Consider the following 51847-nt stretch of genomic DNA (forward strand, 5'->3'; position numbering starts at 1 on the left):
AGACCACGTTCCAGGAGGGCGGCGACACCCGGCCTCGCCAACACGTCGCGGGCCTGCCACGGGTGCGCCGGCAGGGCGACGTCGCCTCGGATCCGACCCGGCCGCGTGGCTTTCGCCGCCGCCCGCGCGTCTCAGCGGCCGGTCATGAACGCGTCCGGTCGCAGTGCCCGATCCACGATCCGGACGTCGCCGACCCAGGCGTTGAGCGTCTGGTCCAGCTTGCCGTCGTACGCGTAACCACCCAGCATCCAGGGCAGGTTGAGCGTGGTCAGGCCGATCGAGCGGGCCGTCGGATTGCGGACCACCGGACAACCGTCGACGTACATCGTGGTCTGCCGGGAGTCGTTGACGACGGCGACGTGCCACCACGTGTCCGACCGGAGTTCGTGACTCCAGTTGGTGGCCGACCCGTCGCTGTTCAACGGATAGACGCACCACTGGAGTTCGCGACCGCCGGACAGACTCAGCGTGACCACCGGCTCCTGCGGATCACCCTGTTTGCGTGCCTCGCCGCTCATGCCCCAGCGGCTCAGCAGCGCCGACCACGCGTCCCGGCCCCCGTCCCAGTCGGCGGGCAGCTTGAAGAACGCCTCGATCGTGTAGCCGGAGCGGAACGTCGCGGTGTTCAACGGCGCGTTGTTCGCGGTCTGGAGATGGCCCCCGCGCAGCGGCGACTTGCCGCCGGCGAGTCGGATGCTGCCATGCCCGGGCTGATCCGGGTGGAACTGATGGGACCAACTGACCGAACCGGGCGCCGCGCCCGGAGCCGACACCAGGGTGAGGTCGTTGCCGCGCCCGGACAGGTCGGGGAAGCGCCGCCCGCCGGGGATCGACTCGCCGTCCCGTTGGGGGCCGTCGAAGCGCCAGTAGGCGAGCGTGCCGGGGATCACCATGCGCTGGGCGGGACGGGCCGCGCGCTGCGGGATCGGGGCGAAACCCTCGAAGCGCCGGTCGAAGTCGATCGGCACCGAGAAGTAGTCCTCCGGGCCGGTCAATTCCATCTCGCGGCGTTCGAGGTCGTTGAGACCGCGACTGTGTCGGCCGAGGATCCACGGCGAGAGCGTCTCGATGTCGATCGTGTTGCGGTCGAGGTCGAAGTGGTAGAGCCGGATCATCGCGGCGCCGCCGAAGTAGCGGTTCTGGTAGTTGGTGATGTGCAGGTGCACGTCGTGGCCGGCGTCGTTCTTCTTCGTCGTGCGACCGGCCGGCCAGTAGTGGCCGTTGAGCGTGAGGAAGATCTGGTCGTTGCCCTTGATCAGGTCGTTCCACAGGTGTCCGCCGTGCTCGGAGAACTCCGCCTCCTGGCCCGGCCGGTCGGCCGAGACGAGTTCGTGGCTGGTCAGGATCACCGGCGTGTGCGGATGGTCGGCCATCACCTTCTTCGCCCACGCGATGCCGGCCGGCGAGGGCCGCCAGTCCAGCGCGAGGACCAGCCACTCGCGGCCCGCGGCGCGGAACAGGTGGTAGGTGTTGTAGCCGTCCGGAGTCGCCCCGCCGAAGGAGCGCTTGCCCCGGAACCGTTGCGGCCCGAACGTGTCCAGGTACGGCGAACGCCCGCGCCGGTCGTCGGTGTTGGAATCGATGTCGTGGTTCCCGGCCAGCACGCTGTACCCGACGCCCTTGCGGTCGAGCATCTCGAACGCCCGGCCGATCCCGTCGAATTCGGCCTTGCGGCCGTTCTGGGTGAGGTCGCCCAGGTGCGACATGAAGACGATGTTGTCCTCGCGCGCGTGCTCCAGGATGTATCGGAAGGACGCCTCGATCGGGGCGCTGGTGATGCTCGGCTCGTCGAACAGGTACTGGGTGTCCGGCATCACGACCATGGTGAACCGGCGGCTGTCGCCGTCCGGACGCCACGCCGGCAGATGTTGCGCGTCCACCGCCGAATCGGCCGCCGCGGCACCGGCCGCGTCGTCGGCGCCCGCGGCGGCGACCGGGGAGGCGACCACCGCACCCGCCACGGTGACGCCCGCACCGGCCAGTGCGGCGGAGCGCAGGAACGCCCGTCGGGCGGGTCCGGACAGGGGGGTGACGGGCGGCTGATCGCAGTCGTCGTCGTGCTGCTGACACATGGTGGTTCTCCGGCGCCGGACTGGTTGGGGGGCATGCGCACGGTATTGGCTGGAAAACCCATGCGACTCGTCCGTACCGCCAACAACGGCCGTCGACCGGATGAATTCGCAGGTCGGCCACCCTTCGGTGGCGGGTCGGCACGGTGATCGAGGGGTCGAAAGGCGCCGGAGCCGATCGGGCGAACCGCTCCGGGCCGGCGGAAATGCGCTGGACGACCGGTGGATGGTCGCCGATGATCCGACGATGACCGAACACCTCGACGATTCCTCGCGCCCGCCGTCCGATCCGCCCGCCGATTCCGCCGCTCGCCCCGAGGGCGCTTTCGGGCAGCGGATTCGCTGGGTCTACCTGGTCGGTCGGCCGCTGAGCGCCCTGCTCGCCGGTGACCTGGCCGAGGCGCGCTACCAAACCGGCCTGGAACTGCCCGAGTTCTTCGTCTCGGACCAGGCCCGCGGCCTGTGGCGGCGGCGCTTCGAGCAGGTGACCGCCGAACCCGAGAGCGCGCCCTGGGTGGCCCGGGCCGCGGTGTCCGAGCCGGACGGCGCGGTGGTGGGTTACGCCGGATTCCACGGGCCGCCGGACGAGGTCGGCATGGTGGAGATCGGCTACACCGTGGTACCCGAGGCGCGTCGCCGCGGCCATGCCCGGGCGATGTTGCGGTCGTTGCTGGAGCGGGCGGCCCACGAGCCCGACGTGCGGATCGTGCGGGTCACCATCACCCCGGACAACGCGGCCTCGCTCGCCACCATCCGGGGCTTCCACTTCGTCGAGGTCGGCGAGCAGATGGACGAGGAGGACGGCCTGGAGATCATCTTCGAGGTGCCGGCCGACCGCATCCTCAAGACGTGACGCCCGCCGCCGCGGCGGTGTCCTCGGGCGCCCGATCCACCCGTCGGAAGTTCAGCGCGACGAGCACCGCCACGCCCGCGCCCGCCGCGGCGGCGAACACCGCGGTGCGCAGGCCGTGTGCGGTGGCCACCCGCAGGGCCTCGCCGGTCTTCCCGTCCGTACCGGAGTTGGCGATCGCCACCAGCACCGCGAGCCCCATCGCGCCGCCGACCTGCTGACCGGTGGACGCCATTCCGGACGCGACGCCCTGCTCGTGGCCCGGCACCCCGGTCGCGGCGGCGGCGAACATCGTGGTGTAGGCGACGCCCTGACCGAGTCCGAAGATCAGCAACCCCGGTACCAGGTCGGGATAGGAGGCGCTCGCGGAGATGCCCAGGCCGGTCGCCGACACGCCGACCGCGCTCACCGTGAGGCTCACGAGCAGCGTGGACCGTACCCCGAATCGGGTCGCCGACCGGCCGCCGAGCAGCGAGCCGACCAACCCGCCGCCCATCGGGACCAGGAAGGCGAAGCCGGTGCGCAACGCGCCGTACCCGTGTACGCCCTGGAAGTAGACGGTGAGGAAGTACGGCAGCGTGCCGAGCGTGGCCATGAACAGGAACGTCACCGCCATCCCGGTGCCCAGGTTGCGGCCGCGCAGCAGACGCGGCGGCATCAGCGGGTCGGGATTGCGCCCCTCGGCGATCAGGAACACCGCCAGGAGCACGACGCCGAGCGCGGCGCCGGCGAGCGGGCGCGGGTCGGTCCGGTCCGATTCGGGGCCCTGGACCAGGGCGAACACGATCAGCGTGCAGCCCAGGGTCGCGGTCAGCGCACCGAATACGTCGAAGCGCCGACCGGCGACCGGGGCCGGGTCGGCGGGCAGCGCGACGAAGGCGAGCAGTGCGGCGGCGCCGGCGAGCGGGACGTTGACGAAGAACACCGCCTCCCAGCCGAGCGTCCGGGTGAGCACACCGCCGAGCAGCGAGCCCAGGATCAGGCCGCCGGAGCCGGTCGCGGCCCACACCGACAGCGCGCGGTTGCGGGCACGGCCCTCGGCGAACGTGGTGTTGACCAGGGACAGTGTGGCCGGGAACAGGAACGCGCCGCCCAGGCCCTGAACGGCGCGGGCGGCGATCAGCAGGCCGGGTTCGCGGGCCAGACCGCCGGCGAGCGAGGCGACCGCGAACAGCGTCAGGCCGAGCACGAACATCCGCCGCCGGCCCAGCAGATCGGCCATCCGGCCACCGAGCAGCAGGAACGCGCCGAAGGCGACCGCGTACGCGCTGACCACCCACTGGAGGGTCCGGGCGGAGAAGCCGACTCCCGTGCCGATGTCGGGCAGCGCGACGTAGACGATGTTGTAGTCGAGCGAGGTGATCAGGCTCGCGAAGGCGAGCAGCGCCAGGGCGACACCGGGACGGCGCGGACTCCGGCCTGGGCCCGCGCCGTCGACGTCGGTATCGGGCGGGCGGGCGGACACGGGCATGGCGAAGCCTTCCTTCGGCCGGAGGGGATTCGCCCGACCGGACCCGAGGCGGCGGGTCCGGTCGCGGCGGTGCCTCGAACGCTGCCATGCCGGCGCGCCGCCGAGGAGCGGAGTGTTCAGCCTGGGATCGCCGGTCCCTGGATATCGCGGGGTCGGCCCGGCCCGGTGAAGGCCCGGTGCAGGCGCTCGGCGCCCTCGATCAGTCGCTCCGGGCCCTCGGCGAAGGAGTACGCGACGCGCAGGTACGGAGCCGGCGGCTCGGCGGTGAAGTACCCCGGTCCCGGCGTCACCGCGACCCCGGCGCGCAGCGCGGCCGAGGTCAGCGCCCCGACGTCCTGCCCGTCGGGCAGCCGCAACCAGAAGTGGTAGCCGCCGTACGGCAGTCGGTCCGGCAGCAGTCCGGGCAGCAGTCGGTTCAGCGCGTCCGCCAGCACCCGGCGCCGATCGCGCAGCGCGGCGCCCAGCGTGCGCAGGTGCTGCGGCCAGGCCGGCGCGCCGACCAGTTGCAGCGCGGTCTCCTGGAGCGGACGCGGCACGAAGAAGCTGTCCACGGCCTGTACGGCGCGCAGCCGCTCGAAGGCCGGGCCGTGCGCGCTGAGGGCGGCGACCCGCAGGCTCGGCGATGTGGACTTGGTCAGCGAACGGATGTGCACCACCACGCCGTTCGGATCGTCGGCGGCCAGCGGCGCGGGCAACGCCGGCGCGTCCGTGTGCACGAGGCGGCGGGCGAAGTCGTCCTCGATCACGAACGCACCCGCCTCGTGCGCGATCCGCAACACCTCGGCGCGGCGCTCGGCCGAGAGCACCGTCGCGGTCGGGTTCTGGAACACCGGCTGGCAGACGAACGCCCGGGCCCGGGTGGCCGCGAACGCGTCGGCGAGCCGATCGGTACGCACCCCGTCGGCGTCCATCGGCACCGGCACCGGCCGCAGCCCGGCGGCCTGCGCGACGGCCAGTACGCCGGGGTAGGTCGGCGATTCCACCAGCACCGGCGAGCCCGGCGCGACCAGCGAACGCAGCGCCGTCGTCAGCGCGTTCTGGCCGCCGGCGGTGATCAGCACATCCGACGTGGAGACCGTGCCGCCGATGTCGCGGGCGAACCACGCGCGCAACTCCGGCAGGCCCTCGATCGGCGGGCGTTCCCAGGCGCCGGGGCGGCGGCCGGCGCGGGAGAGCGCGGCGGCGAGCGCGCGTTCGGGTTGCAGCGAGGCGTGCAGGTAGCCGTTGTTGAGATCGACCACCTCGGGCGGGGCCGCCGCGAGCGCGGACAACACGCCGGACGCGTCCGGGCTGCGCTGCGGGGGCAGGCCCGGCTCCGCGCTGAGCGCCACCTCCTGCCACGAGGTGTCGCCCGTCGGCGCGGCCGGGCGGCCGGGCGCGGTGCGGTAGACGCCGGCTCCGGGACGGGAGATCACCAGCCCCTCGGCGGCGAGCGTGGCGATCGCGCGAGAGACCGTCACCGGGCTGACCCGGTGCCGGTCGACCAGCGAGCGGCTGGACGGCAGCTTCTCGCCGGGTGAGTAGCGGTTCAATTCCAGACGCAGGATGGCGACAAGATCGACAGTACCGCTACTCTGATTCATGACAGTACAGGATAGCGCTATTCGGCCGGCGTCGATAGCGGTCGGCGGTACCGCGCTCGCGGCGCTCGCGATCGTGACCTTCTCGCTCAGCTTTCCGGCGACCGTGTGGGCCCTGGGCGGGTTCGGCCCGTGGACGGTCACCGGGTTGCGCGGACTGCTCGCGGCGCTGTTCGCCGGCGCGGCGCTGCTCGCGGTGCGGGCACGGCTGCCCGCGCGGGCGGACCGGCTCGGGCTGGCGGTGATCGCGGTCGGCTGCGTGCTCGGCTTCCCGCTGCTGACCACGCTCGCGCTACAGACCTCCTCGACGGCGCACTCGGCGGTGGTGATCGGTCTGCTGCCGTTGGCTACCACGGTCTGCTCGGTGCTGCGCACCGGTGAACGGCCGAGTCGGTCCTTCTGGGCGGCGGCGGTCGCGGGCGCGGTGGTGGTGTTCGCGTTCGCCGTGCAGCAGAGCAGCGGCGGGGTCGGCCTCGCGGACGTGTACCTGTTCGCCGCACTGGTGTTGTGTGCGGCCGGCTATGCCGAAGGCGGGCGGCTGGCCCGGCACTTGCCGGGCTGGCAGGTGATCGCGTGGGGTGTGGTGTTCGCGGCCCCGGCCACCGCTCTGGTCGCGGCACTGGGCTTGGCCACCGAGCCGCTCCACCCGGACGCGCGAAGCGTGGGCGGCCTGCTGTACCTGGCGGCGATCTCGCAATTCCTCGGCTTCGTCGGCTGGTACCGGGGCATGGCCGTGATCGGCGTTCCGGCGGCCAGCCAACTACAGCTCGGCCAGCCCCTGTTGACGCTGCTCTGGGCCGTGCTGATCCTCGACGAGACACTCACCCCCGCCATGCCCCTGGCCGCCCTCGCGGTCCTGGCCTGCATAGCCCTGACCCAACACACCAGGTCGACCCCGACGAGCCCCTGACCCACACCACACCACATGCACCGGCCTCCGGTGGAAACGTACGCCGCAGGCGAATGGGCCTGCCGGCCAAGGGCCTTCCGGGCGGCGACGCAACGAGCACGCTGCGGCCCGCTCCGCCGATCGGCGACGAGCTTCCCGGGGGCGATGGGACGGACGGCGTGCGGGCGTAGGGCGGGGCCGGGTGGCGGGGGCGAGCCGGTTCGTGTGTCGGTTGGGGTTTCTCGGGTGAGGGTGAAACGGGCGACGCACAGGGCGGGCCGAGTGGAAGAGGGGAGCCGCGTGCGTCGGTCGCGGGTTTCTCGGGTGGCGGAGGACCGGGCGCTTTGTCTCTGTTTGCGCTCCGGCCGCCGGTTTCGCGGTGAGGGTGGAACGGGCGGCGGGCTGGGCGGGCCGAGCGGGAGGGGGGAGCCGCGTGCGTCGGTCGCGGGTTTCTCGGGTGGCGGAGGACCGGGCGCTTTGTCTCTGTTTGCGCTCCGGCCGCCGGTTTCGCGGTGAGGGTGGAACGGGCGGCGGGCTGGGCGGGCCGAGCGGAAGGGGGAGCCGCGTGCGTCGGTCGCGGGTTTCTCGGGTGGCGGGGGAACGGGCGTGTTGCGGCTCCGTTTGCGCGCCGGGGCGGGTTTCCCGGGTGGCGGCGGAAGGCGTGCGGCTGGGCTGGTTTGTGTGTCGACCGGGGGCTCCGGGGCCGGACGGAACGCGCGGCCCGGCCCGGCCCGGGTGTCGGCTGCGGGTCTCCCGGACGGGTGGTGTCGCGTGGACGGTGGGCGGGGTCAGGCCACTGGGCGGATGCGGTCCACGCCGGCTCGGTGCAGTGCCGCCGCCAGGTTGTTCCGGGCCTCGGTCTGGGCGGCGATCCGGGCGTCAAGTACGGCCAATCGGTCCAGGGCGATCCGTACGGCGGTCGCGGACGGCGGTCGCGCCGCCACGTCGACGCCCGCGTCCAGGCACGGGAGGAAGGCGCGTACGTCGTCCAGGGTGAGCCCGACGCCGAGCAGTTCGCGGATCGACCGGACCCGGGCCACGTCCCGTTCGTCGTACACCCGATACCCGTTCGCCGACCGAGCCGACTCGATCAACCCCGCCTGCTCATAGTGGCGCAACGCACGCGGCGTCGTCCCGGTTGCCGCCGCCAGCTCACCGATCCGCATCCGGACACCTCCGCTCCCGACCACTCCTATCACGCCCCACCCCGCATGCCGTCACTCCCGCCTCCGCCCCCGCCTCCGCCCCCGCCTCCGCCCCCGCCTCCGCGCCCGCCCCCGCCTCCGCCCCCGCCCCCGCCTCCGCGCCCGCCCCCGCCTCCGCCCCCGCGTCTGCCTCCGCGCCCGCCTCCGCCCCCGCGTCTGCCTCCGCGCCCGCCTCCGCCCCCGCGTTTGCCCCGCGTTTGCCCCCGCGTTTGCCCCCGCGTCTGCCCCCGCCTTCGCGTCCGCCTTCGCGTCCGCTTCTGCCCCCGCCCCCGCGTCCGCCCCCGCGTCCGCTTCTGCCCCCGCGTCTGCGTCCGCGGTTGTGAGTGGGTTCGTGCCTGGTGCCGTTCCCGCGAAGGGGAGGGTGGCTGTGTTGGTGCCTGGGGTCAGGAGACGACCGCGCCGCCGTCGGCCGGCAGGACCACGCCGGTGATGAAGGAGGCGCCGGGGGACGCGAGGGTGGTGATGGACCAGGCGATCTCCTCGGGTGTGCCGATTCGGCCCATCGGGGTGTGCGCGAGTTGCCAGGCGCGGATGGTGGCGCGTTGTTCGGGCGTCCAGCCCTGGTGCTCGCCGATCGGAGTGTCGATCGCGCCGGGTGCGACCGCGACGACCCGGACCCCGCGCGGGGCGAGTTCGACGGCCCAGCTTCGGGTGAGCAGTTCCAGGGCGGTCTTGGTCGCCGCGTAGAGCGAGTTGCCCGGCCAGGCGCGCTGCCCGACGGAGGTGGTGACGTTGACGACCACCCCGCCGGCGGCCTCCAGCAGCGGCAGCGCGGCCTGGGTGAGCAGGACCGGGGCGATCAGGTTGGTGGCGAGCAGCGGGTCGATGCTCTCGCGGGTGTAGCCGCCCAGGTGGCCGGTGCCGACGATGCCCGCGTTGTTGACGAGCACGTCGAGCCGGCCGTGCGTCTCGGCGATGGTGCCCACGATCCGCTCGACCTCGCCGGCGGCGGTGAGGTCGGCGGCGAGTGGGGTGATCCGGTCGTGGCCCGCCGAGGTCTCGGCGAGCGGTTCGGTGCGGCGCCCGACGGCGATCACGTGCGCGCCCTCGGCGGCGAAGGCGCGTGCGGCGGCCCGACCGATACCGGTACCGGCACCGGTGATCAGGACGACGCGGGGCGGATGGGAGCCGGTGTCATCGAGGTTTGTCATGCCGTGATCGTGCAACCCTGCCGCCGGCGACAGGGTCAAGCGACCGCACGCGAGCGGGGACGACCGGGCGGGCCCGAATGCCCGGAGACCGGGCGCCGGGCGCCTCGAACGCAGGTGCGGGCCGGGGGACGTACGCTTGCGGATTGATCCCTGGCTCTTGCATCCGTAGGCGGAGGCCGTACATGTCCCAACCCGCTCCACGTTCGCGGCCCCGACCCCGGATCGCGATCTTCGGCGCCGGCAGCGTCGGCTGCCAGCTCGGTGGTCGGCTCGCCGCCTTCGCCGACATCACCCTGATCGGCCGCCCCACCGTCCTGGACGCACTCGCGGACGGTTTGACCGTCACCGGCGCGGGCCGTCCCCCGACCGTGGTCGAACCGGAGCGGCTGACCCTGGCCCGGACGCCGGACGCGGTGGCCGGCGCCGACTTCGTGCTGGTCACCGTCAAGTCCGCGGCCACCGCCGAGGCCGGCCGCGAGCTGGCCGGTCGGCTCAGCCCGGCCGCGATCGTGGTCAGTCTGCAGAACGGCGTGCGCAACCCCGCCGTGCTGCGGGCCGCGCTGCCCGGGCATACCGTGCTGGCCGGCATGGTCCCGTACAACGTGCTGCGCACCGAGCCCGCGGTGTTCCATCAGGGCACGTCCGGCGCGCTGATGATCGACGCGAATCCCCGGGCCATCCCGCTCGTGGACGTGCTGGCCGAGGCCGGCATCCCGGTCCAGGTCCGCGAGGACATGCCCGAGGTGCAGCACGCGAAGTTGCTGATGAATCTCAACAACGCGATCAACGCGCTGTCCGGCCTGCCGCTGCGCGATCAGCTCGGACAGCGCGACTATCGGGCGTGCCTGGCGCTGTGCCAGGGCGAGGCGCTCACCGCGTTCCGGGCCGAGGGCATCCGACCGGCCAAGCTCGGTCCCGGCTCGGCCGCGCGCAATCGGCAACTGCTCGGGTTGCCCGATCCGCTGTTTCGTCGGTTGGCGGGGTCCGCGCTGCGGATCGACGCGAAGGCGCGTTCGTCGATGTGGGAGGACCTGCAACGGGGCCGGCGTACCGAGGTGGACAGTGTGCAGGGCGAGATACTCGCGATGGCCGAACGCAACGGGCTGACCGCGCCCGCCAACGCGCGTCTGATCGCGCTGATCCGCGAGGCGGAGACCGCGCCGGCGGGACAGGCCCGGCAGTGGAGCGGACCGGATCTGCTCGCCGAACTCACCACGGCGGTCGCGGACACCGCCTGACCGGCCGGCGCGGTCCCGAGTGGGGGGATGCGGGCGCGCGGAGCGAGCGGGTGGATCGCGACGCGCGGACTCGGGCGCGGGGATCGACCGTGCGGATCCGGACACGCGGCCCCGCGACGGGCCGATCGCGGATCACCAGGTCCGCGCCGCGCGGACCAGGTGCTGGTGGACCAGCATCACGTGCGGGTGGCCCGCGGTGCCCGCGCGGCGGACCAGGTAGCCGGTGTTGATCGGCGGGTCGTCCGGGGTGAGCAGCGCCACCAGCGCGCCGGACGCGAGCTCGCCCGCGCACAGGTAGCGCGGCAACACGGTCATGCCCGCGCCGGCGACCACCGCGGTCAGCACGCCGCGCAGGTCCGGGACGGTGATCGCGGCCCGTTCGGTGAGCCGGGTGCCGAACACGTGGCGCCAGTAGCGGCGGGCGATCGGCAGGTCCTCGGCATAGCTGACCAGCGGTACCGAGCGCAGCGCGGCGGGGCCCTCGGCGGCGACCCGATCCGGCCCGATGCGCTCGGCCCAGTGCGGCGCCGCGACCAGTACGAACTCCTCGTCCATCAGCGGGACGGCGGCCAGCGTGCGGCCGCGCGGCCGGGTCGTGGCCAGAACCAGGTCGTACCGGCCCGCGCGCAACCCGTCGAGCAGGTCGTCGGTGAGCCCCGGGGAGATCCGCAGCAATACGCCGCGCTCGATCAGCGGCGCGAGTACCGGCAACACCAGCACACACAGCACCTCGGCGGGACCGGCGATGTGCACCGGCTCGGCCGGGGTGTCCGCGCCGAATCGATCACGATCGGCCACCTCCGCCAGCGCGTCCAGCGGGTCCGCGACCCGAATGGCCAGGTCGTCCGCGATCGGCGTGGCGGCCACGCCGCGAGGCAACCGCTCGAACAGCGCCCGGCCCAATCGGCGCTCCAGGGTGCGGATCTGGGTGGTGACCGTGGGCTGGGACAGACCCAGTACGCGGGCGGCGCCGGTGAAGGAGCCGGCGCGGTGCACCGCCAGGAAGGTACGCAGCAGCGTCAGATCCAGGGGCCCGCGGCCGGCCGGATCCGGTATCGAGGCCGATTCGGCGAGCCGTGACCCATCGGAATCATCATGGCTCATGGTGGAGAGCCTATTTGAATGCCGATGGGTGGGCGATCTACGTTCGAGTCCGACGGCGCGACCACCGGCCGCGACCGGCCGATGCGATTGGGAGAAGACCCATGGCGAAAATCCTGTTCGTGCTCAGCGGTTCCGACCACTGGACGCTGGCCGACGGCACCCGGCATCCGACCGGCTTCTGGGCCGAGGAGGCCGTCGCGCCGTTCGAGGTGTTCAGCGCGGCGGGCCACGACGTCGTGGTGGCCACACCCGGCGGCGTGACCCCGACCGTCGACGCGGCGAGCCTGGCGCCGGAGGTGAACGGAGGGCCGGACGGCCTGGCCGCGGTCACCGCCGGGCTGGAACGGTTCACCGCACTGCGTGCGCCGATCGACCTGGCGGACGTCGACCTCGCCGACTACGCGGCGGTCTTCTATCCGGGCGGCCACGCGCCGATGGAGGACCTGGCGGTGAACGCGGCCTCCGGGGCGCTGCTCACCGCGGCGCTCGACTCGGGCAAGCCGCTGGGCGTGGTCTGCCACGGGCCGGCCGCGCTGCTCGCGGCCGAACGCCCCGACGGCACCTCGCCGTTCGCCGGCTACCGACTGACCGCGTTCACCAACACCGAGGAGACCCAGGCCGGCTTCGCGGACCGGGCCGGCTGGCTCCTCCAGGACCGCCTGATCGCCCTCGGCGCGGACTTCCGAGAGGGCACCCCCTGGTCCCCCAACGTGGTCGTGGACCGCAACCTGCACACCGGCCAGAACCCGTCCTCGGCCGCTCCCTTGGCGACCGAACTCGTCAAGACCCTGAACTGACCCGACTCCTCGCACCACTGCCGCTGCCGCGCACTCCCGACCGAGGCCGACCGGACGGAGCCGCCCCTGCCGGGGGTCGAGCCGATCGGATCGGCCGGGTTCGCGCGGCAGCGGTCGTGCTCGTGGGGGCCGTCAGTGTTCCGGCGGGGCTGAGGTCGCCCTGTTCCCGCCCGACGCCGCCGAAGAGTCGCCGATGCCGGTGGGTGGGGCCGGTCGGATCGGCCGGGTTCGGGTGGTGGTGGCCGTGCCCGCCCGCGGTCTCTTCGGTGTTCCGGTGGGAGCGGGGAGGCCGTGGTCGGTGCGTTCCCGACCGATCGGACGAGGTTGTTTCCGTCGGTGGGTCGGGTTCGGGCGGTGGCGGTGGTGTGTGCCCGGGGTTTCATCGGTGCTCCGGCGGGAGGGGGGAGACCAGGGTCGCCGCGCCCGAGGGGGATGTGCCGATCACGGCTCGCCCGGCCGGAGAGGGGGACCCGGTGGTGGGGGCTGTCGCGGATACCGGGCCCGGGGTGGCCGGGGTGCCGGGCTCGGGGGCGGGTGCCCTCGGTGACGGGTCGAGCAGGTGGGCGGTGGGGATCAGGATCGCGGCGAGTACGGCGACCACCGCGAAGGAGACGCCCAGCGACGCGTGGTCGGCGATGCCGCCGACGATGGCGGGGGCGAGCAGGCCCGACGTGTAGGTGACCGTGGCCACGCCGGCGATGGACTGGCTCGGGTCCTGGCCGGTCCGTCCGGCCGCGGCGAAGGTCAGCGGCAGGACCGCGGCCACGCCCACGCCGAGCAGGGCGAAGCCGATCGCGGCGGGCCACGGGGAATGCGCGGTGGCGACCAGGACCGCGCCGGTCGTGGCCAGGACCGCGCCGCCCCGAACGGCTCGGACCACCCCGAACCGGTCCACGACCCGGCCGGAGAGCAGCCGGGCGACGGTCATCGTGCAGGCGAAGCCGGTGAACGCGAGCGCCGCGACGCCGGGGGAGGCGCCCGCGACCTCCCGCAGGTGTACCGCGCTCCAGTTCGCCCCGGCGCCCTCGGCGAAGACCGCGCAGAAGCCGACCGCGCCGATCGCGAGCACCGCCCGGGACGGCAGCGTGAAGCGGCGCGGGGCCGGGGCGCCGGCCGTGGGACGCGCGTCGAGCAGGTTGCGGCCGGCGATCCAGCCCACCGCGGCGAGCAGTACGGCCAGGCCGGCCAGGTGTACGCGGGCATCGAGCCCGGCGAACGCGGCGGCGGCCCCCAGACCCGCACCGACCAGCGCGCCGGCGCTCCACATCCCGTGCAGCAGCGGCAATGTCGAGCGGCCGACCCGCTGTTCGACCACGAGCCCCTGGGTGTTCATCGCCACATCGGACATGCCCGCCCCCACGCCGTACACCAGCAACGCCGCGCACAGCCACGGCAGGCCGGGGGCGGAGGTGGGCAGCAGCGGCACCGCGCACCACAGCGCGATCAGGCAGCGCAACGCGGTTCGGCCGCCGTGCCGGTGGACCAGCGACGCGGCCACCGGCATGGCCAGCGAGGCGCCGACGGCGGGGGCGGCCAGGGCGACGCCCAGTTGGCCCGGGCTCAGGTCGAGGTGTTCCTGCAGCCACGGCAACCGGGAGGCGAAGCCGCCGCCGACCGCGCCGTGCACGGCGAAGATCAGGCTCGCCGCGACCCGGGCCCGACCCGCCTCGGCGGCTTCGGTCCCGCCGTCGGCCCCGACCCCGAGCCCGGCTCCGGCCCCAACTTCGGCCTCGACTTTCGAAGATGCTGCATCGGGCGCACCGATGGCGTCATGAGACGTGGAAGTCTGCGTCATGGTGCGATAAATTATCAGGCAGGGTTCCTGAAAGAAAGAGTCTGCGAGGATCGGTAGCCATGACCACCGCCCGGGCCGCGACAACCGCCCCCTCCGCGACAGCGCTCCGCACCGCGACGCCGAGCACGGCCCGCGCGATCAACGACCGGCTGGCCCTGGATCTGCTGATCGAACACGGCCCGCTGACCGCCTCCCAGCTCAAGACCCTCACCGGGCTGTCCCGCCCGACCGTCGCGGATCTGGTCGAACGCCTCGGCGGCGCGGGCCTGATCCACCTGGTCGGCGAGGCCGGCGAACGCCAACGCGGCCCGAACGCACGCCTGTACGGCATCGTCGCGGAACGCGCCCACATCGCCGGACTGGACGTGCGCGTGGGCGGCGTCGAGTTGGCCGTCGCCGATCTGGCCGGCCGCACCGTCGCGACCGGCGCACTCGCCATCCCCGCCGACCGCGACCCGGCCCGAGCCCTCGCCGACATCCTCGGGCTGCTGGACGACGCCGCCGCCCGAGCCGGAGCCGACACGCTGCACACGTTCGGCATCGGCGTGCCCGGCCTGGTCGATCCGGCCTCCGGCAACCTGCGCTCGTCCTGCTTCCCGCCCGGCTGGCATGCCCCCCTGGTGGCCGCGCTCCGCGAACGCGGCCGGGTGCTCCTGGAGAACGAGTCCAACCTCGCCTGTATCGCCGAACAACGCCTCGGCGCGGCCCGGAACCTGGACACGTTCGTCCTGGTCTGGCTCGGTCAGGGCATCGGCGCGGGCGTGATGCTGGACGGCCGACTGCGGCGGGGCGCCTCCGGCGGCAGCGGCGAACTGGGTTTCCTCCCGGTCCCGGGCACCGGCCACCGGCCCTCGCGGGTGGACTGCTCGGGCGGCTTCCACACCCTGGTCTCGGGCCTGGCGATCGAGGAACTGGCCGCCGGGCACGGCTTCACCGGCAGCGCCGAGGAATGTGTGCGGGCGGCGGCCGAACAGGTCGACGCGGGGCAGGACACGGGAGCCGGCGCCGCGCTCCTGGACGAACTCGCCGCCCGGGTCGTGGTCGGGGCCGCCGCGCTGGCGGTCATCCTGGACCCCGGCTGCGTGGTGCTGGGCGGCGAGACCGGACGGGCCGGTGGTACGGCGCTGGCCGATCGGGTCGAGGCCCGACTCGCCGAGGCGACGCCGCTGAGCACGCGGGTGCTGGCGGGTTCCGTCCCCGGCAACGCGATTCTGGACGGCGCCGTGCTGACCGCCCTCGACGATGCCCGCGACGAGCTGTTCGGCGGGCGGCAGCGCTGACGGCCCGGGACGCGCCCCGCGTCAGACCCGGTGGGTGCCGGAGAGCAGGCCCGCGGGCGCGACCGCGCTCCACGCGTCGAAGAGTTCGGTGACGTTGGGGTAGCGCTCGGCCGGGTCGCGTCGGGTCGCCCGCTCCACCACCGCGAGTTGGGCCAGCGTGCCGCGCCAGGCCCGCTCCTCGTCGCCCGCGTCCAGCAGCAGGCGCAGGGTGCGGCCGAGCAGGAACACGGTGCCCGCGCGGGTGACCAGCGCGCCGCGGCGGCTGTGCTCGGGCGGCATGTAGCGGGTGGACCCGGACAGCCGGGCGGTGTCCAGCACGAACGGCGCGCTGCGGTACTCGTCCAGATCGATCAGGTGTACCCGGCGGGCGGCGAAGTCGTACAGCACGCAGCCGTCGTACCAGTCCACCCCGACGTAACCGGCCGCGTCGATCAGGCGGTGCGCGTCCAGGATCGCGTCCAGCGCCGCGTGCACGTCGTGCAGCGGCAGGGCGCGAAAGCGGGCGAGCGGCGAGGCCGCGCCGGTGCGCAACTGTTTGCCCGCGCGCTTGAGCGTCGAGTGGTACAAGACCTCGCCCGCGCGCCACGGCCCCACCGTCACCGGCACGCCGTTGGCGCTGAACGAGTGCAGCACCGGCACGATCGCCGGATGCCGGACGTGCGCGTGCAGGTCGATCGCGCGGCGCAGGCACAGCGCGGACGCGGCGTTGGGGCCGGTCTTGACGAACCAGTTGCCCTCGACGCGCACACCGTAGGAGACCGCACCCGAGTCCTGGTCGCCGAAGGTCGTGTGCACGGTTCCGATCGAGCGCAGGAAATCGGCGGGATCCTGTGCGGTGTCGATGGCGTCGAGCAGTGGGTGCGGCACGGCGGTGGGCCTTTCCTGGCGGGTGTTCCGGACCCGCCGCCCGAGGGTCGGCAGCGTGGACGGATCGAGCGTGTGGGCATCGGGTCCTTACAGCGACGGTAGCGCCCTCGGGAAGGGCGATGGGCCGTTTTCGGCGGAAGCCCCGCAGATGAGGGGCTCGGCCGGGGAGATCGGGCGGCGCAGCAGAACAGGATTTCGGGGGATCCTGTCGGGAAACACGGCAATTGTTCGACTCGGCCCGACGAGGCGGAGCGCGGTGAATCCGCCACGTCCCGCCTCGCCCGCCGCACCGCGGAGGGGCACCTCCCCAAAGGTCCTCCGCAGGGCTATTCACTTCGGTCCGGGCGGATTTCCCGCTCGAGCGCCGATCCGCAGTCGGCGATCGGACGTGGGGGCAAGGGAGTTGCCCGAGCGTCGGCGTCGGGCCCGGGCGAACCGGTCGTCGGCCGACGCGGATCCCGGCGCGGGCGAAGCACGCACCTCGGCCTCGACCCGTCGGGGCGGGCGCGGGCGGACAGGCGCGACGTCGCCCGCCGGAATGTTGCCACGGTAGACCGGAAGGCGCGCGGCGCGACAGGCGATTACCGGACACATGCGCCGAGTTCGGCCCTGTTCGGCGAAGGTGCGGGCAAGCCGTCCGGATGGCGGGGACGGGCGCTATGGTGGAGGCATGCAGCAGGTAGACGTAGTCGGTCGCAGTTGGTGGCGCTCCACTTAGGAGCGACCACCATTCGTGCATGACCAGGGTCGTTCGGACGGACGGCCCTTTTTTGATGCCCTGATCCGGGGACGGCGCCGTCGGGACGGCGACCCACCCCATCGATCGGGAGAAGACATCATGACCATCACGCCGAACATCGAGGGCGACGCGACCGCCCGAACCACGACCACGAGCGCGCCGACCACCACGATCGACCCGGGCGAGGCGGCGGGTGTGATCGAGACCACCGCCGCGCAGGCCCGGAGCGCGCTGCTCGAAGAGCGCATTCGCCGTGCGCCCGAGCGTTTTCGGGTGCTCACCGGCGACCGCCCGACCGGGCGCCTGCACCTGGGCCACTACTTCGGCACCCTGGACAACCGGGTGCGCCTGCAGAACCTCGGCGTCGAGGGATACCTGATCATCGCCGACTATCAGGTACTCACCGACCGCGACGTCGCGGACCACCTGGTCGAGCACGTCGAGGGCCTGCTCCTGGACTACCTGGCCGTCGGGATCGACCCGGACCGGACCACGATCTTCACGCACAGCGCGGTCCCGGCCCTCAACCAACTGTTGTTGCCGTTCCTCAGCCTGGTCTCGGTCGCCGAGTTGGGCCGCAATCCGACGGTCAAGGACGAGATCGCGCACTCGCGACAGGCCGCCGTCAGCGGGCTGATGTTCACCTATCCCGCGCACCAGGCGGCCGACATCCTGTTCTGCAAGGGCAACGTGGTCCCGGTCGGCCAGGATCAGTTGCCGCATCTGGAGCTCACCCGCACCATCGCCCGCCGATTCAACGACCGTTACCCGACCGGCGGACATCCCGTCTTCCCCGAGCCCGAGGCGCTGTTGTCGGCCGCGCCGCTGCTGCTCGGCACGGACGGCACCAAGATGAGCAAGAGCCGGGGCAACTCGATCGCGCTCGCGGCCACGGCGGACGAGACGGCAAAGCTGATCCGGGGCGCCAGGACCGACGCCGACCGGCACATCACCTATGACCCCGAGACCCGCCCGGAGGTCTCCGGCCTGGTCCTGCTCGCCGCGCTGTGCCAGGACCGGGACCCGCACCTGGTCGCGCGGGAGATCGGTACGGCGGGCGCCGCCGCGCTCAAACGCACCGTCACCGAGGCGGTCAACGAGTTCCTGGCCCCGATCCGGGCGCGCCGGGCCGAGTACGCGCGCGACCTCGGCCAGGTCCGGCGCGTCCTGCACGCGGGCAACGAGCGGGCGAACGCGGTGGCCGACGCGACCCTGCGCGAGGTGCGCGGCGCGATGGCGAGCCTGTATTGACACTCGCCACGCCGGGAACGGGCGCCCCGAGCAAGCCCGTTCCCGGCATCGGCCGGCGCCCCCACCCGCTCAGGCCGCGACCTTCGCCGGCGAGCCCACCGCGTCGCCCACCACGATCTCGGGTCGATCCCGCATCAGACACGCCACCAGCACCGCCGATCCGAGCAACATCGCCGAGCCGGTCCACAGCGCGAGATGCAGGCCGTCCATGAACGCCGTCGTCGCGGCCTCGCGCACCGGGGCGGGCGCTGCGCCCAGATGCCCGATGCCGCCACCACCGCCCGACGTACTGGCATCGACGATGCGACGAGCGTCGTCCGCAGGGACCCGTTCGTCGGCCAACAGCTCGGTCAACCGGCTCGACAGGCGCCCGGTGAGCACCGCGCCGAGTGCGGCGATGCCGACCACGCCGCCCAGTTCGCGCGCGGTGTTGGTGACCGCCGAGGCCATCCCGGCGCGGGCCGGTTCGACCCGGGACATCACCGCGACCGAGATCGGTGTGAAGCACAACCCCATGCCCGCGCCGAGGAACGGCAGGACCCAGAAGAATTCGAGGTAGGACGCGTCCTTGCCGTAGAAGGAGAGTCCGCCCAGCGCGACCCCGCACAGGGTCAGCCCGGTCACCAGCGGTACACGCGGCCCGATCCGGCCCGCCAACTGCCCGGAGATCGGCGCCGCGATTATGATCGCCAAGGTCGAGGGCAACGACGCGAAGCCCGCCCGGGTCGGCGTGTACCCGAGCACGTCCTGCATGTACAGACCGAGGAAGAACAACGCGCCGAACATCCCGAAGCTCACCGCGAAGCCGCCCCAGATGGCGGCGCCGATCACCCGGTCGCGCAGGAAGCCGAGGTCGAGCATCGGTTGGGCGACCCGCAGTTCGACACCCACGAAGGCGATCAGCGCGACCGCGGCCAGTGCGGCGGCGCCGAGCACCCGGGTCGAGGTCCAGCCCTGGGCCGGGCCCTCGATCAGCGCGAACACCAGCGCCCCGACGGCCGGTACCCCCAGCAGCAGTCCGGGCAGGTCGAATCGGCCGCGGCGCTCCGCGAATTCGGGGAGCACCCAGGAGCCGACCAGGATCCCGGCGACACCGACCGGCACGTTGATCCAGAACACGCTCGCCCAGCCGAACGCGTCCACCAGCGGACCGCCGATCGCCGGACCCAGCGCGAGCCCGGCGCCGGAGACGCCCGACCAGATGCCGATCGCGCGGGCCCGCTCCCGCTCGTCGGTGAACACGTGTCGGATGATCGACATGCTGCCGGGCAACAACAGCGCGCCGCCCACGCCCTGGATCGCGCGTCCGGCGATCAGCGCCGGGAGCGAACCGGCCAGGGCGCAGGCGATGGAACCCGCGGTGAACACGCCGAGGCCGATCAGGAAGACCCGGCGCCGGCCGTAGCGGTCGCCCAGGGTGCCGCCGGTGAGCAGCAACGCGGCGAAGACCAGGCTGTAGCCCTCCATCACCCATTGCAGTCCGCTGACCCCCGCGTCCAGGTCGCGGTCGATGCTGGGCAGCGCGTTGGACACCACGACGTTGTCGAGCATGGCCACGAACAGCGCGATGCACAGGGTGGCCAGGATCAGGCCCTTGCGCGGCGCGCCGGCCTGCGCCGGGGCGGCCGTCGGTGCGCCGCCCGGGGTGCTCGGCGGGGGTTCGGGTCCCGGTATCGGACCGGGGGAATCGGGTGCCATAACCTCTCCCTAACAGTGTTAGTGACTGTCTAACGGTGTTAGATTGCACTCCGGTGGGCATCGGCGCAAGGGGATTGATTCGCATCCCCGGGCACAACCGCCTCAATGAGGAAGACGAATGACCTGAATGCGTTGGAGGATTGACCGCACGGGCTCGGCGGCGACGCTCGCCGGAGTGGACGACGAGGAGTGGGCATGACGGGCAAGGGCCGGGCGCCGGCGGACGGTGCACGACGGCGGCCGGCGGTGACCCTCGACGCGTTGGTCCGGGCGGGGTTGGTCGTGCTGGAGCGCGACGGCCTGGACGCCCTGTCGATGCGCTCGGTGGCGGCCGAACTCGGCGTCCGGGCCCCGTCGTTGTACTGGCACGTGCGGGACAAGGAGGAACTGCTCGACCTGCTCGCCGACGGGCTGCTCGGCCTCGGCGTGCCCGCGCTGCCGCCCATCCGCGGCGACTGGCGGATCGAACTGCGCGAATTGGCCTGGGCGTTCCGTGCGTTCCTGAATCGGCGGCGGGATTCGGTGCGGGTGCTGATGGGCCGCTTCCCGGCCGGTCCCGGGATGGCCGCGGTGATGGAGCATCAGCTCGCCATGCTGGATCGGGCCGGGTTCAGCCGGCAGGACGCGGCGTACATCACCTACGGGCTCAGCACGCTGGTGACCGGGTTCGTGTACGGCGAGCAGCGGCCGATCTCGGCGGCGGTGGTCGCCGGGGTGCCCGTCCGCGAGGCGGTGACCGCGATCGGCGACACGATCGCGGCCTTCCCGGCGGACACCTACCCGCATCTGGTGGCGACCGCGCGCGAACTCACCACACCGCACATCAACGAGCGGTTCGAGTTCGTCCTCGAACGATTCCTGGACGGCCTGGCCGTGCTGCCCCGGAACCCGAAACACGACCAGGGAGGGACGGGCACGGCCGAGCACGCCTGACCGACGGGTCGGTCGGCGGTGATCGGCGGCGCGGAAGGCTCCCCGAAACCGGCCCGCGTCGTCGTGTGATTGCCGATCACCCCTATCGATTCGGTGAGTTCACCGGGTATTAACCCGCCTTGCACGCAACTGGGCGTTAATCGGTGGACGGTGGGACCGTCCATCCAGGACAATCCGCCATCGGACCGCCGGCAAGCGATGAGTTTCGGGGCGCCGCGCAGTCCGAACTCCTGTATGAAACACAGCAACTTCGACACCGACCGGTTGGCCCCGGGCGGGGTCGCGGACGGTTCCGAACGCCCGGTCGCGGGGTCTGGCGCGGAACCGACCCATCGTCGATCGACCGCTGCTTCCTTGGAATCAGCCCATTAGCTGGGGGAAACATGAACCGGATCAAGGCGCTCGCGGCGTTGCCGTGCGGCCGTCGATCCAAGTGGGTCGTGCTGGCCTTGTGGCTGGTGTTGCTCGTGGTGGCAATGCCGCTCTCGGCCAAGCTGACCGACGCTCAGAACAACGAGGTCTCGTCGTGGCTTCCCGCCGAGGCCGAGTCCACCAAGGTGATCAACGAACAGAAGGACTTCCGCCCGGACACGACGGTGCCCGCCGTCGTGGTCTACGAGCGGACCGCCGGCCTGTCGCCGGACGACACCAAGGCGATAGCCGACGACCGGGCCAGGTTCGCCACCGCCAAGGGCGTGACGAACAAGGTCGAGGAACCGAGGTTCGAACCCAACAACAAGGCCGCCCAGGTCCTGGTTCCGATCACCATCAAGGACGGTGGCTGGAACGACCTCGGTGACGCGGTCGACGAGATCAAGAAGAGCCTGAAGGACAATCCGGACGGGCTCAAGGCGTACGTCACCGGCCCGGCCGGTCTCGGCTCCGACCAGGCCGCCGCGTTCGAGGGCATCGACGGCACGCTGTTGTACGCGACCCTCGGCGTGGTCGTGTTGATCCTGCTGTTCACCTACCGCAGCCCGGTGTTGTGGCTGCTCCCGGTGATCTCGGCGGTCGCGGCGCTGTTCACCGCGCAAGCCGTGGTGTACCTGTTCACCAAGGCCGGTCTGGTCGTCAACGGCCAGAGCGCGGCGATCCTGACCGTGTTGATCTTCGGCGCGGGCACCGACTACGCGTTGTTGCTGATCGCGCGATACCGCGAGGAACTGCACCGGTACGAGGATCGGCACGAGGCGATGGCGGCGGCGCTGTTCCGCGCCGGACCGGCGATCGTGGCCAGTGCCGCGACGGTCGGCGTGGGCATGTTGTGCCTGATGGCCGCGGAGATGCAGTCCACCAAGGGCCTGGGCCCGGTCTGCGCGCTCGGCGTGCTGGTCGGCCTGGTCGCGATGACCACGCTGCTGCCCGCGCTGCTGGTGATCGTCGGCCGCTGGGTGTTCTGGCCGATCCGCCCGGCCTACGAGCCGGACGCGATCACGCACGACGAGAACGGCCTGTGGGCCAAGGTCGGCCGGCAGATCTCCCGCGGTCCGCGCCTGGTGTGGATCGTCACCGCGGTCATTCTCGGCGTGATGACCATCGGCCTGAGCAACCTCAACGGTGACGGCATCGCCAACAAGGACTCGTTCACCAACAAGCCGCAGTCGATCACCGGCCAGGAGATCTCCGAGCGCTACTTCCCGGCGGGCTCCGGCGACCCGATCGTGGTGATCGGCCGGGAGTCGGCCGCGACCGCGCTGATGCAGACGCTCCAGGCGACCCGAGGGATCGCTCCCGACGGCGTCCGGCAGACCGGCGCGGCGAACGGCCGGGTGCAGATCGAGGGCGTGATGAGCGCGTCGCCCGACTCGGCGGCGGCCAAGGACACCGTCAAGCGGGTCCGCACCGCGATGCACGCGGTTCCGGACGGCGCGGCCAAGGTCGGCGGTGGCACCGCGACCCAGATGGACGTGGCCAAGGCGTCCGAGCACGACGACAAGGTGATCATCCCGCTCATCCTGCTCGTGGTGCTGATCGTGCTCGGGCTGCTGCTGCGCGCGGTGATCGCCCCGCTGGTGCTGATCGCCACCGTGGTGTTGTCCTTCGCCGCGGCGCTGGGCATCAGCGTGTTCACCTTCGAGCACCTGCTCGGCTTCAAGGGCACCGACGTGGGCTTCCCGCTGTTCGTGTTCGTCTTCCTGGTGGCCCTGGGCATCGACTACAACGTGTTCCTGATGAGTCGGGTGCACGAGGAGTCGAAGAAGCACGGCACTCGGCGCGGCGTGCTGATCGGCCTGTCCGCGACCGGTGGCGTGATCACCTCGGCCGGCCTGGTGCTGGCCGCCACGTTCGCGGTGCTCGGCACGCTGCCGATCGTCTCGTTCGCCGAGATGGGCTTCACCGTCGCCCTGGGCGTGCTGCTGGACACCTTCATCGTGCGCTCGGTCCTGGTCACCGCGTTGGGCCTGGACATCGGCCGCAAGATCTGGTGGCCCAGCAAGCTCGCCCAACGTCCGGACGAGGAAACCCCGAAGCCCGACGCCGACGGCGACCGCGAGGGCGTCCTGATCGGCTGAACCGGCACCACGGCGCCGATCCGCTGATCGGAGCCTGCTGAACGAGGGTGGTGGACGAACACACGTCCACCACCCTCTTCGCGTTCGGGCGTCGGCCCGAGACCGCCCGACGGTGTTCCGCGAGCAGGGCGGCGCCGATGCGTCGGCGGGGCGGAAGCGGCGCGGACTGCACGCGGGTCTCCGGCGACCAGGACGGTGGAGACTCAAGTGCGATCCCCGATCCCCGGGCGTGGCCCGGGGATCGGTACCGGTCAGCCCTTGAGGCCGATGCGGTCCATCAGGACCATGCCGTCGTTGGTCAGGACCATGCCGACCACCGCCGAGCGGTGGAAGGCGGTCACCACCGAGGACTGGTAGGTCCACAGGGGGGCGTCCTGCTTGAGTTGGGCGGCGACCGCCGTGTACGCGGCCTTGCGTTGGGCCGGATCGTTGGTGGTGCGGGCCTTGTCCAGGTTCTGGTCGACCGTGGGGTTGGCGTACAGGAGGTAGTTGTTCGGGCTGGTGCTGTAGAGGTTCACGTACAGGCCGGGTTCGGCGTCCGAAAGGTAGTAACTGAACATCGCCGCCTGGTAGTTCTTGTTGATCACGATGTCCGTCTGGTACGCGGCGATCGGCATCGGGGCGAGCTTGACGGTGACGTTCTTCAGGCCCTGGAGCGAGGTCATGATGTATTCGGCGGTCCGCTGCGCGTTCGCGTTCTGCGGGATCGAATAGGTGAAGTCCAGCGGCTTGCCCTCGGCCGCCAACTCGTTCAGCAGCCGCTGCGCCTCCGCACGGTCGGTGGACTGAACGGTCTCGGTACCGGGCTCCACCAGCGGGCTGTCCGGCGGGAAGATGCTCTTGGTGGGCGTGCCGTTGCCGCTGAAGGAGATCTTGTTCACCTCGTTCGCGTCGAGCGCGAGCTGCACGGCGCGGCGGGCGCGGACGTCGTCGAACGGCGCACGCTTGTTGTTGAAGAAGAGCGACTCGCCGCCGATGATCGTGACGACCTTGGTCTCCAGGCCCTTCTGCTTGGCCTTGACCGGGTCCTCCGCGTTGACCGAGACCTTGAGGTCCGCGCTGCCGGAGAACACCGTCTCCAGGGCCTGGGTGCTGTCCTGGATGATCTTGAACACCACGGTGTCCGCGTACGGCTTGGCCGCGCCCTGCCAGTAGGTGGGGTTCTTGACGAAGGTCATGTGGTCGCCGTTGGTCCACTCCTTGAACGTGTACGGGCCGGCGCCGACCGGGTTGCGGGCGAAACCGGTCGGATCCTTCTTGTACGCCGTCGGCGAGACGATGAAGGCCAGGTTCGAGGCGACGATGTGGTCGAAGTTGGCGTTCGGGCCGTTCAGGGTGATCCTGAGCGTGGTCGGGTCGACCACCTCGGTCGCCTTGACCGCCGCGATGGTGCCCGCCTGGTACGACTTGCGCGCCGGTGCGGCGTGTTCGTCCCAGGTGAACTTCACCGCCGCCGCGTCGTAGGGGGTGCCGTCGGAGAACTTGACGTTCGGCTTGAGCTTGAGCGTCCAGGACGCGGCGCCCGGGTCCGGGGTCAGGCTCTCGCCGATCTGCGGCATCACCTTGCCGGTCTTGGCCTCGTGCCAGAACAACGAGTCGTAGACCGTGTTGAGCCGGGTGTTGTCGGTATACGAGTTGCTCAGCGCGCCGAACGGGTCCATCGAGCGCATATCGCTGGCCATCGCCACGGTCAGCGTGCCGCCGGTCTTGGGCGTCACGGTGGAGGTGTCCGCGTCCTTGGCCGCCTTGTCGTCACCGCCACCGCCACACGCGCCGAGCAGCAGGCACGCGGCGACGGCGGGGACGGTGGTACGGAAGGCGCGCCCGGTGATGGGCCTTCGGCCCGGGCGGCCCGGGCGGACGGAGTCCGGTATCTCGCGTGCAGTGTCCATGCCTGTGCCTCGCTTCGATCTGGTGGGCCGACCCCCGAGGGGCAACCGGGGGCGGAGCATAATCGAAGCCGCGAACGATCTTTGTCGCGCTTTTTCCGGTAGTGATGGATGTTTCGTCCGAAGCGGCCGACCCGGCGGACACGTGTGTACAGCGACGCCCGCAGGCCCTCGTCCGGGGACGAGGGCCTGCGGGGCGGGTGCTTCGCGGGTGGTTCGCGCCGGCTTCGGCGTCAGCGCACCGGGCGCAGCGTCTTGCTCCACAACACGGTGGACGCGCCGTCGCGCAGGTTGACCGTCAGGTTGCCCGAGGGGCCGTCGATCTCGACCTCGCCGAAGTGCTGGAAGCCCTCCAGCGGCGAGTAGTTGGCGCGCGGGGGAGCGTGCACGAACTCGGCCTTGGGGCCGAACGTGCCGTCCAGCGCGTTGGGCCCGAACGCGCCCGCGTTCAGCGGGCCCGAGACGAACTCCCAGAACGGGTCGAAGTCCTTGAACGCGGCCCGGGACGGGTCGTAGTGGTGCGCCGCGGTGTAGTGCACGTCGGCGGTCAGGAACACGATGCCGCGCACGCCGCGCCGCTGCGCCGTGCGCAGGATCGTGGCGAACTCCATCTCGCGGCCCAGCGGCTTGCCCGGGTCGCCCTGCGCGACGCCCTCCTGCGCGACGGCGCCGTCCGGCACCACCAGGCCCAGCGGCAGGTCGTTGGCGATCACCTTCCAGGTGGCCCGGCTCTGCGACAGGCCCTCGATCAGCCACTGGCGCTGCCGGTCGCCGAGCATGCCGCGCTTGGGGTCGGCGTAGCGGTTGTCGTCGTTGGGGTCCTTGTAGGTGCGCATGTCCAGGACGAACACGTCCAGGTGCCGGCCGTAGGAGAGCTTGCGGTAAACCCGGTCGTCGCCGATCGGCACCCACTCGCGGAACGCCTGCTTGGCGCGCGCGGCGAGCACGTCGACGCGCTTCTCGGTGTAGCGGGCGTCCTCCAGGATCTGGCCCGGATACCAGTTGTTGCGCACCTCGTGGTCGTCCCACTGGTTGATCTGGGCGACCTCGGCGGCGAACGCGCGGTAGTTGCGGTCGAGCAGGTTGTAGGCGAACTGGCCCCGGTATTCGGTCAGCGACTCGGCGACCTTGGACTTCTCCGGGGTGACCACGTTGTGCCAGATCCGGCCGTCGGGCAGCGGGACGCTCTCCACCAGCGGGCCGTCCGAGTAGACCGTGTCGCCGCTGTTGAGGAAGAAGTCCGGGCGCAGCCGGCGCATCTGCTCGAAGATCGTCATGCCGCCGATGTCCGGGTTGCTGCCCCAGCCCTGGCCGACGGTGTCGCCGGACCACACGAACCGCACGCCGGAACGGCTGCGCTCGCTCGGCGCGGTGAGCAGCGAACCGGTCACCGCCTGGCCGGCCGCACCGCGCTCGCCCTCGACTCGGACCCGGTAGTGGATCCGCCGCCCGGACGGCAGATCGCGCAACCGGACCCGCCCGGTGAGGTCGCCGTCCGGGGTCAGCCACGGGCCCCGCACGCGGTGTGCGTCGCGCAGGTCGGGCCGAGTGCCGTATTCGACGATCAGCCGACCGGGCCGGTCGGCACGCCCCCATACGATCGCCGAGGACGCGGTGGCGTCGCCGCTCTGCACGCCGTGGCTCAGGCTCGGCCGGCCGGAGGCCACGTACGCGGGCGCGTCCGACGTCGTGGCCGAGGCCGAGCCGGCGCCCACCACGGGGGCGATCGCCAGGCCCGCGCCGACGACGGAGCCGGTGCGCAGCAGGGTCCTTCTGTCCACTGAGGTCATGGACAAGTGTGTAGTGGCGCCGGGCGACGTATCGGCGAACGCGGGTTGGCCGGCTCGTCAAGTCTGGTCGGCGGGCCGGGTGTCGGCGGCGGTACCCCGCTCGCGCCACGGAGCCGGCGGAGGCAGCGGGAGCCCGAGCAGCAGCCCCACCGCCGGCATGCCGCCGAGGACCACCACCAGGTCCGCGCGCGGGTGACAGAGCACCGTCCGCCGCTCGGCGGCCTTCGTCGTCCGCGGCGCGGACGTGTGTGCCGAAGCGGGTGCGGATTGCTCTTCGGCCATGGCGGGTGCTCCCTTCCCTGCGGTGGCGGTCGACGTCGTCCGCCTTCGTCCCGATGCCGGGGAGGCACGCTCGACGCCCGCAGCGGCCGAAGGTCGATCCGGCGCAGACTCATGTCGGGAGTTCGCCGCCGAGCGGCGGTCGGTAGGGACGATCGGCGGCCCACCCGCAGCCCACCCGACGGGACCGGCCGGCGGTCGACCGGACCGGCCGACCCGCCGACCGTCCTACTCGACCACGGTCAGCACGATCTTCCCGGAGGTGCGCCCGCTCTCGCCCAGTTCGTGCGCCTTGCCCGCCTGCTCCAGTGGCAGCACCGCGTCGATCACCGGCCGCAGCAACCCCGCCTCGACCAGCGCCGCGATCTCCTTCAGCCCGCCCTGATCCGGCTCGACGATGGTGAACGTCGCCCGCCGCCCCGCCGCCTCCGCCACCGGCCCCAACGCGACCTCGGCCGGCGACGCCAGCGAGACCACCAGCCCGCCCGGCCGCAACGTCCGCAACGAGCGCGGCCCGTACTCGCCGCCGATCGTGTCCAGCACGACGTCCACGTCCTTGACGGCCTCGGCGAAGTCGACGCTCGTGTAGTCGATCGTTTCGTCCGCACCCAGGCCGCGCAACAACTCGTGCTTGGCCGCGCGGGCGGTGCCGATCACGTACGCGCCGCGGGCCTTGGCGACCTGGACCGCGAGATGGCCCACCCCACCCGCGGCGGCGTGGATCAGCACCCGCGCGCCCGGCCGTACGTCGGCCGCGTCCACCAGCGACTGCCACGCGGTGAGCGCGGCCACCGGCAGCGCCGCCGCCTCCACATGCGACAGGCCGGCCGGCTTGCGGGCCAGATGCCGGGCCGGCGATACGACGAACTCGGCGTACGTACCGGCCGGTTGCGGCAGTCGGGGCATGCCGAACACCGCGTCGCCGGGCCGGAAAACGCTCACCCCCAGGCCCACCGACTCGACCACGCCGGACACGTCCCAGCCCAGCGGGACCGGGGTGTCACCGAGCAGGCCGCCGGTGCCGCGGTGCCAGTAGTCGGTCGGGTTCACGCCGGCCGCGTGCACCCGCACCAGCACCTCGGAGGGGCCCGGCGTCGGGCGCTCCACCTCGACCACCTTCAGTACCTCGGGCCCACCCAGCGTGTCCTGTCCGATGGCGCGCATCGTCATCACATTCCCCTGCTCGTGCCGTGGTTCGACCGCCGCGTCCGGCGGCGTGGGCACAACTCTGCCGCCGGCCCGAACAGCCATCGAGTGGCCGGGTGGCCAATGTGTGAAAGGATCCGGCCATGCATCGAGTCGTGGTCCTGGCCCTGGAAAACGTCTATCCCTTCGAACTGGGCATCCCGGTCCGGATCTTCGGCACCGCGACCGGCGCCGACGAGGAACCGCTGTACGAGGTGATCACGTGCAGCCTCGACGGTCGGCCGGTGCGCACCAGCGCCGACTTCGCCATCGCCGTCGAGCACGGCGCCGAGGTGCTGGCGACCGCCGACACCCTGGTACTTCCGCCGTTCACCTGCGGCGTGGACGAGAACGACCGACCCGACTGGCTCCCGGCACCACTCGCCCGGGCCCTGGCCGGACTGCGGCCCGGCACCCGGATCGTGTCCTTCTGCACCGCGTCCTACGTGCTCGCCGCCGCCGGCCTCCTCGACGGCCGGCCGGCGACCACGCACTGGAACGAGGTCGACCAGTTCCGCAAGCGCTTCCCGCACATCGAGCTCGACCCGGACGTGCTGTTCGTCGACGACGGCGACATCCTCACCGCCGCCGGGGTGGCCGCCGGCATCGACCTGTGCATGCACCTGCTGCGCCGCGACCACGGCAGCGAGGTGGCCAACCGGGTCGCCCGGCGCTGCGTGACGCCGCCGTGGCGCGAGGGCGGGCAGGCCCAGTTCATCGAACGCCCGGTGCCGGAGCCGTCCTCGGCCACCACCTCGGCGACCCGGGCGTGGGCGCTCGAACACCTGCACCGCCCGCTGTCGTTGGCCGAGTTGGCCGAGCACGCGCGGATGAGCGTACGCACCTTCACCCGGCGCTTCCGGGACGAGGTGGGCATGACCCCGGGCCAGTGGCTGACCCGGCAACGGGTCGAACACGCCCGCCGGCTCCTGGAGACCACCGACCTGAGCGTGGACCGGATCGCCGACCGGGCGGGCTTCGGCACCGGCGCCTCGCTGCGCCAGCACCTGGTGGCCACCATCGGGGTGCCGCCGATGACCTACCGCCAGACCTTCCGCACCCACGAGCCGGCGCCGATGCGCGGGTGAGACACCGAGCCCGGCGTGCATTCCACGGGTGAGGGCGATCAAGGCGGCCCGGATTCCGGCCGATACCTCCGACAACGTGCCCACGTTCCGGAGGAGATCCACTCGTGCCGTCGCCGTCCCGTGTCGCCGCCATCGCCGTCGCCGCAGCCCTCACGTTCGCCGGAACCGTCGCCCAACCGGCCCCGGCCGCACCCCTGTCGCGATACGCCGCGCTGGGCGACTCGTACAGTTCCGGCGTCGGCGCGGGCGACTACCTCGCGGACGGCGGCGACTGCAAGCGCAGCGCGAACGCGTATCCATCGCTGTGGCAACGCGCGCACGGCGCGGCCGAGTTCGCCTTCGTGGCCTGCTCCGGGGCGACCACGGCCCAGGTGCGGGATCGGCAACTGGCCGCGGTGACCGCCGACACCACCCTGGTGACGATCAGCGCCGGCGGCAACGACGTCGGCTTCGCCGACACGATCACGACGTGTGTGGTCGGCAGCGACCGGGACTGCTCGGCCGCGGTGGCCAAGGCCACGGCGTACGCCCGGGAGAAGTTGCCGGCCGACCTGGACACGACCTACGCGCGGATCCGCAGCCGGGCCCCGCACGCGCGGCTCGTGGTCTTCGGGTATCCGCGCCTGTTCGAAACGGGTAGCTGCCCGCTGGGGCTGAGCCTGGCCAAGCGGCGCGCGCTGGACGACGCGGCCGACGTGCTGGTGGACACCACCAAGGCCCGGGCGGCGGCGGGCGGCGCGGAATTCGCCGACGTCCGGGGCCGGTTCGCCGGGCACGGGGTGTGCGGGGCGGACGAGTGGCTGCACGGCCTGACGCTGCCGGTCGACGAGTCCTACCACCCGACCGCCACGGGCCAGGCCAGGGGCTACCTGCCCAGCCTGACCACAACCACCGACTGAGCCTGCCGCCGGGGCGGGGCGTCCCGGCCGAGAAGCACCGACCGCCTAGCCTCTCCCGTCGGCCAATACCTCGCCGAGCGTGGTGCGCCGGTACTGCACCGACCGGCCCACCCGCAGGCCCGTGATCAGGTCGGCGCGACGCAGCACGGCCAGGTGGTCGCCGACCGTGCCCAGGCCGAGGTTGAGCCGAGCGGCGAGTTGGGTGGTGGTGGCCGGGCCGGCCAGCGCACGCAGGATCATCGCGCGTGTGGCGCCCAGCAGATCGGCGAGCGCCTCGTCGTCCGAGCGGGCCGGGGCGCCCAGCAGTTCGGCCACGCCCCGGGCCGGATACACGATGGCGTACGGCCACGGCGGTTCCACGTAGACGATCATCGAGCCGAACGCGGACGGCACGAACAGCAGCCCGGCGCCGTCGAGCCGCACCGTGTCGGGCTGCTCACGGGAAACCTCGATCACGCCCTCGTCGCGCCACCGCAGCCGAGGCGACAGGTCGCCCAGCGCCGCACCCCAGCCGTACGCCGCCAACCGCCCGGCGGTGCGCACCAGATCGTGCTCCAGCACCGCGCGCAGCGCCGGCCACTCCGGCTCGACCAGGCTCGTCCACGCCGCCTCGATCGCGTCCGCCAGCCGCCCCACCACATCGGGGGAGTCGAACACCGCCCGCGTCGCCGCCGAGGGCGCGCGCAACCCGACCAGGTTGCGCGCCAGCTCGGACCGGGCCCGGTCCAGGGAGGTGGCCCGCAGTACCGCGAGTTCGTCCCCGATCCCGGCCGGCGTGCCCGACGGCGGCGGGTGCAGGAAATCCGCGTTGTAGCCGCCGCGCCGGTACAGCGACGCCATCGCCGCGATCGCCGGCCGCTCCCGACGCAGCCGGTCGTACGCCGGCCGCAGCCGCTCGATCCACGGCCGCAGCGGCCCGGCCTGGTGGCTTCCCGACAACGTCCGCAACACCCACACCACCTCGCCCAGCGGCGAGATGCCGAACCTGCTGCGCGCCATGTCGGCCGGCCCGACCTCGATCCTGAGCATGCCTCGCGCCTCCCGCCGACAGCCTCCCAGGTTTCGGCTGTCGCCGAAAGCATGGCCGGCGCAGCACGCGGTGCGGCACGCTCGCCCGCATGATCGGCGACGACGTCAAAGCGGCGACCTATCGCGAGGTCTTCGCGGTCGGCGCCTTCCGGGTGCTGTTCGGTTCCTTTGTGCTGCTGTTGATCGGCGACACCGTACGGATGCTCGCGCTCGCCGTGCTCGTCTACGAACGCACCGGGTCGCCTGCGCTGTCCGCGCTCGCCTATGTCGCCGGATTCGTCCCGCAGGCGTTCGGCGGGGCACTGTTGCTCTCGCTCACCGACCGGGTGCCGGTGCGCGCCGCGATGGCCGGGTACGACCTGGTCCGGTGCGTGCTCGCGCTGGTGCTCGCCGCCGACGTGCTGCCGGTGTGGGCGGTCCTGCTGCTGCTCGCGAGCGTCGGGCTGGTCAGCCCGATCGCCGGGGCCGCGCGTCAGCGCACGCTGCCCGAACTGCTGCACGGCGACGCCTACGTGCTCGGGCGGTCGGTGTTCGGCATGGCCGCCGGCGCGATGCAGGTGCTCGGCTTCGCGGTCGGCGGTCTGCTGCTCGCACTGGTCGGATCCGGTGGCGCGCTGCTGTTCGCGGCCGGCGTCGCGCTGGCCTCCGCCGCGGTGGTGCGGTTCGGCCTGCCGGCCGCGCCGCGCCCCGAGCGCACCGGGTCGGCCCGGACCGAGGGCACGGTACGCGCGACCTGGCGAGTCAATCGCGAACTGCTCGGCGACCGGACCGTGCGCGGCCTGTTGCTGGCCCAGTGGATACCGGCCAACCTGACCGCCGCCGCCGAGGGCGTGATCGTCCCGTACGCGCCCGACCACGCCGGTGTCCTGTACGGCTCGGCCGCCGGCGGGATGTTGCTGGGCGACCTGCTGGTGGGCCGCTTCGTCCGCCCGGCCCGGCGCGAACGCCTGACACCGTGGCTGGCCCTGCTGCTCGGCGTCCCGCTGGTCTTCTTCGCCGCGGGCCCGCCGCTGTGGGTCACGGCCGGCCTGTTCGTGGTGTCCAGCGCGGGGCTGTCCTACCAACTCGGCCTGCAGCGCCGCTTCCTGGACGCCATCCCGAAGGCCGGCACCGGGCAGGCGATGGGCCTGGCGATGACCGGCACGATGACCCTCCAGGGCGTCGCCATGGCGGGCGCGGGGGCGCTGGCCGGCGTGCTCGCCCCCGGCCACGTGATCGCACTGGTCGGGCTGGCCTCGCTCACCGGCACGCTGGCCATCCATCGGGTGTTGCGCCCGCAGGCGGGTCCACGGTCGGGGGCGGTCGGGGCTGCGCCGACGGTTGCGCCCGCGGCGTCGGTCGCCCCCAAGGTGCCGGTCGAGCACGTCGTGCCGGTCGTGTCCGAGGTGCCGGCCGCGCCGGTGCGCGGGACGGGGCCGACGCAGGCCGGCTGATCGGGGCGGGCCCGACTCGCCCCGCGCGGCCCGGCTCGCACCACGGCGCCGGCGCGTCGGCGGCGGCCGTTGCGGGCAGTCGGGTCGGGTACGGCCGGGTGGGTTCGTCTCCGGTGGATCGGTCCGACATTCTTTCCGCCGGGGATGTCGAGAACCGTCGGTCCGCTCCGACCCGGATACGAGCGGCCCGCCCGGCGAATCGGCGAAACGATCCCGAGCGGCCGATCGGACCACGCCGATCGGTCCGGAACACCCGGCCCGACCGAACCGAACGAGAGCGACCAGGAGTCACCGATGAAGTTCATGCTGCTGATCCACAACCGCCCGGGCTTCGTGGAGGATCTCTCCGACGCCGAGCGCACCGAACTGTTCGGCGAGGTCGACGCGCTGATGGCCGAGCTGACCGCGTCCGGGGAACTGCTCGGCGGCGAGGCCCTGGCCGACCCCACGCAAACCCGCACCGTGCGGGTGCGGGACGGGGTGCCGGCGGTCACCGACGGCCCGTTCGTGGAGGCCAAGGAGCACTTCGCCGGCTATCTGCTGGTCGAGTGCGACAGCACCGAGCGGGCCGTCGAGATCGCCGGGCGCTGGCCGGACGCCCGCTACTGGGCGATGGAGGTCCGCCCGGTGATGACCGAGTCCGGGACGGAGATGTGAGCGCGGACGCGCACGTCGAGGGCCTGCTGCGGGAGCTGACCCCGCAGGTCCTCGGCGTGCTCGTCCGCCGACACGGCCAGTTCGACGCGTGCGAGGACGCGGTCCAGGAGGCGCTGCTCGCCGCCACCGTGCAGTGGCCGGTGGAGGGCGTCCCGGACAGCCCGTGGGGCTGGCTGCTCACCGTGGCCGACCGGCGGCTGATCGACCACTGGCGCAGCGAGCGGGCCCGACGCAACCGCGAGGAGCGGCTCGCCGCGCAGGCCCCGGCCGACGAGTACGTCTCGCCCGCACCCGACGACGACGCGGTCGGCGATCGGGACGACACGCTGACCCTGCTGTTCCTGTGTTGCCACCCGGCGTTGACCGGCGCCTCGCAGGTCGCGTTGACGCTGCGCGCGGTCGGCGGCCTGACCACCGCGCAGATCGCCGGCGCCTTCCTGGTGCCCGAGAGCACCATGGCGCAGCGGATCAGCCGGGCCAAGCAGCGGATCAAGGCCGCCGGCGGTCGCTTCGGCCAGCCGGCCGGGCCGGAGCCGATGGAGCGGTTGGGCGCGGTGTTGCAGGTGCTCTACCTGATCTTCAACGAGGGCTACACCGCCGGCTCGGGCCCGGACCTGCTCCGTACCGACCTGACCGCGGAGGCCATCCGACTCACCCGCGCGGTGCGCCGGTTGCGGCCGGACGACGGCGAGGTGTCCGGGTTGCTCGCGCTGATGTTGCTGACCGATGCCCGCCGGGCCGCGCGCACCGCCGCGGACGGCGAGTTGATCCCGCTGGCCGAGCAGGACCGGAGCCGCTGGAACGCGGAGGCGATCCGGGAGGGCACCGAGCTGGTCACCGACGCGCTCACGTGGGGGCCGCCGGGCCCGTACCAGCTCCAGGCCGCGATCGCCGCGGTGCACGCGGAGGCGGCGCGCGCCGAGGACACGGACTGGCCGCAGATCCTCGCGCTGTACCGGCTGCTCGACCACCTGTCGCCGGGCCCGATGGTCACCCTCAACCGCAGCGTCGCGACGGCGATGGTGCACGGCCCGCGGGCGGGCCTGGAGTTGCTCGACACGCTGGCCGGGGACGACCGGATGACCGGGCACCACCGGGTCTGGGCGGTGCGCGGCCACCTGCTCGAACTGGCCGGCGATCGTGAGCCCGCACGGGCGGCGTACCGCGAAGCGGCCCGCCGGACCACCAGCCTGCCGGAACGCCGCTACCTGGAGATACGCGCGGCGCGGGTGGTCGACGGCGGATGATCTGTGCCGGCGTCCGCCGCCGGGATCCCGGCCGCGAGCGCGCCCTGGTGCGGAAGCCCGTCGAGAACTTCTTCCGAAGAGCCTCCCGGGGATGTCGAGGACCGGCGATCGATTCCGACCTCGTGGTGAGAACACCGAAGACCGGCACGATCGGGAGCCCGAAATGCGCAAGATCCTCTACATGGTCCACCAGTCGCTCGACGGTTGCATCGAGGGCCCCAACGGCGAATTCGACTGGCCGATGATGACCCCGGAGCTGTCCGACTTCGGGCAGACCCTCCACGACGGAGTCGACACGTTCCTGTACGGCCGGGTGGTGTGGGAGATGATGTCCGGCTACTGGCCGGTCGCCGAGAGCATCTCCACCGATCCGCACGACCTGCGGTTCGCGCCGATCTGGCGGGCGGCCCGCAAGGTGGTCGTCTCGACCACGTTGGACCGGGCCGAGTGGGGTGCCGAGGTGATCGGCGGGAATCTCGCCGAGGACATCACCGCGCTCAAGCGGGAGCCCGGCAAGGACATCCTGCTCAGCGGCGGCGCCGGGCTCGCCAACGCGCTGACCGCGCTCGGCCTGATCGACGAATACCTGATCTTCGTGCACCCGGTGATCCTGGGCGGCGGCAAACCGGTCTTCCGGCCCGACGACGCCCGGCACCCGCTGACCCTGGTCGACTCGCGCACGTTCGACGCGCGCACCGTGCTGCTGCACTACGCCCGCGCGGGCGAGTAGCGGTGGTCCCTCGCGCGTCGCGCGGCTCAGCCCGGGAGTTTGCCCGCCGCACGATCGGCGAGCCAGGCGTCGAAGGCGGCCCGCCCCTCGATGGCGTCCTGCTCGATCAACGGGCGGGACTGGTGGGTGATTTCCAGATGCACGCCGTTGGGATCGAAGCAGTACACCGAGTACCAGACGCCGTGATGGTCGATCGGGCCCCGGACCTCGACCCCGTGCCGGCGGATCTGCTCGGCCATCGCGTCGACTTCGGCGACGGAGTCCACGGCGAGCGCGACGTGCCGGGTCCACGATTCGAGACCGTCGGGCACGGGCGTGTACGCCTTGGCCACGTCGAAGAAGGCGATGCACTCGCCGCTCGCGAGCGCGTAGAAGACGTGCAGGAAGGGCGCGGTGACCTCGCCGCCGCTGGTGGTTCGGGACTCCTCGCGAAGCGCGCCCGCGAGTTCCGCGCCGACCGCCTCCGTCCAGAAGCGGTGGGTCGCGGCCAGGTCTCGGGTCTGGTAGGCGAGATGGTTCAGGGCCACCGGTACGGCCATGACGTGCTCCTCTTCGCTCGACGGTGAGCAATTTCAGTGCACCATGCACGATATCGACGAACCGGCCGTTCGCATACCGTCACGCCCCGATCACCGCGAGGCGGTGGCGGGACGCCGGGTGCGACGGCCGGTGCCCGGATCAGCCCGAATGCAGGCCCAGCCCGTAGAACTTCACGTCGAACGCGCCCACCCGTTCGCCCTCGCCGCCGATGATCAGGTCCTCGGGGCCGGGGACGCCGGCGGCACGGGCGGTGGCGACCAGCAGTTCGGCGGTCGCCCGCGCGGCCACCTCGCCCGGGCCGCCGGCGTCGTGCCGGGCGGGCGGCTCGGCGTCCGAGGGCCACCAGGCGCGCGTACCCGGGTGCTCCTCGGCACTGCCCCAGCCCAACGCGTGCGCATCCACGCCCGCCGGCGGGAAGGAGCCGATCACCAGCCGATCCCGGCAGACCAGGTCGAACAACATCGGCGCACCGTTCTCGCCGGGGACGCGCCCGTAGACGTTCAGGGCGAGCCCGACGTCCAGCGCGGTCGTCTCGGCGGGCAGCGAGCCGAGGAAGTCGGCCAGCACGTCGGTCAGTTGCTCCCAGTCCCGGGCGTACCAGCCGCCGGGCAGGCCGAGTCCGCCGTTGGCGGCCACCCGGCGGTGGCCGAAGAAGCCGGTGATCGCGCCCGGTTCGCCGTGGCCCTGACGCCAGAACCAGTTCTCCACGGGCTCGGTGGGCAGCAGCACCAACTCCGGCCCGGCCCGACCCGCGCGCAGTTCCAGCGTGTCCGGGTCGCCACGCCAGCGCCGGTAGGGCGTACCCCAGCGCGCACCGCCGTCGTAGTACGGGCCGAGTCCGCCGTACACCCCCATGATCGACGCCTCGCCGAGCGCGTCCGCGACCTGCTCGGCCGCCTGTCGAAACGCGAGCGCCTGGGCGGCCGGGTCCGGAGCCGGCAGGGCCAGCGGCACGGCCAGTTCGACATAGTCCTCACCCGAGGTGAAGTCCTTCTCGAACCGGCCGACCGGACGCAACCGCGCGCTCCCGGACGGCAGATCGGTGCCGGTCGGCGCGGCGTCGGCGGCCCCCGACCAGGTCCAGCCCAGCGCCGCGACGAGCGCCTGCACCCCCTGCCGCGACCAACCACCCGTCGGCGCGTCGAGCAACCGCCGAGCGAGCCGGGCCACCTCGCCCTCGTGGTACCGCACTGCGTCTTCCGTCATGCGCCGATCATTTCCCACGTCGGTGACATCCGCTCCGGCGGGTCCGTGGGCGGGCCCGACGTGCCACCGAGCTGCGGAAACCCCGTACAGGGCCGCGGTGTTGCCCTCTAGGCTGAGTGCTCGGACCGGCAGGGGGAGCTGGGGCATGGCGAATCCGGCGCGGCGCGCGCTGGTGGTCGGGGTGGCGGGCAGCCCCCGCGACGACCCGGGCGTGGAGGCGCCGGACGCGCTGCCACACCTGGCCTACGCGCCCGAATACGCCCGCCGGATCCGCGAATTGCTGCACACCGCCTATCGATACGACCCGGCCCGGCCCGCGCGCGACCCCGCCGACAGCGCCGGCGCACTGGACGAGGCGGTGCGCGCGGTGCTGAGCGGCGGCCCGGGACTCGCGGTGGTGCACCTGCTCGCACACGGGCAACGGGGCCGCAGCAGCGGCGGTCTGTACGTGGTCGGCGGCGACGGCGACCGGGTCGACACGGCCGTGGACCAGTGGCTGGCCCGCCTGGAGGACGACGAGGGCGACACGGCACCGACCGTGCTGTTCCTCCTCGACCTGTGCTACGCCGGGGACGCGGCCAGGCTGCACTGGCAGCAACTCCTGCGCACGCCCCGACGACGGGCCTGGGTGGTGGCCGCGTGCCAACCCGGAGAGCCGTCCTACGACGGCCGATTGAGCCATGCCGTGATCGAGGTACTGACCGGGTTCCGCGACGGCACGCTCGCCCTGGACGCCTCGTTCGAGTTCATCCCGTTCGAGCGGTTCTGTCAGGAGGTGGCCGCGGCCGTGGCACGCCGCGCCGAGGGCACGTACTACCGCCAGGAGGTCGCCACTCCGCTCGTGCCGATCGGCGAGAACCTCGCGCACCTGGCGTTCTTCCGCAACCCGCGCTTCGACGTGCGTCGGCACGCGCTGCGCACCGGCATCGACCCGACGCTGATTCCGCTGCTCGACGAAGCGCCCCAGACCCGGTTCGTGCTGGACGAGGCGGTGGACGAGCCGCACTTCGTGGGCCGGGCCGGCGGCCGCGACTCGTCCGGCGATACGGACGAGCCCGGCGCGCCCGGGCATTTCCAAGGACGCAGCGCGGAGGCGGCCCGACTCGCCTGGTGGCTCGCGGGCGCGGACTCGGCCCTCCAGGTGGTCACCGGCAAACCGGGCGTGGGCAAGTCGGCGCTCCTGGGCGTCCTGGTCTGCGCGGCCCATCCCGAACTGCGGCTGCGCACCCGATCGGTATGGACCACCCTCGGCGGCGCCGTGCCGCCGCTGATCGACGACCTCGCCGTGGTGCACGCGCGCCGCCGGACGCTCTCGGAGATCACCGCCGCGCTCGCCCGGCAGTGGGAGCTGACGGATCGATCGGGCGCCCGACCGGGCCGGCTCCTGGCCGCCGAACTCGCCGTGCGGGCCGAGCCACCGGTGCTGATTCTCGACGCGCTCGACGAGGCGGAGGGGGCGGAGGAGGTGATCCTGTCCCTCCTGCGGCCCCTGCTCACCACGCGCCGCGCGGACGGTCGGTCGAGCTGTCGGATCATGATCGGCTGTCGGCGCGAGGCGCGCCTGGCCGAACTGTTCGCCCTGGCCGAGCGGCACGGCGACGTGGTCGACCTGGACACGGTGCCGCGGGTCGCCTTGCGCACCGATCTCGTGGACTACATCAACAGTCTGCTCTTCACCGATGCGAACCGCGCGACCGCGCACAACTGGGCCAACTCCCATGCCCTGGCCGCGTCGATGGCGTCGGCACTGACCGAGGGCGCCGGGGCGGACCACGAGCCGCCGGAGTGGGGCGAGTTCCTGGTCGCCCGGCTGTATACCCGGCACCTGTTGGGCATTCGGTCGATACCGGCGACGCAGGCCGCGGCCCGGGAGTTGGGCGCCCGGATTCCGCGGACCCTGAGCGGAGTGCTGGACCTGGAGCCGGCCCAACAGCACAATCCGTGGATCCGGGCCACGTTGACCGCGCTCGCCTACGCCGGAGGCGAGGGCATGCCGATCGACATCCTGCGCGTGGCGGCACCCGCCTTCCTGGCGTCGACGCGGGACGCCGTGGGTCATCCGGCCGCCGCCGTCGAACTCGCCCTGCGCCGGGCCCGGTTCTACCTGCGCTGCAACGCCGACCCGCTGGGCAGGCCGCTGTACCGCCTGTTCCACCAGGGCCTGGCCGACGCGCTGCGGGCCGACTCCGAGGCGGCCGACCCCGATGCCGTGCGCGCCTTGTGGGCCGGGCTGCTCGGCTCGGTCGCGGCCGGGGCCGACGGTCGGCGCGACTGGGCGGCAGCGGCGCCGTATCTGCGTCGGCACGCGGCTCGGCACGCACGCGAGGCGGGCGAACTCGACCCGTTGCTCGCCGACACCGATTTCCTCGTACATGCGGAACCGGCGGCGCTGGCCGAGGAATTGCGCTCCGCGGACCGGACCCCGGTGGGCGCGTGGGTGTACCGCACCAGTTACGGCGCGCATCACCGGGCCGGCCCCGAGGAGCGGCGGCAACTGCTGGCCGTCGACGCGGCGCGGCACGACGCGCCGGAGTTGTCGGAGGGCTTCTCGCGGGACCTGCCCTGGACGGTGGCCTGGGCGGCGGGTCGGCCGCTCGGCGGCGCCCTGCGCTCCACCCTGACCGGACTGGGCGGAGCGGTGATCGGCCTGGCGATCGTCGAGGTGCGGGGCAGGGCGTGTGTGCTGAGCGGATCGACCGACGGGATCGTCCTGCTCTCGGATCTCGCCACGAGCACCGTCCTGTTCGATCTGCGCGGCCATGGCAACCACCCCGTCCGGGTGGCCGCATGCCGCATCGACGGGCGGCCACACGCGGTCACCGGCACGGCGGACGGTCTACAGGTGTGGGACCTGTCCACCGGTGCCCTGGTCCGGGAATGGCGGGGGCACGCCACGGGTGTGGAGAGCCTGACGGTCGCCCCCGATGCATCGGTGTTGGTCACCGCCCACGGCAAACGGCTGACCTGGTGGGACCCGGTCGGCGGGGAGCGGATCGCGGATACGACCCTGGCGCGCTCGGTGGGGCGGTTGGGGTTGTGGGACCTGGACGGGCGAACCCACGTGGTGGGGTGTGTGCGGGGCGAGGTGTGGCTGTGGCGACTGGAGGCGCGGAGGATCGTCTTCGTCCGCGTGTTGACCCGCTTTTCCGGTGATTCGGACGACCGCGATTTCGTCACCGCCCTGTCACCGGTGCGTGGTGCCCGCCGGCCGACGTTGCTGATCGGGCGGGCCGACGGGAGCGTGGCCATGGTCGACCCGTCGGACGGTGATCGGGTTCGCGGCCTTGGTGAAGGGCACATCGACGGGGTGACCGCCGTGGCGATGCCCGATGCGGACGGTGGGTGGGTGGTGAGTGCCGGCAGCGACGGAACGGTTCGGGTGTGGGATTCCGCCAGTGGACGGTGCGCCTCGGTGCTCGCGGGTCATACGACGGCGGTGCCGTCACTGGCCGGATACGCCGACTCGGCGGGGTTGACGGTGGTCAGCGGCGGGCAGTTGGGTACCGCCCGGGTATGGCGGCTTGCCCCGGAAGTCGCCGACGAGGGTGCCGCTCTCGGCGTCCATCGCGGTCATGCCCAACCGGGACATCCGCTGCGCGCGCGGAGTTTGGCCGTAACCGATGCCGAGTCGGGTGGATTCGGCATCTCGGAGAGTGCGGACGGCACGGTCTGCGTCTGGGATCCCGGGACAGGGCTGATCCGCCACACCGTCGACACCGGCGAACTCCACGACATCGCCTGTTTCGGGATGGCCGGCCGGCCGGTCGTCGCGGGTGTGCGACCCGAGGGTGGAGTGGCCGTGTGGGATGCCCGAACCGGGGCCCTGTGCAGCGACTCGGACGAGTCGGTGGCCGGAATGGCGGCGGTGGCGGGAATCGTGCTGGAGGGCAAGGCCCATGTATTGACCGGCGGTTGGGGCGGCCGGGTGGATCTGTGGGACGCCGGGTCGGGTATTCGGCGGCGCACGTTGATACCGGAGACCGTCGACGGTGCGACGACGCAGTGCCTCGCGGTCCTGGCGGACCCCCGCACGCCCTTGGTCGCGATTGGCGATGCCGAGGGCGGGGTTCGGCTGTTCGCGCCGACGTCGGACGGGCCGGTGCGACCACGACTGCTCATCACCCATCCCGCCCACATCAACACACTGGTGTTCATCGACCTTCCGCAGGGTCGAGCCCTGGTCGGTGCGGGCGGCGACGGCGTCGTCCGGATCACCACACTCGACGGTGCCCTCGTTCGCGAACTCGTCGGCCACGCACGGCCCGTGCTCGCCCTGGTCGGGATACTGCTCGAGGGCCGTCCGCATCTGCTCACCGGCGGCGCCGACCGCACCATGCGCCTGTGGGAGCCGAGTTCCGGCCGGGAGTTGTACCGCTACACGTTTCCGGACGGCGTGCGATCCCTCGAAGTGACGCACAGCGGCGATGTGTTGGTCGCCACCGGCAACGAATTGTTGCTCCTGCGCCCCGATCGGGCCGTGTTCGACCTCGCCCGTGTACCGGCCCCGGAGACTCCGGGTCCGTTCCGCAACAACCCCCTGGAGTCCCGATGAGTGCGATCGTCGCCGTGCACGGCGTGGGCAACCACGAGGCGGGCGCGGCCCCCGACGTGGTCGCCGCCGCGCGGGCACGGACCTGGGGCGCGGCCCTGGCGACGGGCCTCGGGCGACCGGCGGCCGAACTCGACGTCGCGTTCGCCTATTACGCCCACCACCTGTATCGCGGGCAACCGGTCGCCCAGGGCGGCCCGGACGAGGACGCCTTCGATCGGTTGGCGCCGGCCGATCCGGCGCTCGCGGTGTTCGCCGAGCAGTGGTTGGCGGCGCTCGACCTGCCCCCGGCGACGGTGCAGGGCCGACTGACCGTGCCGCTGCGGCAGATCGCCCAGGTCGTCGCCGAGCGATTCCGGCTCGACGGGCGGCTGACCCACCTGTTCATGTCCCTGTTCGTCCGCGAGGTGACCGCCTACCTGCGGGACGTGGACGCGCCGGCGCGGATCGCCGCGCGGGAGGAGGTGGCCGCGTGCATCGCCGCGCACCGGCCGCGCGTGGTGATCGCGCACTCGCTCGGCAGCGTCGTCACCTACGAGGCACTGCACGCCCACCCCGAGTCGGAGGTCGAACTCCTGGTCACCCTCGGCTCGCCGCTGGCCCTGCCGCACGCCGTGTTCCATCGGCTGCGGCCGACGCCCACCCCGACGGGTACCCGCCCGCCCGGCGTGCGGCGCTGGGTGAACGTGGCCGATCACGGCGATCCGGTCGCCATTCCCCGTCCGTTCAGCGCGCACTTCCCGGACGTCGACCTCGATCTGGCCGAGAGCGTCGGCCTGTTCGCGTTCCACCCGGCGGTGAAGTACCTCGGCTCGGCGGCGGTGGCCGCGACCGTGGCGCCCTACCTCGCGGCGTCGTCTCAGGGCTGATCGCGGGCGGCGCGGGGCCCCTCGTCCCGGTCCGGGGCAGGGCGGCGGCGGCCCGGCCGGCGCCTCGTGAAGGAGCGCATCTGCTCGCGCGCCCGGTCCTCGACCAGCGCCGTGAGCCGATCCAGGCCCTCGTCGATGCCGGTCGGCCCCAGTGCGCCGGCGGCCAATCGCAGGCGATGCGCGGGCCCGACGCCCGGATCGTAGAAGTGCGCCATCGGCGTCCACAACACGCCGTACTCGCGAGCGGACAGCTCCAACAACGCGTCGTCGACCACGAACGGCACGGTCAGCACGACGAAGCCGCCCCCGTCCGAGCAGTGCCAGTGCACCCGGTCCGCCGTCGGACCACGCCCGAACCGGGCGGCGAGGCCGTTCGCCAGCCGCGTGGGATGGCGCCGATCCGCCCACCGGGACCGGGAGTCGGCGGCGCGCGGACGGCTCGTACCGGTGCCGGCCGGCCGAAGCATCGCGGACGAGAGCGCCGTCGACGCGCGCTCGGACCGGGTCGGCAGGTCGACGAACGGGCCCACCGGTCGGCCGGTATCGGTGTCCACGACGCGGGCGATGCGTGCGCCCAGCGGGCCGGTTCCGGCGAACTGACCCGGATTCAGCACCCGTTGCCGGGTGTCCAGGGCGGCCAGGGTCGGTGGCCGGTGCCGTCCGGCGGCGTGCACCAGCCCGTACGGGTCGTCCTCCAGGACCAGCAGGTCCAACTCCTGGGCGGCGGACAACAGATCGCGCCGGGCCGGCTCGTCCAGGCTGACCCCGGAGGAGTTCGCGAAGTCCGGGACCAGGTACAGGGCGCGTGGACGCAGGCCGGCCGCACGGGCGCCGTGTACCTGCGCCGCGAGGTCGTCCAGGTCGACACCGCGCGGGCCGTCCGCGACCGGGAGCACGGGCAGGTCGGCTCGCCGGGCCGCGTCGGTGAGCCCGAGGTAGGTGGGGGTGAGTGCGAGCACCACGTCCCGATCCGAACCACGCAGCGCCCGCAGTGTCAGGAACAGCGCCTGTTGGCCGCCGCCGGCGAGCGAACCGCCTTCGTACGGGCGGCCGGTGGCGAAGGAGAGGGCCTCCGGGTGACGTTCGGCCACCTCGTTCAGCACCCTCGTCGAGCGCAGCACCGGGTCCGCGAGCGCGGGACGACGTGCGCCGCCGAAGTGTGTCATCGCGGTCCCCCCTCCGGTCGGTCGCCGCCGTGCCACGTTCCGGTACCGCCCGGCGCAGCACCGCGAAGGTCGCGGGCTGTAGCGCCCGTTGGGGCCGCCGTTGGCGACGAGGCTAGGAGGTGGTGGGGCGGGACGGGCGTCATCTGAGGAAAACGTGAGGTTCGCGGGGGCCGATCTCCCCCGGGGCCTTGCGTCTTCGGTCGCTCCGTCCTCGGGTGCTTGGTTGCGCGGCCGGTTCGGCGCTTGGCCGTTTCGACGTGCGGCCGTTTCGCTGCGTGGACGTTTCGACCCTCGGCCGCTTTGCTCCTCAGGCGCTTCGGCCGGGGCGCCACATCGTGGTCACCACGTGGCCGGTGTCGAGGGTGACGGTGCCGAGCGGGGCGAATCCGGCTCGTGCGTAGCGTGCGTGGTTGGCCGGGTTGCACGACTCCAGGTAGGCGGGCGCGCCCAAGGCGTCGATGCGCCTCAGGCTCTCGGCGAGCAGGCCCATGCCCAGCCCTCGGCCTCGGTGGTCGTCGTGGGTGGCGAGCAGGCTCAGGAAGAAGTGTGGCTCGGCCGGCTGCGCGGCGCCCAGCAGTTCCAACACCCGCAGCACCGCGTCCGCCGTGGCCCGGTCGCTGTTGGCGAGCAGGTACGTCTCCAGGCCGGCCGCCTCCTCGGCCGACAACTCCGAGCCGCCCGGCGGGATCCACAGCGCCGCCGCCTCGACGTGCTCGGTCACCAACGTCCACGGATAGCGCTGCGAGGAGGTCGCGAACAGCCGCCACATCGCCCCCGCCTGCTCGGCCCGCCGTTCGACGTTCGCGAACGCCGGTCCCCACATGGGGTCGTCGAAGAACGCGGTGGTCAGGGCGGCGACGATCGCGTCGATGTCGTCGACCGTCGCCACCCGAGCGGGTACGGGCGTGAATCCGGCGCTCACAGTGCTCACGCTGCCCAACCTACGCCCCGTCCTCCAGACCGGACCTACGCGGTCGCGGAGTGCGGGTCCGGACTGAGGAAGGCGAACACCGAGTGCGGGTGACAGCCGCTGAAGAGCAGCCGGATGACGATGATCGCCATGGCCTCCAGGTGGCGGGTCCGACCGAGGTCACCCACGTCCAGCGGCCGGCCGCCCACATCGGCGATGAGCAGGCGGGCCGCGTTCTCTTTTGTCGGGCGCCTTCGGCGCCGGCTCGCGAGGCACCACTTTTTGCTCCCCCGCTGATCCGATAGAGAGCGACTGGACGGACCACTCAGGGAGCTTCCCAGTGTCCGCAACCGCTCTGTCGACCGCCCCGAAGTCATCGCTGACCCCCACGGGGGGTATGCACACAACGACCATTCGCGGACTTCGAGCCATCCGCCTATCCGTGCTCACGGACGAGACGACCTCGGTCGACCGGCAGCGCGACGCCGACGACCGTGCGGCGGCAGCACTCGGTATCGACTTCGACGGGCGCGAAGCGTGCGACCTTGACGTCAGCGCGTCCAAGACGTCGCCGTTCGACCGGCCCGATCTCGGCGAGTGGCTGCGCAAGCCCGCCGAGTACGACGCCATCGTGTTCTGGCGCTTCGACCGTGCCATTCGGTCCATGGCGGACATGAGCAAGCTCGCCGAGTGGGCGCGCGAGCACGGGATCATGATCGTGTTCGCCGAAGGACTCGGCGGGTCCGGCCCGATGGTGTTCGACTTCCGCAACCGCGTAGACCCCGTCGCCGAACCCTGGTTCGTGGCCTTTGCCGAGTACCGTGCCGGCCGCGAAAAGCGGCGGCACATTCTGGATGCTGCCCAGGCTGCCCAGAGGGTGTTGGGCGAGGTGATCACCATTTCGGAGCAGCGCTGGTACGACTCGCGCCTACTCGAAGAGATCGTGGAATTGGCGAACGCGAAGGCGACGGAGATCGGTGGTGAGTACGACAGGGAACTCTCCGCCGAGCGCGACGCCTACGTGAAGGGCACGGACTAGCAATGGCTGTTGACGCGTTGGACCCCGGGCCGAATCGGGATTACCCGTACTTCCCCCGGGACGTGTTGGGTCGCCCTGTGTGGAGTGACACCCCCGACCCGTTGCCGGTTGTGAATGGCGGGGCTCCGAGGCCGCGCGGGATCCGCCGACAGCGTTCGGCCGGTGGCGACCTGGTCGTGATCGACATGACGCCGATCGGGCCGGACGGGTTGCCGATCGATCCGCCGGTCATTCCTCCGAGGGGGTGGATGCTTCAGGACACGAGTAGGCATGTCAGCCCGTTCTGTTCGGTCTGCGGGCAAGGAGCGGACATCTCGGCGCACTGGCCGTTGACACGGCGCGAGTTGGTCGCACGCGGTGTCTCTCGCCCGGACATGCCCGGCTACCGGCGGTCGTTCTGTGTGCCGTGCTACTCGGCCGCCGTGAAGGCACGACGAAAGGCAGACCGCCCCGGGCGAGCCTGACCCGCTCGCGACCGTGGTGTGAGAGACACAGTGTGTGGCGCGCACCCTGCCCGAGTACGCCCGGCCCGGTCGGTCGGTGTCGGAACACGGCGGTAGCGGCAGTTCGACCCTGCCTGTCTCGCGACATGCAACCGCCCCGGTACGGGCGCTGAGAGGTCCGTACCGGGGCGGCATGCCTACTTGTGAAACCCGTCCAGGTTCACATACTGCGTCCAGTCGTACACGGGTTCGTCATCCCCGAGATCGAACAGCATGTCGAGAGAGGCGGCAGGCGCCTCCGCTGCCCGGTATGCCGCCACGACGATTCCGTCCGCGTTCAGGAGCGGGAGGGCGACCGGAACGGTCTTTCCGCCGGTGACGACGATTACGGGCCGACCGTCCCGGTACTCGATCGACAGCGTCCCGACATCCTCGGGCTTGGGTGTCAAGCCGAGACGTGCGGCCAATTCCGGTGACATCTGCTCCTGTACCGGGCCCTTCGAGTTCGGCACCGCTTGTTCGTCCGCCATGAGTCCAGTCCCCTCCCCGGTCGACAAGTTGTCGACCGTTCGTGATCTTCCCATGGCGCTGTGCGTTCACACCCCCCACGCGTTCGGAGGTACCCCCATGCCCCGAAGACCCCGCCCCCCTAGCCCGATCCCGGGCTGCCCCGAGCTGACATCGGGCGGGCAGTGCCCGAAGCATCGACGGGAAGCCGAGCGGCAGCGTGCACCGACCTCGGAGGATCGCTACGCGTCGACCAGGTGGAAGCGGCTTCGGGCTGCGTTCATCTACGCGAACCCGTGGTGTGTGCTCTGTGCTCAACCCGCTGTGGTCGCCGACCACTTCCCGCTCAGCCGCCGGCAGCTCATCGACCAGGGCGTGACCGACCCGGACGCGCCCGAGCGTCTGCGTCCGCTGTGCGTGCGCTGCCACAACAGGGAGACGGCACGGCTTCAGCCCGGCGGTTGGGCTGCCGAGCGTCGCTCTCGGCGCGAGTCCGGCCCGAGCTGAGCCCGCGCCCACCCGGGGACCCCCTCCCCCCGGGCACACCTGGCGGCAGGGAGACGAATTTCCGGCACGGCTCATTGGGCTGTTTCGGTGGGCATCTGCAACTGTGGATGCTTACGGCAATGCCCCGACTCGTTGGCCACCTGTCGGCGGGTCGGGGCATTGCTGCGTTCTTGGGTGTCACTCCGGATGCCGGCAAAGGCCGAACCCATCGTTGCGTCGATTGCACGGTGTTGCGCTTGTAATCGCGCTGTTTCATTCGGGGCGTCGGTTGTATCGCTCCAAGGCTGTCTTGGATGTGGACGCGTCCTTGAAGACCAGTTCCCACGGCCCCGTGTTGACGTCGAACTCCTTGCCGAACCCGACCCACTTCCCGGACATGCGGCGACTGGTCGGCTCCACCAGCAGTTGGATTGCCCCGTGGTAGCGCGCACCTTGGTAGTAGCCGTCGCTTGCGCTCTGCTCCGTCCATGTGCCCGTGACAACGTTCCGGTCGATGGCCAGATCGAGGGTCAGCGGGGAATCCGAGGAGCCGGGCAGGCTGCGTGCCGAAAGTCGGTTGCCGTGTTGCAGCAGGACGACGTAGTGCTGTCCCACGTAAGTACCGGACCGGCCGCTGGAGTAGTACTCGTAACGGCTGAGCCAGATCCCGCCGTAGCTGCCTTCGACAGCCCCTCGACCCTCGGGGAGGGGGGTGTTGCGTGCCGGCGCCACCCCGGCGGTGGAAGGTTTCAGATCATGCCCGCCGGCTCCGTCGTCGGAGACCCGTTCCGGGGGTACCGAGAGCGAGAAGCCGAGCGCACTGATCGGCAGGCCGGTGACCGACTCGAGCGCACGGGCGTAAATCGGCCGTGGCGCTGCCACTTCACCCGCTTCCCACCGTTGAACGTGTCGCTTGCTGCACCCGTTGGGTTCCCCCGATCGTTCCCCGGCGTTGCGAACGGCTCGGGCCATGTCGTCCTGACTCAGAAGCAGCCCCATGCGGACTGCGCGAAGTGTGCTGTTCGGCTCCGTCATGCAGATCACGGTAGACGTGCGCACACGCTTCCGACACCGATATGCCGCCCTGAATGACGCCGGAATGCCGTCTTGTGTGTCGCTGCGCAGATCTGGCACACGCCGCGAACATCTGCGTATGAAGCTGAATCGGCGACGGAATCGCAACCAGGTGCGGTCGGGGGACGCAGTCATACCCCGCACGAAGGTTGTCCGAGCTGCGCAAGTTCAGCGCGTTGTTCCCGATTCAACGATGGCGCCGGACATGACTCGTCGTGTGCGTGCTCACCGAGCTGCCGCCACCCGGACCCCAACAAGCCGCCGCGAGCGGTTCCTCAGCTGCTCTGACGTCTGGGCCCGCACCTGGTCATCAGGGCGCCCGATCCCGCCGCGCCGAGCTGCTACGGCTCCCACAGTCCGGCGCGGCGGGCACCAACCCCGGGAAAGGAAGCGCAAGATGCCGGAACAACCACCCGCGGAGCGCGCGACCGACTACGCCGTGACCACGGATGGTGTGGTCATCCCCGTCATCGTGCCGCGCACCCCGCCGCCCCGCGAGGAACCCCGCCGCGTACGCGAGCCGATCAAGGTCGGCAATTGGGTGGCCTCATTGCCGGGCCGGAAGCACGACATCCGCGCTGCCCGCGTCGACCGGGTGGTGACGTGCGCCGGACTCGACAACGACCGCGTCTTGATGGTCTTCCCCGCCGGAAGCGGCATGCCGTGCACGGTCCGGGAGTCCGAGGTCTACCGGGTCGACCCGCCGGGCTGACCAACGGACGACGCCCCAGAGCGGCGGCTTCTGCCCCCACTCACCCACTCAAGAAAGTGCGCCATGAGCGATAAATGTCCCGGCGCTGCGGACGGCGTTCACGACTTTCGGCCGCACGGCAAAACGCACTTGGGCGTCACGCCGATGAAGTGCAAGAACTGCACGGCGACTTACAACAGGCTCGACTGACCCCGGACCGGGCCCACCAGACGGGTGGCCGTCCGTGAGACGGCACCTGACCCGCGTACGGCCGATCCGTGCGCGGCAGGGGGCAGGGTGAACCGGCAACCTCCGTTCACAGTTGGTCGGGCCCCTGCCCCATCCCACCCGGAAAGGAGAGAGCGTGTCGGTGTGGCGTGAGTTCTCGCCGGCGGGACGCCGGGCTCCGTCCATCGGAAACAGCGTGCGGCATATGGACGTCGACGTTCGGCCCGATCAGGACCCGCCGTATCCGCCCGGCGTGCTCCTGAAACTCGGCTGAACACACATACAGGACTGCCCTGGGGCATCGTGCGGCCCCACGTGCTGCACCGATCCAATTGGAACGGCACCGATGTCCGGACTGACCGTGGACACGACCCGACCGGATCCCGGCGGATCGGTCCACGCTCAACCCCTCGTTCCCGCGAGCGTTCGGCGTGCCGATCATCGGCGGGACCACCCCACGGGGACCTAAGACCACCCGCCGACGGAAACGGAACAGCTCTACCCCTTATGGGTATTCGGCGTCCCGCAACCGGCGGGCAGGCACAGCATGGATACCGACTCGACAACTCGGGAGGTACGGCAATGGGACAGCACAACAAGCCCGGAGACGACGGAGACAGCAAGACCCCCATCCGGGAGCAGGACGGACAGCGGCCCCAGCCCAAGCCCGCGCCGGACAAGGACTAGGACAAGTGACCGAAGTCGATTGGGATCGGGTGTTCACAGCGGTCCCCCGGCGCCCGTACATCCCTGATGTGGTGTGGACGGACGCCGACGAACCGATCAACCGCGAGACGAACCCGGACGCGTGGGCGGAAGCCGTAGCGGCGGACATCCCTCTGGTCACCCAAATGGACGACGGAGCGGAAGGGGGTGGTCTGTTCCCGTCGTCGTCCGCGTCGATGCCGTCCCTTGTCCGGCTCATGCTCGAACAACTCGACATCCGCCCGGATCACCGCGTCCTCGAAATCGGGACCGGCACCGGATGGAACGCCGCGCTGTTGGCCACTGCACTGACGGACGGCGGGGTGATCTCGATCGAGGTGGACCCGGCTCTTGCGGTACAGGCGAAAGAGAACCTGTTTGCCTGCGACGCAGAGCCGTTCGTAATCGTGGGCGACGGATTGCGGGGGTACCCGGACGGCGCGCCCTACGACCGCCTCATCGCGACCATGGCGGTTCAGCACGTCCCGTACGAGTGGCCGGAGCAAGTGAAGCCCGGCGGTGTGATCCTCACGCCCTGGGGAACCGCGTTCCACAACAGCGGGCTTCTACGCCTTGTCGTCAACGGCGACGGCACGGCAAGCGGCCCGTTCGTGGGCAGCGTGAACTTCATGTGGGCACGGTCGCAACGACGCCGGTTCGACACCCGCGAGTTCGTCGGCGACGTCATCGCGGACCCGGACACCAAGAGGGTTCGACACACCACGACCGACCCGCGACCCATGCGGGAAGAACACGCCGAGTTCGCAATCGGGCTCTGCCTGCCCGAGGTTGAACAACGCGTCTACTTCGGGCACGGCGATACGGCAGGCGAATACACGCAATGGCTCAGTGACGGACTGTCCTGGGCATCGGTGGACTACAAGCCCGGGGCCGACAAGTTCGAGGTGAACGAAAATGGTCCGCGCGACTTGTGGGCGGAAGCCGAGACAGCATTCGAGGATTGGCGCAGCCGGGGAGAACCGACCCGGGAACAGCACGGAGTAACCGTGACCCCGGACGGTCAGCGCACGTGGTGCGACGGACCGAACGGGCGGGTTGACGTCGGACCGGCGTCCGGCGCTTGGCACCGTGTCAGCCCCGGCCCGAAGCAACACGGGTCGGGGCTGATCGCTTCCTGGGCAGCACTCGCCCCGCCGATCACTCCGACGGGTCGACCTCGGCGCCCTGGTCGCGCTTGACGTACGTCCCCATTCCCTTGACGCGATACGCCCGGCCGCTCTCGATCAACGTCTCAACGGCCTTGTGTGCCGTCCGGCGGGCGGCACGCGCGGCGGGGGTGATGGCGTGATGCCCGCCCCGTTCTACCGCCACTGCTGCCGCTGTGAGGACTCGGCCGACCTCGTACCGGTGCAGGTGATCGAGTCCGGGCGTGGTGGGTCCGGGTTCACGCTGTGGGCCTGCACAGAGCACGCCCCGGCCTTCCCGCCGCTTCCGCAGCCGGACGCGCGCTTCCTGCCCGACCGTGACCCGCTGCCGCCCGTCACCCTCGCGTTCCAGCGCGGCCCTGCCCCGTCCGGCCACCCGATGCCGGGCGGGGCTCTTTCAGACCACTCCCGTTTAGTAGCTCTCGTTCGGCGACGCTCCTCCGCAAAAAGTGGCCCCTCGCTCGTGACTTCGTGTCCCTTCGCTCGCTACGGGGCACGAAGTCTTTGTTCTGCGGCTCCGCCGCTCTCCGCGCTGCGCGCGTCGATCACCGGGGTGGGGCTGGGTCGGGGGCGCTGACGCGCCGGGGGGGGGGGGGGGGGGGGGTGGGGTAG

40 protein-coding genes are annotated in these 51847 nt (G+C 72.0%); 19 read left to right on the forward strand and 21 right to left on the reverse strand.

Annotated elements, in window-relative coordinates; genetic code table 11:
* Positions 1–131 precede the first annotated feature (131 nt).
* Entirely contained in the window at positions 132–2072 is a 1941-nt protein-coding gene (locus tag ABZ374_RS39315; protein WP_360321180.1) for a LamG-like jellyroll fold domain-containing protein, read from the reverse strand.
* A gap of 244 nt (positions 2073–2316) precedes the next feature.
* On the opposite strand from ABZ374_RS39315, the gene ABZ374_RS39320 reads away from it, so the two are divergent.
* Positions 2317–2922: a GNAT family N-acetyltransferase gene (locus ABZ374_RS39320; protein ID WP_360321183.1), complete on the forward strand. Its 606-nt coding sequence runs from the start codon at positions 2317–2319 to the stop codon at positions 2920–2922.
* On the opposite strand, the gene ABZ374_RS39325 is transcribed toward ABZ374_RS39320, so the two are convergent.
* Complete coding sequence (locus tag ABZ374_RS39325; protein ID WP_360321186.1) at positions 2912–4390, reverse strand: MFS transporter; 1479 nt, start codon at positions 4388–4390, stop codon at positions 2912–2914. The genes ABZ374_RS39320 and ABZ374_RS39325 overlap by 11 nt on opposite strands.
* A gap of 116 nt (positions 4391–4506) precedes the next feature.
* Positions 4507–5973 carry a PLP-dependent aminotransferase family protein gene (locus ABZ374_RS39330; protein ID WP_360321189.1) on the reverse strand — a complete coding sequence of 489 codons (1467 nt, stop codon included), beginning with the start codon at positions 5971–5973 and terminating at the stop codon, positions 4507–4509.
* Here ABZ374_RS39330 and ABZ374_RS39335 point away from each other — a divergent pair.
* Complete coding sequence (locus tag ABZ374_RS39335; protein WP_360321192.1) at positions 5972–6880, forward strand: DMT family transporter; 909 nt, start codon at positions 5972–5974, stop codon at positions 6878–6880. The genes ABZ374_RS39330 and ABZ374_RS39335 overlap by 2 nt on opposite strands.
* A gap of 767 nt (positions 6881–7647) precedes the next feature.
* On the opposite strand, the gene ABZ374_RS39340 is transcribed toward ABZ374_RS39335, so the two are convergent.
* Positions 7648–8025, reverse strand: coding sequence for a MerR family transcriptional regulator (locus ABZ374_RS39340; protein ID WP_360321195.1), 378 nt, complete (start codon positions 8023–8025; stop codon positions 7648–7650).
* Positions 8026–8447: 422 nt separating this feature from the next.
* Positions 8448–9215, reverse strand: a complete 768-nt coding sequence (locus tag ABZ374_RS39345; RefSeq protein WP_360321198.1) for an SDR family oxidoreductase — start codon at positions 9213–9215, stop codon at positions 8448–8450.
* Positions 9216–9397: 182 nt separating this feature from the next.
* On the opposite strand from ABZ374_RS39345, the gene ABZ374_RS39350 reads away from it, so the two are divergent.
* Positions 9398–10453 (forward strand): 2-dehydropantoate 2-reductase, encoded by a 1056-nt coding sequence (locus ABZ374_RS39350; protein ID WP_360321201.1) that lies wholly within the window; start codon positions 9398–9400, stop codon positions 10451–10453.
* 132 nt (positions 10454–10585) lie between these two features.
* On the opposite strand, the gene ABZ374_RS39355 is transcribed toward ABZ374_RS39350, so the two are convergent.
* Entirely contained in the window at positions 10586–11557 is a 972-nt protein-coding gene (locus ABZ374_RS39355; RefSeq protein WP_360321204.1) for a LysR family transcriptional regulator, read from the reverse strand.
* Between the two features lie 101 nt (positions 11558–11658).
* On the opposite strand from ABZ374_RS39355, the gene ABZ374_RS39360 reads away from it, so the two are divergent.
* Complete coding sequence (locus tag ABZ374_RS39360; RefSeq protein ID WP_360321207.1) at positions 11659–12354, forward strand: type 1 glutamine amidotransferase domain-containing protein; 696 nt, start codon at positions 11659–11661, stop codon at positions 12352–12354.
* 379 nt (positions 12355–12733) lie between these two features.
* Here the strand turns inward: ABZ374_RS39360 and ABZ374_RS39365 are convergent, their stop codons facing one another.
* Entirely contained in the window at positions 12734–14149 is a 1416-nt protein-coding gene (locus ABZ374_RS39365) for an MFS transporter (protein ID WP_360321210.1), read from the reverse strand.
* Positions 14150–14208: 59 nt separating this feature from the next.
* On the opposite strand from ABZ374_RS39365, the gene ABZ374_RS39370 reads away from it, so the two are divergent.
* Complete coding sequence (locus tag ABZ374_RS39370) at positions 14209–15429, forward strand: ROK family transcriptional regulator (RefSeq protein ID WP_360321213.1); 1221 nt, start codon at positions 14209–14211, stop codon at positions 15427–15429.
* A 21-nt stretch (positions 15430–15450) separates the two neighbouring features.
* Here ABZ374_RS39370 and ABZ374_RS39375 read toward each other — a convergent pair whose 3' ends face one another.
* Entirely contained in the window at positions 15451–16296 is an 846-nt protein-coding gene (locus tag ABZ374_RS39375; protein ID WP_360321216.1) for a serine/threonine protein kinase, read from the reverse strand.
* An 838-nt stretch (positions 16297–17134) separates the two neighbouring features.
* Here ABZ374_RS39375 and trpS point away from each other — a divergent pair.
* A complete protein-coding gene (gene trpS, locus ABZ374_RS39380; RefSeq protein WP_360321219.1) occupies positions 17135–18286 on the forward strand; it encodes a tryptophan--tRNA ligase in 1152 nt (383 codons plus the stop codon).
* A 69-nt stretch (positions 18287–18355) separates the two neighbouring features.
* Here trpS and ABZ374_RS39385 read toward each other — a convergent pair whose 3' ends face one another.
* Positions 18356–19984, reverse strand: coding sequence for an MFS transporter (locus ABZ374_RS39385; RefSeq protein ID WP_360321222.1), 1629 nt, complete (start codon positions 19982–19984; stop codon positions 18356–18358).
* Positions 19985–20179: 195 nt separating this feature from the next.
* On the opposite strand from ABZ374_RS39385, the gene ABZ374_RS39390 reads away from it, so the two are divergent.
* Both ABZ374_RS39390 and ABZ374_RS39395 read left to right on the forward strand, forming a co-directional pair.
* A complete protein-coding gene (locus tag ABZ374_RS39390) occupies positions 20180–20917 on the forward strand; it encodes a TetR/AcrR family transcriptional regulator (RefSeq protein WP_360321225.1) in 738 nt (245 codons plus the stop codon).
* Positions 20918–21300: 383 nt separating this feature from the next.
* Positions 21301–23430 carry an MMPL family transporter gene (locus tag ABZ374_RS39395; RefSeq protein WP_360321228.1) on the forward strand — a complete coding sequence of 710 codons (2130 nt, stop codon included), beginning with the start codon at positions 21301–21303 and terminating at the stop codon, positions 23428–23430.
* 251 nt (positions 23431–23681) lie between these two features.
* Here ABZ374_RS39395 and ABZ374_RS39400 read toward each other — a convergent pair whose 3' ends face one another.
* The 4 genes from ABZ374_RS39400 to ABZ374_RS39415 all read right to left on the reverse strand — a co-directional run bounded on the left by ABZ374_RS39400 (position 23682) and on the right by ABZ374_RS39415 (position 28552).
* Positions 23682–25322 carry an ABC transporter substrate-binding protein gene (locus ABZ374_RS39400; protein ID WP_360321231.1) on the reverse strand — a complete coding sequence of 547 codons (1641 nt, stop codon included), beginning with the start codon at positions 25320–25322 and terminating at the stop codon, positions 23682–23684.
* Positions 25323–25552: 230 nt separating this feature from the next.
* A complete protein-coding gene (locus ABZ374_RS39405; RefSeq protein ID WP_360321234.1) occupies positions 25553–27109 on the reverse strand; it encodes an alkaline phosphatase D family protein in 1557 nt (518 codons plus the stop codon).
* Between the two features lie 57 nt (positions 27110–27166).
* Positions 27167–27391 carry a hypothetical protein gene (locus tag ABZ374_RS39410; RefSeq protein WP_360321237.1) on the reverse strand — a complete coding sequence of 75 codons (225 nt, stop codon included), beginning with the start codon at positions 27389–27391 and terminating at the stop codon, positions 27167–27169.
* 225 nt (positions 27392–27616) lie between these two features.
* On the reverse strand, positions 27617–28552 hold the full coding sequence (locus ABZ374_RS39415; protein WP_360321240.1) for an NADP-dependent oxidoreductase: 936 nt from the start codon (positions 28550–28552) through the stop codon (positions 27617–27619).
* A gap of 125 nt (positions 28553–28677) precedes the next feature.
* Between ABZ374_RS39415 and ABZ374_RS39420 the strand changes: the two genes are divergently transcribed.
* Both ABZ374_RS39420 and ABZ374_RS39425 read left to right on the forward strand, forming a co-directional pair.
* Positions 28678–29661 (forward strand): helix-turn-helix domain-containing protein, encoded by a 984-nt coding sequence (locus ABZ374_RS39420; protein ID WP_360321243.1) that lies wholly within the window; start codon positions 28678–28680, stop codon positions 29659–29661.
* A 104-nt stretch (positions 29662–29765) separates the two neighbouring features.
* On the forward strand, positions 29766–30560 hold the full coding sequence (locus tag ABZ374_RS39425; RefSeq protein ID WP_360321246.1) for an SGNH/GDSL hydrolase family protein: 795 nt from the start codon (positions 29766–29768) through the stop codon (positions 30558–30560).
* 45 nt (positions 30561–30605) lie between these two features.
* Here the strand turns inward: ABZ374_RS39425 and ABZ374_RS39430 are convergent, their stop codons facing one another.
* Positions 30606–31589: a DUF5937 family protein gene (locus tag ABZ374_RS39430; RefSeq protein ID WP_360321249.1), complete on the reverse strand. Its 984-nt coding sequence runs from the start codon at positions 31587–31589 to the stop codon at positions 30606–30608.
* 89 nt (positions 31590–31678) lie between these two features.
* On the opposite strand from ABZ374_RS39430, the gene ABZ374_RS39435 reads away from it, so the two are divergent.
* The 4 genes from ABZ374_RS39435 (at position 31679) to ABZ374_RS39450 (ending at position 35656) form a co-directional block, all read left to right on the forward strand.
* Positions 31679–33022 (forward strand): MFS transporter, encoded by a 1344-nt coding sequence (locus ABZ374_RS39435; protein WP_360321252.1) that lies wholly within the window; start codon positions 31679–31681, stop codon positions 33020–33022.
* Between the two features lie 294 nt (positions 33023–33316).
* The gene (locus tag ABZ374_RS39440) at positions 33317–33679 is read left to right on the forward strand and encodes a YciI family protein (protein ID WP_360321255.1); all 363 of its coding nucleotides are present in this window, start codon (positions 33317–33319) and stop codon (positions 33677–33679) included.
* Complete coding sequence (locus ABZ374_RS39445) at positions 33676–34926, forward strand: DUF6596 domain-containing protein (protein ID WP_360321258.1); 1251 nt, start codon at positions 33676–33678, stop codon at positions 34924–34926. The genes ABZ374_RS39440 and ABZ374_RS39445 overlap by 4 nt, the downstream gene beginning before the upstream one ends.
* Positions 34927–35089: 163 nt before the next feature.
* Complete coding sequence (locus ABZ374_RS39450; RefSeq protein ID WP_360321261.1) at positions 35090–35656, forward strand: dihydrofolate reductase family protein; 567 nt, start codon at positions 35090–35092, stop codon at positions 35654–35656.
* A 26-nt stretch (positions 35657–35682) separates the two neighbouring features.
* Here the strand turns inward: ABZ374_RS39450 and ABZ374_RS39455 are convergent, their stop codons facing one another.
* Both ABZ374_RS39455 and ABZ374_RS39460 read right to left on the reverse strand, forming a co-directional pair.
* Positions 35683–36195: a VOC family protein gene (locus ABZ374_RS39455; RefSeq protein ID WP_360321264.1), complete on the reverse strand. Its 513-nt coding sequence runs from the start codon at positions 36193–36195 to the stop codon at positions 35683–35685.
* A gap of 139 nt (positions 36196–36334) precedes the next feature.
* Positions 36335–37402 carry a hypothetical protein gene (locus ABZ374_RS39460; RefSeq protein WP_360321267.1) on the reverse strand — a complete coding sequence of 356 codons (1068 nt, stop codon included), beginning with the start codon at positions 37400–37402 and terminating at the stop codon, positions 36335–36337.
* A 145-nt stretch (positions 37403–37547) separates the two neighbouring features.
* Between ABZ374_RS39460 and ABZ374_RS39465 the strand changes: the two genes are divergently transcribed.
* Together ABZ374_RS39465 and ABZ374_RS39470 are read left to right on the forward strand one after the other, a co-directional pair.
* Complete coding sequence (locus tag ABZ374_RS39465; protein ID WP_360321270.1) at positions 37548–41954, forward strand: WD40 repeat domain-containing protein; 4407 nt, start codon at positions 37548–37550, stop codon at positions 41952–41954.
* Positions 41951–42820, forward strand: a complete 870-nt coding sequence (locus ABZ374_RS39470; protein WP_360321273.1) for a hypothetical protein — start codon at positions 41951–41953, stop codon at positions 42818–42820. The genes ABZ374_RS39465 and ABZ374_RS39470 overlap by 4 nt, the downstream gene beginning before the upstream one ends.
* On the opposite strand, the gene ABZ374_RS39475 is transcribed toward ABZ374_RS39470, so the two are convergent.
* From ABZ374_RS39475 to ABZ374_RS39485, 3 genes are all read right to left on the reverse strand, one after another.
* On the reverse strand, positions 42811–43986 hold the full coding sequence (locus ABZ374_RS39475; protein WP_360321276.1) for an aminotransferase class I/II-fold pyridoxal phosphate-dependent enzyme: 1176 nt from the start codon (positions 43984–43986) through the stop codon (positions 42811–42813). The two genes, ABZ374_RS39470 and ABZ374_RS39475, sit on opposite strands and share 10 nt — an antisense overlap.
* Before the next feature lie 307 nt (positions 43987–44293).
* Positions 44294–44917, reverse strand: coding sequence for a GNAT family N-acetyltransferase (locus ABZ374_RS39480; RefSeq protein ID WP_360321279.1), 624 nt, complete (start codon positions 44915–44917; stop codon positions 44294–44296).
* A 35-nt stretch (positions 44918–44952) separates the two neighbouring features.
* Entirely contained in the window at positions 44953–45105 is a 153-nt protein-coding gene (locus tag ABZ374_RS39485; RefSeq protein ID WP_360321282.1) for a hypothetical protein, read from the reverse strand.
* Positions 45106–45293: 188 nt separating this feature from the next.
* Here ABZ374_RS39485 and ABZ374_RS39490 point away from each other — a divergent pair, with 188 nt between their 5' ends.
* Positions 45294–45935 (forward strand): recombinase family protein, encoded by a 642-nt coding sequence (locus ABZ374_RS39490; protein ID WP_360321285.1) that lies wholly within the window; start codon positions 45294–45296, stop codon positions 45933–45935.
* 640 nt (positions 45936–46575) lie between these two features.
* Here the strand turns inward: ABZ374_RS39490 and ABZ374_RS39495 are convergent.
* Both ABZ374_RS39495 and ABZ374_RS39500 read right to left on the reverse strand, forming a co-directional pair.
* Positions 46576–46908 carry a hypothetical protein gene (locus tag ABZ374_RS39495; RefSeq protein WP_360321288.1) on the reverse strand — a complete coding sequence of 111 codons (333 nt, stop codon included), beginning with the start codon at positions 46906–46908 and terminating at the stop codon, positions 46576–46578.
* 736 nt (positions 46909–47644) lie between these two features.
* On the reverse strand, positions 47645–48406 hold the full coding sequence (locus ABZ374_RS39500; RefSeq protein WP_360321291.1) for a helix-turn-helix transcriptional regulator: 762 nt from the start codon (positions 48404–48406) through the stop codon (positions 47645–47647).
* Between the two features lie 436 nt (positions 48407–48842).
* Here ABZ374_RS39500 and ABZ374_RS39505 point away from each other — a divergent pair, with 436 nt between their 5' ends.
* Together ABZ374_RS39505 and ABZ374_RS39510 are read left to right on the forward strand one after the other, a co-directional pair.
* On the forward strand, positions 48843–49157 hold the full coding sequence (locus tag ABZ374_RS39505; RefSeq protein ID WP_360321294.1) for a hypothetical protein: 315 nt from the start codon (positions 48843–48845) through the stop codon (positions 49155–49157).
* 899 nt (positions 49158–50056) lie between these two features.
* Positions 50057–51268: a hypothetical protein gene (locus ABZ374_RS39510; protein ID WP_360321297.1), complete on the forward strand. Its 1212-nt coding sequence runs from the start codon at positions 50057–50059 to the stop codon at positions 51266–51268.
* Positions 51269–51847 lie beyond the last annotated feature (579 nt).

Origin of the sequence: Embleya sp. NPDC005971 (assembly GCF_040629175.1) — a bacterium.
Taxonomy (GTDB): domain Bacteria; phylum Actinomycetota; class Actinomycetes; order Streptomycetales; family Streptomycetaceae; genus Embleya.

Bases quoted from the DNA above. Each gene is read 5' to 3' on its own strand.
- ABZ374_RS39315 (WP_360321180.1), bottom strand. From the start codon at position 2,072: ATGTGTCAGCAGCACGACGACGACTGCGATCAGCCGCCCGTCACCCCC.
- ABZ374_RS39320 (WP_360321183.1), top strand. From the start codon at position 2,317: ATGACCGAACACCTCGACGATTCCTCGCGCCCGCCGTCCGATCCGCCC.
- ABZ374_RS39325 (WP_360321186.1), bottom strand. From the start codon at position 4,390: ATGCCCGTGTCCGCCCGCCCGCCCGATACCGACGTCGACGGCGCGGGC.
- ABZ374_RS39335 (WP_360321192.1), top strand. From the start codon at position 5,972: ATGACAGTACAGGATAGCGCTATTCGGCCGGCGTCGATAGCGGTCGGC.
- ABZ374_RS39330 (WP_360321189.1), bottom strand. From the start codon at position 5,973: ATGAATCAGAGTAGCGGTACTGTCGATCTTGTCGCCATCCTGCGTCTG.
- ABZ374_RS39340 (WP_360321195.1), bottom strand. From the start codon at position 8,025: ATGCGGATCGGTGAGCTGGCGGCGGCAACCGGGACGACGCCGCGTGCG.
- ABZ374_RS39345 (WP_360321198.1), bottom strand. From the start codon at position 9,215: ATGACAAACCTCGATGACACCGGCTCCCATCCGCCCCGCGTCGTCCTG.
- ABZ374_RS39350 (WP_360321201.1), top strand. From the start codon at position 9,398: ATGTCCCAACCCGCTCCACGTTCGCGGCCCCGACCCCGGATCGCGATC.
- ABZ374_RS39355 (WP_360321204.1), bottom strand. From the start codon at position 11,557: ATGAGCCATGATGATTCCGATGGGTCACGGCTCGCCGAATCGGCCTCG.
- ABZ374_RS39360 (WP_360321207.1), top strand. From the start codon at position 11,659: ATGGCGAAAATCCTGTTCGTGCTCAGCGGTTCCGACCACTGGACGCTG.
- ABZ374_RS39365 (WP_360321210.1), bottom strand. From the start codon at position 14,149: ATGACGCAGACTTCCACGTCTCATGACGCCATCGGTGCGCCCGATGCA.
- ABZ374_RS39370 (WP_360321213.1), top strand. From the start codon at position 14,209: ATGACCACCGCCCGGGCCGCGACAACCGCCCCCTCCGCGACAGCGCTC.
- trpS (WP_360321219.1), top strand. From the start codon at position 17,135: ATGACCATCACGCCGAACATCGAGGGCGACGCGACCGCCCGAACCACG.
- ABZ374_RS39385 (WP_360321222.1), bottom strand. From the start codon at position 19,984: ATGGCACCCGATTCCCCCGGTCCGATACCGGGACCCGAACCCCCGCCG.
- ABZ374_RS39390 (WP_360321225.1), top strand. From the start codon at position 20,180: ATGACGGGCAAGGGCCGGGCGCCGGCGGACGGTGCACGACGGCGGCCG.
- ABZ374_RS39395 (WP_360321228.1), top strand. From the start codon at position 21,301: ATGAACCGGATCAAGGCGCTCGCGGCGTTGCCGTGCGGCCGTCGATCC.
- ABZ374_RS39400 (WP_360321231.1), bottom strand. From the start codon at position 25,322: ATGGACACTGCACGCGAGATACCGGACTCCGTCCGCCCGGGCCGCCCG.
- ABZ374_RS39405 (WP_360321234.1), bottom strand. From the start codon at position 27,109: ATGACCTCAGTGGACAGAAGGACCCTGCTGCGCACCGGCTCCGTCGTC.
- ABZ374_RS39410 (WP_360321237.1), bottom strand. From the start codon at position 27,391: ATGGCCGAAGAGCAATCCGCACCCGCTTCGGCACACACGTCCGCGCCG.
- ABZ374_RS39415 (WP_360321240.1), bottom strand. From the start codon at position 28,552: ATGCGCGCCATCGGACAGGACACGCTGGGTGGGCCCGAGGTACTGAAG.
- ABZ374_RS39420 (WP_360321243.1), top strand. From the start codon at position 28,678: ATGCATCGAGTCGTGGTCCTGGCCCTGGAAAACGTCTATCCCTTCGAA.
- ABZ374_RS39430 (WP_360321249.1), bottom strand. From the start codon at position 31,589: ATGCTCAGGATCGAGGTCGGGCCGGCCGACATGGCGCGCAGCAGGTTC.
- ABZ374_RS39435 (WP_360321252.1), top strand. From the start codon at position 31,679: ATGATCGGCGACGACGTCAAAGCGGCGACCTATCGCGAGGTCTTCGCG.
- ABZ374_RS39440 (WP_360321255.1), top strand. From the start codon at position 33,317: ATGAAGTTCATGCTGCTGATCCACAACCGCCCGGGCTTCGTGGAGGAT.
- ABZ374_RS39450 (WP_360321261.1), top strand. From the start codon at position 35,090: ATGCGCAAGATCCTCTACATGGTCCACCAGTCGCTCGACGGTTGCATC.
- ABZ374_RS39455 (WP_360321264.1), bottom strand. From the start codon at position 36,195: ATGGCCGTACCGGTGGCCCTGAACCATCTCGCCTACCAGACCCGAGAC.
- ABZ374_RS39460 (WP_360321267.1), bottom strand. From the start codon at position 37,402: ATGACGGAAGACGCAGTGCGGTACCACGAGGGCGAGGTGGCCCGGCTC.
- ABZ374_RS39465 (WP_360321270.1), top strand. From the start codon at position 37,548: ATGGCGAATCCGGCGCGGCGCGCGCTGGTGGTCGGGGTGGCGGGCAGC.
- ABZ374_RS39470 (WP_360321273.1), top strand. From the start codon at position 41,951: ATGAGTGCGATCGTCGCCGTGCACGGCGTGGGCAACCACGAGGCGGGC.
- ABZ374_RS39475 (WP_360321276.1), bottom strand. From the start codon at position 43,986: ATGACACACTTCGGCGGCGCACGTCGTCCCGCGCTCGCGGACCCGGTG.
- ABZ374_RS39490 (WP_360321285.1), top strand. From the start codon at position 45,294: ATGCACACAACGACCATTCGCGGACTTCGAGCCATCCGCCTATCCGTG.
- ABZ374_RS39495 (WP_360321288.1), bottom strand. From the start codon at position 46,908: ATGGCGGACGAACAAGCGGTGCCGAACTCGAAGGGCCCGGTACAGGAG.
- ABZ374_RS39500 (WP_360321291.1), bottom strand. From the start codon at position 48,406: ATGACGGAGCCGAACAGCACACTTCGCGCAGTCCGCATGGGGCTGCTT.
- ABZ374_RS39505 (WP_360321294.1), top strand. From the start codon at position 48,843: ATGCCGGAACAACCACCCGCGGAGCGCGCGACCGACTACGCCGTGACC.